The following is a 55928-nucleotide window of genomic DNA, read 5'->3' as shown; positions in this document are numbered from 1 at the left end:
CACTACGATCTGCACGGCTGGCTCAGAGACCAGTCGGCAGCCTGCCGGTGGTACATGGAAGAGGTCTTTATGCTGGATATGCTATACGATGATTTCAAAGCAGCGGCTGAAAGTAAAGGCTATCCCATTCCCCTGCTCGGCGATACCCGAAAGAAACCAAACAAAGACCTTCGGATCCAAAGCCTGGCCGGGGCATTTGAGCGGGGCAATGTGTACTTCAATAAAGCGGAAGAGAGCAGCCACCACATGAAAACACTTATTGAGCAGTTCCTGGCATTTCAGCCGGGCAAGAAGACATTAAAAGACGGGCCCGATGCATGCGAAGGAGCGATGCACCTTTTGATGGACAGAATTATGGCCAGCGAGCCCATACACCTGGGCCCCAGACGTACAAGCAAATTTCAATTTTAAAACACTAATAATATCATGAAAAATTTACATGCAGAAGCTCAGGAAATAGCAAACACCTATTTTCCCAACGCCGACCAGAAAGCAAACAACAAAGATTTGGTAAAACGCATCATCAACTTTGCGGATAATGCCGATAGCTCAGTGAGCATCGAAGAGATCCAAAGCATCAAAACAGGTCACCAGCAGGAGCTGGAAGAGATCAAAAGCCAACATGCCGAGGATCTGAAAACCCTTAAAGAGGAGCATGGGGAAAATGTGACCAAACTCCGGGAGGACAATAAAGCAGCGCTCCAAGTAAAGCAGGATGCTTTTGATGCGCTCAAAGAGAAGAATGAAGAAATGGTGAAAAAAGTGGAGGAGCAGGTAGGGCTGGCCAAAGAGATAGAGGAGGGTGTGCTCGCTCAGACGCAAACCAGGGTAGATGAGGCCGTGAAAGCAGCTGAGAAAATCCTCAATGATGCCCATAAAGCAGAATTGAAAAAACTGAAAGATGCCCACACGAAGGATGTAGACAAACTGAAAAAGGAGATCGCTGGACTCAAAGCAGCTCAGAAAAAGGAAAAGGACTAAAGATCTCCTATTCTGCCAGGCGGGTCGGGTTCGGTTAGGTGTTCCCCGGCCTGCTATTTTGGATACCAAAATACCAACTACTAAATACCATAACAATGGCCTCTAAAATATTCGTACTTGATACCGACTACCAGCAGATAATCCAGACAGAGATCAAAGATGAGATAGCCAACTCCGCCATCCTGCGCGAGTGCGAGGAGTCTGCCATCATAGAAATGATGAGCTACCTCAATGCCCGGTTTGACATCTCCAACCTCTTCCCGGCCATTACCAAGTGGAACAGCCGTATGCTTTACCAGCCCAGCGATTATGTAGACTACAATGGCACGTTTGTCCGGGCACTACTGCCACCCGATGCAAACGCGGTGGACAACCGAAACAAAACACCAAGCGGCGACAACCTCAGCGATGATGGTGAAGTGGGATCCGGATTCTACTGGACAGACTACACCTTTCCAAACATCAAAGACTATGATGCCGATGAGACACTGACCGCCGCGATGATTGCTGCCGGAGCGTACCGGGTCTCCAATAATATCTTTTGGAAGGCTCTGACCACCGTCAATGATACCCCGGCAGAGGGGGCCAACTGGACGGAGGACGATCCGCGCAATGCCAAGCTGGTGGAGATCTGCTGCAAGCTGGCGCTGTACAAAGCGCATGCAAGGATCTCACCAAATCAGATCCCGGACTTGCGGGTGCAGGAGCACGACATGGCCATCGATTGGCTGAAGGCCGCAGCGTCCGGCGAGGTATCGCCACAGCTGCCACAGGTAGCCGAGGAAGAGCAAAATATGAAAACCGTGCAGTACGGGAGTGAGACTAAGAAGGGATATACCTTTTAAGTGGTGTTTAACCACCCCTAGAATGCACGAAAAGATTTGAACAATACAATGACACCAAAATGGGAATAAAGAACGTCAGACTCAAAGAAAACACCTCCGGTGATAAAACCGCTCCGGAGGCCAGCGTAAAGCCCGGCAACCGAATGGTGCAGGTGCTCAATCAACCCATTGAAATAGGTGAGGCACACCTGGGCAACAAAACAATTTCTAAATGGCTCAGGTCCATCAAGTCCGCCACCAGCCTTTCTAACCCCCGAAGAAAGGAGCTCCACGAAATGCATGAGGACATACTCCTGATGGACGGCTTCCTTAACTCCGTAATCTCCAAGCGCGAGCGGGCAGTCACCACCACCCCTTTCATTTGGGAAGGTCTGGAGGATGAGCGATTTATTGACAACTTTGCCAGCCCCTGGTTTATGAAGCTATTAAAGCAAGTGTGGTCCAGGGTGGTGAGAGGTCACACCGTCATTGAGTTCTTTCAGGACCAGGACGGGCTCTTTAATGACACCAAGATCCTGCCGCGTAAAAATGTGATCCCTCAGCAGCAGATCATCACCGATCACGTGCTTGGATCCAGCGGGCGCAGCTATGCCGAGGAGCCCGCATGCAATTGGATCCTGGAGGTAGGCGAGCCTGATGATCTGGGACTGCTCACCCAGCTGATCCCATACGTGCTGATGAAGCGGGACAATATGGCATTCTGGGCTACATACAATGAAGTCTTTGGTATGCCTTTCCGCATCTACTACTACAGCCCACATGTTAAGAACGCACGGGCGGAGGCAGTACAGCAGGCGCAAAAGCAAGGAGCGGCAGCCTGGGCTGTCCTCCCGGAAAACCAGACACGGGTGGAGTTTGTGAAAGACGGCACCAGCTCCGCCTCCAGCAATGGCGCATTTGATTCACTACGCAAGGCGCTGAACGAAGAGATCACCATCACTGTGCTGGGGCAGACACTCACTACCGGCACAGACGGCAAAGGATCGTATGCGCTTGGCGGCATCCACAAAGAAGTGGAGGAAGGTGTGAACCTGGAGGATAGGCTATGGATGGAGTACGTCCTCAATTATCAGTTCCGTCCGCTGGCCATCAAACACGGCTATCCGCTGGAGGGCATCAAAGGATACTTCCAGGAGACCGAACGCGTGAGCATGGAGAAAAAGCAGGAAATGTGGAACAAAGCCATAGAGAAAGGCTTGAAGATCTCCGCCGAGGACTATTACAATGAGTTCGGCATTCCGCATCCGGAGGAACGTGGGGATGTAATTCAACTTCCAGCAAAGGATAACATTGACCCCAACCCAGAGCCCGAAAAAAAAAAGACTAGCCTGAATGCGCGGTTAAAGACCCTATACTCAACAGTAATTCCCCCTTTAAAAGGGGACAAGGGGGTTGTCAAGCTCAGCTCACAATCAGACTTTGAAAAAGCCTGGGAGCGCATCATCAAACAGATGCATGAGGGATCGATAAAAGCAGGTGACGTAGACCAGGAGCTTTTTGACCTGATCAGCGCACAGCTCACAACCGCACTCGATCAGGGATTTAGCGAGGCATTCAATAAACTCACCCCCGGCACCAAAGAGCACGAGCTCATGCTGCAGCTGCGCGAGAACGTCTTTGTATTCTCCGGCTTTAAAACCTACCAGGAGCTGCAGGAAGCCAGTAAGCTGCTAATCAATGAGGCCGGAGTGATCCGCCCGTTTGCAGAGTTCCGGGATGAAGTATTGAAACTGCACCAGCAGTACGATCTAAACTACCTGCGCACTGAATATAACATGGCTGTAGGTAATGCACAAGCCGCAGAATTCTGGCTTCAGGTTGAAGAAAATTCTGCGGCCAAGCCCTATCTAAGATTTAGCGCTATCCTAGACACTGTGAGTCGTCACAAAAAATATCATGGTATAACTAGAAGATGGGACGATCCAATCTGGGAATGGTTAACGCCATTATTAGACTATGGATGTAGATGTTTACTCCAAATGTTAGCTGAGGCGGAGGTTACCTCTCCTAATAAGCTTCCTGATCCAACAGGAATACCAGAAATGTTCAGGTTTAATCCAGGAAAGCAAAAAGCGGTATTCCCGAAAAATCACCCGTACTATGAGGTAGCATCGGAGGACCAGCAGGCAGCAGACAATTTGTGGAACCTTAAAAAGCCAGACGGTGACACCTAAACAAGCCGCCATAGCGCTCAATAAGTTCCGGCTGGAGCTGCCCTACCTGGTAGGTACGGAGATCGTGAATTTCATCCTGGACAACTGGGACAAGCAGGGATTCCAGGGCACGAGCTTTGAAAAGTGGGAGCCACGAAAGGATCCGAGCAGGCAAGGCCGGGCCATACTGGTAGGAAAGCAGAGCGGCAGGCTCAGGAGGTCGCAGAAGTTTAAGACCATACCGGGCGGAAAAGTAGAGGCCGGATCTGACCTGGACTATGCCGGGATCCACAACAAAGGCGGCCAGCTAAAAGTGAAGGTCACCGCCAAGAGCAGGCGTTTCTTCTGGGCTATGTGGTACCAGACAAAAAATGATATGTGGAAGGCGATGGCACTCACGAAAAAGAGATACATGACCATCACCATCCCGAAGCGGCAATTTATAGGCCCCAGCCCGGTGCTGGACAAGATGATCGAGACGATGATTGACAAACGACTTAAAAGAATATTATAATGAGGTACGTAGAACAGGAACTTTATGCAGGCATTCAAACCCGGTTGCTGGCCGGAGCAATAGAGAGCCACTACACGGATGCCAGCCACGTGAAGCCCGCCACCATTCGGGAATACAATAACGACTATGAGCCTACCAACGATCAGCAGCTGCCTTTCAACCGGCCTGCGGTATTCATAGAATTCGGCGAGTACGAGCTGCAAGACATGGGCGGCTATGTGAAGGGGCCCGTGCCCATCACCCTGCATGTGGTGCAGGATATGGTAAACCAATCCGGAAACGTGAACAGCACCCAGGACACCAAGTACCAGGCAAAACTCAAGTATCCGTCACTCATCCAGGAGCTGCTACACCAGTACCGCATCAGCAACTGCATACTGGATGTGAAGAAACCAAAGAAAGATCCGGACGCTAAGAACCTGATGGTCTATCTGATAGAGATCACCGCGCGTGTACGGGTGCCCAGGAGATCCAGCTCGCTACCGGCGGAGACTCCCCTGTCAGCCTTTAGCTACAGCAATGCAAGCCAGACCATTGATGAGGGCAACCCCATTACCACGATCACCGCTACTACTACCGGAGATGTAGCCAGATTTGTAGTAGACATTAATAGCACGATTATTTCAGGTTTGGTGCTGGATCCTACATCAGGACAGATTTCCGGCACGCCTACCGCCGAGGGATCATTTAAAGTGGCGGCTATTAGTCAGTACGGTCAGGTGATCGGCGTGGTGGTGGTCACTATCGCATTTACAGGGGCTACTACACCAGTCACTTCGTTGACTTACAGCAATGATGAGCAGACTATTTACGAAGAGACTGGTGACGGAGCGTTTGTTCCAATGTTTGCAACCACAGACCCGGCTGGTGCTACAGGAAGCTACTCAAGCGTTGACCTACCTGATGGACTATCCTTGAATAGTAGCACAAGTGAAATAACCGCAGAAACTTTTGGAGATATACCAGCCGGAGAGAACACTTTCACAGTCACCTTCACAGGATCAGGAGACTACTCAGGCACAGCAGACTATGAGGTGACGGTGACGAAGAGGGAGTTGTGGGAGCCTACAGATTTAGCAAGCGGTTTAGAGGCCTGGTGGGACTTTACTGAAGATGGAACTGTCACATTAGATACTTACGAGGGTGCCAGCGTTTTTAATCAAGTAAACGATTTAAGTGGCAATAATAACCACCTCACTCAATCAACAGGAGCTTTTAAGCCCATTGTTGGGTCATTTAATGGAAAGCGGGTTGCTACTCATTTCGGATCTAGCTTTATGACATTTACACCTGGCTCTGATATATCTCAGCCATTCACTATATTTTATGGGTTGGTATTTCCCCCCCAATCGGGGATAGCTTATTTATTAGGGTCTGAGCTTGATTTAAATAATCGAAGAATATACTTCGACTGTTCAAACTTTTTTTATGTGCATTCGTGGGGGGTTTCGGGCTCTGTTAATATTACGGCGGAGGAGATCAATAATGCGATGAACATTACTGGCAATGTTTACCAAATGGAGTTTGACGGAGCGTCATCGTCCTTTAAAGTAGATGCCGGGGAAACACTAAGCACCGGGACATTCAACGGGGGCACAAACAATATTCCTTCATCAAATCCTACCAGGCTGCTTCAATATGGATCAGGGTCGACCAATGGATCAGGCGCATTATTAATGATTGCGGGTATTGTTTCGGGAACAATATCATTAGATAATGAAGCTAGGATTCTGGGTTGTATAGCCCATAAAATGGGTATTCAGGATAAACTACCAGCAGCACACCCTTACAAAACGTTACCGCCTTTCAAACCTTTACCATAATGGAAAAGACAATCACATTCAACAGTATAAACGAGCGCAAAGGCGCAGAAGTCATCATTGATAATGCCATAGCTAGAACCTCTATACGGTGGCACAGTAAAAGCTGCCCGGATGATCTTAGTATAAAGTACGAGAACGTGCCGGATTCTCTTTTCCGACTAGTGGAGATGCACCCGGACTGGCCGCTTATAGATCTGGTGGGCAGGTCTGAGAAGCTGCTGGATATAGCGCAGGGAATGGAGAAACGATTTGATTCTGCTCCGAATAAGGTAGATGAAGCGAAGGTGATCATCGCCGAAATAAAGCAGGTGATCGATGTGGATATTTAAACGATACTCAATCGATAGATCCCAAAAACATCCTGATTCTCCCCGTATTTAAACTCAATACTTTCCACTTCTCTTATTCTGCTATATATCCATCTATTATTAGGGATCTCTATATTAATTACCATAGATCGCAAATGATCCAGATCTGCCCATAGTTCTGGGTAGGTTGTTTCATTAAACTCATTCATGGAATTAATAATGGTGCTGTGGTCTCTGCCTCCAAGGATCTCACCCACACGATTAAGACTCAACCTACATACAGACCGCAAAAGATAGGCTATTAAATGTCTGATCCTTGATACTTCTGTCGTTTGGTTCCTTCCAAAAATCAATTCCGGGGCAATGCTATAGTGTTCCGCTATTTTGGCTACTATAAACTTATACTTATCCATGAGCCAATAATTTTTCAGGTTTGTAACTACTCTCTCTTCCCAGCACCTCTATTCTGTATGCCTTGATCGCATTCACATCCGTATCAGCCGGAGCAAACACCTCATCGATGTGCCGCTGACCCTCCTCAGTCATCAGCCAACCGATAAAATCCGGACGGGTATACTCCCCAAATAATTCAGTCAGTTTCATCTTCTTCAGTTTCGTTGTTAAACAGCTGCCTCTCCACCTCTTCCAGCCACACCAATCTCATATATGCTTCACATCCTAACATACCTCTAATTTAAAGTGGTTTGAAAAATGGTCTTAGGATCATTCTCTATAATCATGGTTATGAAATACCTGCAATTCGTTCGCTCAGCTCGCTCCTCAATTCTCATTTTTGTTAAAATAGTGTGGCTCTTGAATTTCATCCCGTACACTTCATACCACTGCATTTTTGATTGCATGCTGGAATACAAGTTCGGGCAGTTCTTCTTAAATTCTTCTTCTTCCATATCCTCTAATTTAAACCCTTTTAAACCCTTTTAAAAATCGCCGACCCACCGCACATTCCGTGCATGGCTCACTTCCCGCCAACCGGCGGGCAAGTCGCCACAGCACGTTAACAGTCGCTAGGAGTCACTCCGCTACGCTCCGCAACGTCCTAGCTTGGTGTTACCAAACATTTAGTCAAGTAACTCAAAACATTTTTTAAAGAGTGGGTAGTTATCATCTTCGCATATCCACCAATCATCGCACCATTCATAAACAAGCACCTTTTTGCCTGCATACTTCTCTATAAAAGCAATATCTTCTTTGCTGTTGTAGTGGCAGCCATTTCCTTTAACTAAAATGTTTTTTAAGTCTGTGCTTATCAAAGCAAGTTTAGGCTTCCTTAAAACGTTCTGTAATTCAACGAAAGAAAAACGTTTGGTAACACTAAATAAACCCAATAAAAGGGTTTCTGCTTCTCTTTCAGTTATCGTGCCTTGCTCAAGGTCTTTTGCTATTTTACTAAGTTCTGTTTTCATAATCTTTTACTGTGTTTATTCTTGCCCGTTATCTCTCATTTGCCAACGCACGAAAGGAAACTTTTTTAAAATGCCAACCCTCATGCTCAAATGGATATTTCTTTGCCTTTAATGAATGATACGGAAAGTTGTGAGCTTTGCAACATTCAGTAAGAGAACCCCACGCTTCTGTGAAGTCCTCTTTTGTTAATACTATTATGTTTTGGCGGTTCATGCTTCAACTATCACTATTTCCCATCTCCACTCTTTAGCTTTGAATATTTTCTTCAAACCCTCCATTCTATCTACTGCTTTAGAATAGCTATCATAAGTGAACTGATCTCTTCTGTGTTTACTTACAGTTGATCTAATAACCTTAAATCTCAAGTTTGCTTTTACGCTTTCGTTTCCGTTTTCTTTTACTATTAAAGTTTCCATAATCGTGTTTTTTAGTTTCGTTAGGTAAATATACGACTTATATTTATAATAGTTACGAAATATTTTAAAAAAGTTTCTAGCCGACCCGCCTAAACGAGAGATAACAAACAGTAAAAATCATGGCTTCTGTTAATTGAGGTGTTCGGGATTTCCGAACTACTGAGGTACTTGCATAGTGAGCCACGCTTTTTACTTGGGGCGTTAGGCTTCATTAGCCTTGCGCACAAATCCGTAATTAACTAGCAAGGCTTCTAGGTCTTTGAGCCTATCATCTGGAATGCCCCGCTTTCCCTTCAACCAGTCATTCATGCTTTGCGGCGACCAATCTATAAGCCTTGCCAGTTTAGTCCTATTGAGAGCGTCACGCTCCAAAATAAATTCCTTTGCTCGTTCATCATTCATTATTCAATAACTTTTGTAAAGATTATGCATGATTTTTTCAACCATTGGGATGTATCTTTTTGTTGTCAAATGTTGTAAATGGTTTTCACTTTTTAAAGCAACGGCTTTTACCACTGTTGGTAGAGTACCTATTGAACAGTCGGTTATTACAGTATCAATATTGACAAGATTATCCCTTAAAAATAGATGGACATTCTCATCCATCATTTGCGCATTCTCATATATGATGTGTTTACTAGCACCATCATTCATAATTATACATACTGCAAATTTTGCTGATTTTGTGACGACACAATCAACTATCGCTGTGTCAATTCTCTGACCTTTAGTTTCTACAATTTTAATCATGATTTTAATTTATTATGTTATGTGTACAAATGTACGCAAAAGAATTTATTTTGTTTATACTTATACACAAATATTTTCCACCCAAAAACGAAAGCCTAACATACAGTATCAGACATCAACCCCAACACTCAAACCAACCTCACGCCTGATACTTGGGCTGTTAGCAACCAACCCAAACATGAAAGCAATCTCCACATTCACTATCTCCCATTTCCAGCGAGTGATACACCTCTGAACTATTGCACTTTGGGCCGTTGCTAACATCCGCTAAATCACCATCATGAGACTTGCGTATGTTGTATGCATTTAATGCTCTCTGATACATATAGTTGTTATACCATGTACCCTCACCTAGTTTCTTGTAGCTTCCGTCCGTATCTAGGTGTTTATCATATACTTGGAAGTCTGCTTTATTTGGTTTTTCCATATTAAATCGTCTCATGACGTTGTTTAGCTTTTTCATTACCCACAATTAGCCAACGCACATAAATTGCTCTATTGCATGATCAAAGCAAAGCCAACCGCCTTCTTTAAAATGAACTCTCATGGTTCCTAAAGCCCAATCAACTTTTGATACTTCAACTTTATGCTTTGCTTTTTTACGGTCTTGAAGCTTAAGTCCTATTATTGCATCTTCACCTTCCCAGTCTTTACCCCATCCGTCCTTTAGTGCTTGTACTACATTAAATGTTCGACCGCCTTCTTTGTCTATGTATTTTACTATTGCCATCGCTCTGTAAAAGTGGGTAACACACGCTATAATGAAAAGCTGCATCGCCCGTTTATTTTTCATAGCTGACATTGAATGGTGCAGCTTCTCACCATAGCTAAATCGTTAGCGATTATTCGGCATCTCACCACCGCAATTACCACATATCACCTTTGATGCTGAATAATCAATGCAGGAATCATCTATCGAGCAATGACAATCGCTAACATCCGCTGAAACCCCATCTGAGGCTAGTTTGCTGATGATAATATCCACATCCTCAAGACTTATAAGGTGATTGCCGTCTTGTTCTACTTTTGCAGAAAGAGCTTCGTTATTTTGAATGTACTCTTTTAGTACAGGGTTCTTTATTTCGTATTTTTTCATAATTCTACCCGCCTCAGACGGTGTTTAGCTTTTTCGTTAGCGTTAAGAACGCCTCACTCTGTTCCGCTATCAGGACTACATTTAGTCCCAGGTGTACTCATTGTAACATGAATCACATACTCTCCATTTAGGATTTTCAATCTGCTTACCACAATACTCGCATGGATCTGTGACTAAATTCTCGTCCTGAGTTCTTAACGCTAACGTGCCACCGACAACTTCCTCGGAAGGTTCATCTGAATCCGACCGTGAAGCGTTCCTATCGCTAACACCGTGTGAAACGCCAGACTCAGTGCGTGAGGAAGTTGAAACGCCTTCCGTATTCTCGGCCTTTAAAAACTCAATTATTGAGTCTATTTCTTCATCAGTCATTGCTGGGACTGTTGCCATTAATGCAATTTGCTTGTTTGTCATAGTATTTCGTTTTTAAGTCCTTCATCCGTCCAGCGTTTAAACGGTGGCACGTTATTCGATAAAGAGTAATCAATCCAATTCCTGATTTTTTCAGCATTTTAACATACTGCAATTCGAATAATAACAGATACATCAGTTCACTAAATGGTGATCTGAATATTTTATGACCATAAAGTTCAATTACGGAGGCATCTGATATGTGCCTCTGGCGATCCATCACATACATCCATAGTTTTTGGTCCGCAATCCGTTGTATTTCCCTCGCAAAAACGAAGGATAACAAACGGTTAGCAGTATTGCCTTGTGGCTCTTGGATGTCTTTTGATGTATTCATATTTCAGTTCGGCTCGTTCCGCACTTACGAGCAACGTCTATCAACCATTTGGCGAAATCGCTGGGGGTTGCCTCACGCTCACTCTTCGGGATTTCCTTTTTGATCCTTCGTCCTGATTTCTTCTTTATTTTACTGCTCACCGTATATTCTATCATATCAAATCTGATCGGGATAGAGGGCAGCTCCCTCTGGGGGCAACCTACTATATACAGTAATGTGTTCTTTTTTGCCTTATGTCCCCACCAACTTTGATCCACACAAATTGAGTACCCTCCATATTCGTCAAATTTGCCAGGCATAGGCAGGTAAGCCGGCCATAGTTTCGATGCTCGTGGATGTTCCAGAACTCCACCATATTTTCGGATCATGTCAATGGCAAAAAAGGCTAATTCCTTTTCGCCAGGTCTAGGTTTGTCCATGTGAGCGAGTTGCCCCCAGGCACGGCACGGAGGATGTGCCACACAAGGAACGCCACCGGCCCATTTCAACGCATCCCGATCAATATCCCAACAATCAACCCCCAGCGATTTGTACACAGAATCACGTTTGCAGAATAAGACCGCCACAGATCCTAACAAACGCTGATCCGCCAGCTGGTCAGTGCTGTTTGGAAGCTGATTCGATATGGTTGCTGTTTCTGTCATTTGATACTTTTGTGGTCAGCCAGCGGATAGCTGGGTCGTTAGGCTTCATGCATTTCATCATGCAACCATTCATCAAATTCTTTTGTTGTTTTGGAGTCGCACCACTTTTGCCATACATCCTGTAAGCACGAAATCCTAACATCCGCTAAATCGCCATCTGAGGCTAGTATCTGCAAAGCATATTCGATTACATCACATCGTTCGTCTTCACCATATTCCTCCGGCGGAAGTAGTTGAACTAAGTACCTAAGAGCATCCTGTGCCAATTCGTGTTTTTCTTCTTTTTTCATGATTTTCGTTAGTTGTGCCGCCTCAGACGGTGTTTAGCTTTTAGTTAGATCCGCCATCCTCCGGACGCGGACTAACTCCCTATCATCTGCCTGGCATGCTCATCATGCCAGTGTTTGTTTCTCGCTTCCGTGCTTTGAAACTCCCGGCCACAGTCCATGCAGGTGGTATCCTGTACGAGCAGGCGCATATCTCCGATCTCATCTTTCAGCTGTTCCAGATCCTGCTGGGCTTTGTGCTTTTTGGTGGCCAGCTCTGTCAGGATCTTGCGCGTATCCTGCAGCTCCTCCTCACCCTCTATCAGGGCGCGGCGCTCTGTCCATTTCTCTATAAACAGGTAGGCAAAGAATCCATCCAGCAGTGCGAACGTCACACTGATCACTAACTTAAAAGCGATGGCTTGGAGATCTCCCTGCCATGCCTGCCAAAAAAGGATATTGAGAAACAAACTGAAAAGGAACGCTGAGATTTCAGCAGCTCGTTTGGCTTTCAGCGTGTGCGCGTTTACCGCCACGATGAGCACGGCATTCACCAGGATAATGGCGATCACTCCGGCAAAGCCTTTGGTGAGGTCCTGCTGGATGTGGTCCACTGTGCTGAGCTGCCGATCGAAGAGGGTGAACACCTCAAACCACCGGTAGATCATGAATATTCCATTGCCCAGGATAATGGCCGCCAGGCTCGTGTAGAAACCCGCGATACTGTCAAATTTGGTTTTGTTCTTCATTGCTGTATTTGATTTAAACTGTATTTAATCAGGACTTACGTCCGGTTTCTTTCCATACTTTCTGCTGGTTTGCCAGCGTCACCTTTTCCCATCCATTGGCGCGCAGGTGCTTCCAGTAGGCCTGCAGGCTTGCGCCGCTCAGCGTCTTTTCAAAGGCCGCATCATAGTGTCCGGGAAACTTAAAGCTGTCTTTCACGGGCTTGCCGTTCTTTGCCTGGTCACGGGTGATATTGTACCGGCTGATGTAGTTGTCTATGGTGAAGTGCTGCAGCGGACTGGTAAAGAATACGTCCAGCAGCTCTTTGTTTACCATCACGTTCTTGATGTTAGCCTTTTCGTGCTCTTTGGGGTAGTAGGGCACCTGCCGATATTGCTTGAAGGCGTGGCAGAAAAGGATCAGCTTATCCTTGGCGGTGCTGGGATTTAGTGGCTGGTAGGTTACTTTAGGAGAATGCGGAGATGTCTCGAATGCAAAAGCCATCATATAATGCTCTCCTTTTGGGATGTCTGCCTCCAGCTGGGGCACCTCGCTCATCACCGCATCAAATACCTTTGGTGACATCTGTGGGCTCAGCTCCAGCTGCTGCAGCTCCCCGTCCACATATTTCAGGTAGATGAAGCCCTGGAAGGCTTTGCTGTTCATCCGGTATATGCTGTAGTCTTTCATAGGTTGAAATATTTTTTGTAGTGGTTCCCGGTTATCACTTTGTACACCATGCTGGCATCCTCTTCCCTGAATCTTTCGATCAGGTCTTTGTTTACCCTGCCCAGCACCTGGTACAGGTACTGTGATTCTGACTTTAGAAAGTAGGCATCCGTGAGTACCTCAAAGCAAAAGGAGCTATCGTGCCGCTGCACCGTGCGCAGGTGCTCCCAGCACAGATATACTTCCACATCTCTCCGCTCTGTCTTTTTCAGCGGATCGATATGCTTTATTGGCTCTGGAAATAGCTCTTCCATTTGTCTATTTAGCTAGTGATTCGATTTGGTTTTTATACATTCTCTCAAACTGACCGAGCGTGATACGCATCTCATCAAAGTCCATATCATTAAGCGGTTTGCCAAATTTGCTCTTGTTACTACGGCACCACGCATCCACATTTTGAAAGTTGATCTTAGAGGCTTTCATTCCATGCTGGTCCGCATGCCTGGGCTTGTCAAATCCCATTTCATAGCCATAGTAAAGCATCTTTTTTACCATACGCTCATAGCCTCCATCAGAAGATGGTTGTTCCCCCGTCTGATCCAGCAGTGCTTTGATCATTTGATCAGCTTCAGAAAATAAGAGGGACTTGGTGCTGGTGCAGCGTCCAGCACTAAACTGCCGCACCAGGTCCCTCTTTTCTTCCATCATGTCCAGCTTACTCAGCAGACTGTGAATCTTCGTGATCTGTCCCGGGCTTATCATCCGTGCCATTCTCTTCGTTTATTTGTTGCTCAATCTTTTCTTTCAGCTCTGTGCTCATCACATACAGCCGCTCGTGATCGCCCTTGAGCCGCTCATGGCCTTTCGGCTTGTGGCGGTGCTTCACGGGCGCGCTCAGGTTTACATGCAGTACCTGCTTGTCTTTACCTGTGCCAATCTCCACCACTTCCGGAGGATCCTTTCTATTAAAGGCATCCGCTTTGAGGTACAGCTCATAATTGCCGTCCTCATCCATCGGTACCAGCACGTGGTAGTCTTTCTTTTTTAGTTTCAATGTGTCCTTACTCATGATCTTAGGGTTTAGGTTAGCACTCTATTTTAAATTCTTCCGTCACTTTGAGGGTGACTCCCGCCTCTTTTAGTTCCTGAGCTACCTCCGGATCCTGTATCGCCTTGCGGATGCCTGCCACCGGGATGGTTATGTCACAGAAGTGTCTGTACTTCGAGAAGAAACTCACCGCGCTGAACGTCTTTTTGATCCGGTTAATGGTACTTTTGCTGGCGAATCGTAGCTTGCCTACCTCCGGAAACTCCAGGGTACCATTCTCGTCAAACAGGTTTTTGTTTTCCTCGCTAAACTCTTTCAGATCGAGCTCCAGCTCCTTCATTCTGTTTTGCTCTTCTGCTTTTCGTGCCTTGCACGCGGCATACTCCTGGAGCTTCACTTTCGCTTTTTCATAGTCGTTTTTCATAGTCGTTTTATTATGGTTTTTGATTTGTTTGCTAATTCTTTGATGGTCTGGTGCCAGCCTTCTTCCAGTATGGCACTATTCATCTGCCAGCCCAGCCGTGTGGCTTCATGATATTGCAGGTATGCGCTGATCATGTCGTGCACCACACAGTTTCCTATACTCGTGCGCTGCAGCCAGTGGCCTGTCCCTTCGTGCACCAGGAATACCGGGGCTACCTCTTCCGAGCCTTCAAAAAGCTCTACATCTATCTGGTACCAGACCTTGAGCCAGTGCCCCCAAAAGATGGCCGTCTTTGGCAGCTCCTGCAGTCCGTAGGTGTCTGTGCCTATCACGTGCTCCAGGTATTCATAGGCAAAGTCAAACTTTACCTTGGCCAGGTGCTCCTGCTCCAGTCCCGTCACCGCCATCACCAGCTGGTCCATTTGCTCGATATGGTGTTTGAGATTATTCATAATAATTGCTTATGAATATTATGGTTCAGCTGGCGGATGTTTGGGCATATCTCCATCAGCTCTTCTTCCGGATTGCTCCACCCGAAAAAGGTGAGCGCCTGCGCGACCGTCCAGGTGAGGCTATACTCATCCAGGATCATCCAGCCCCGTTTGATGATCATCACCTTTAGCTCCAGCATCAGACTGGCCTGGATCATGATGTCCAGCTTTGTGCGCTTGACCTCTCGCAGTGAGATCAGCCGGTCTATCACCAGCGTCAGCTCCTCAAACCCGGAACGGCTCAGCTTTACGTTCAGCTTGCCGTTTCGGCTCATCTTTATGGTATTGTGTGCGCGCTTAGCCATACTGCTGCATACTTTGTTTGCGTTTCTCAATGCGGGCCTTATACTCCTCAATCTGATCCTGCAGTCTGGCCTTTTCGCCAGGATCTGCATCCTCTGCCCACTTTTTCAAGGTCTCGACATTGTGCTCAGCTTTAAGCAACCACTGATCATCGATGATGCGCAGACGGCTCACCGCCTCCTGTAGATCGTGCCGTGCCTCGCGCAGCGACTGGTGGGTGGCCTGATAGTTCGAGCCCTCGGTGTACTTCCTGGCCATTACCTCCAGGTTGTCTATCTGCACCTGCAGCTCTGTTATCTGCATTATCAGTTTAGCTCTTGTCATTTTCGATCTCGTTTAGTCTATCTATGATCACCGAGCTTTCCTGTGGGAGCCTAAACACACCCTCCAGTTTCTTTAACCGGCATTTAAACAGGTAGGAAAGATTGACCTGCTGCTTGTACAGTGCCTCTCGGAGTTCGTCCTCCGTATATCGGTTGCTGTTGCCATCGTGACCTGCTTCAAAGGCTTCCCATAGTATCTTCTCCAGTTCTTCCCTGGTGCGCGGCATCTTTGCGTTTTTGAATGAGTTGCCGACCATTGATTTGGTATGTCTTGCTATTTTTTCCATCCTAAAATGCGTTTAAAAGCTCTCTTACATTCTGCTCATTGGCTTCTATCCCTTTGTCCGAAAAGGCCGTATGTATATCCAGGATATACTCCGAAAGCATCCCCCTGTCCTGCACCACCTCTTTCAATACTTTAATGGCCCCTTTGTCTTCAATACCGTTTTCCATAGCTAGCTGAGTAATCAGTGGCTTGGTCAATGGTGCCAGCTTTAGCCTGTTGGATCTATAGCGGCGGTCCAGCTGGGGCATCAGGCCTATTTGTTTTAAGGACCCGTTGGTAAACTTTTCTATGAGGCCTAGGCCTGCCAATATGATCCCGCATTGCTTGCGCACTGCGTCCGTGAGGTCTTTTATGATCCTCCATATATCCCGGTCGCAATCTTCCAGCTCGTCCAGGATGATTAAAAAGCCCGGACGTGCCACGCAGTACTCAGCTATGAGCTGGATCTTGCGGGCAGGGCTCACTCGCTGCTCTTTTATCTTGATCTTCATGGAAGAAATGAGGTGATCGAGCAGGTCATTGCCTTTCATTTTGTGTGTGATCTTCACATACAGCACGGATTTACTGTGCTGTGAGAAGTACTCCAGCCCGTAGGTTTTACCATCGCCGGAATCGGTACTGTCTATAAGGCCGTTTCTAAGGCCTAACTGGGCAAAATTGCAGAGGTTCTGTACGCGCTTAAAGTTGGGGTCGCTATCAAAATGGACCGTTCGGCTGAGCTGCATGCCTATAGCTTTGGCCAGCTGATAGTACCACTCAGATTTTATGTCTACATCCCTGTTGTCCAGCTTGTAGGTAGTGTTTCCCTGCTTTATCTCCGCGATAAACCGGGCATTCACGCCGCTCATCTCGGATAGCTTGTTTTGCGAGTGGTCGGGGTTGTCCTCGGCAAGCCAGCTGGCCACCGCGGTGCTAATCTTATCTTTTAGTTCTTTGTTCATTACTTTTGTGTTTGCTGTATTTGGTTAAATCTTTTGGTTTAATCAGATAGTACCCTGCAGCTCTGCTGTGGGGTACATTATTTCCCAGGTATAGACCAGTCGGCCAGTGATCTGGCACTGTCTCTTCTCTCCTTCACGCACCATGCCTATCCTTATCAGGTCACCTCGTCTACCGGTCACCTGGTTCGATTCCCAGTTTTTCAGTTTATCGAGGGTGCTGCATTCGCGGCGGATCTCTTTGTCTGTAGGCCATCGGCCAAACCGCTCCCGCAGGTTTATGATGGCATCAAACAAGATCCCGCAATCATGATTGAGCCGCTGGCTTTCGCGCAGCTCTCTGTACGCTTCGATGGAGGTGTCTCTAATCATTTTGCACCTCCTTTTTAGTTATTCCAAGTGTATCGTGGTGTACTTCGCACCTGTATTTTGCGCGAAATACTACCTCAATTGATAGGATTCCTTCCTCCCTCTCTGAGCTTGATTGGACTGTATTATTAATTACATGATCAAACAGAGCGCCGCATTCTTGGCATTTGGGGATGTCCATTTTAAATCCCTTTCTCATTTCTCACCTCCTTTTCTGGTGTTTCGCATGCTCACTACATTATTGTACTCGCTGGTGTGTACCAGGTCAGCTCTTAGCTTTTTCAGGCGCTTGATCGTGCGATCAATAGATCCGGCATCTACCGGCACCATGAATATCCACATGCCTTTGATGTTGTTGATCGTTTTGGTTTCGCCAGGCTGCAGCTTGCCGTCTTTTACTTCGGCTTTGGATACTACCACCGCTCCAAATAGGCGGTTCGTAAGTATCATCCAGATAGCCGCCATCCTTATCTTGAAGATGGCCCACCGGTTTAGCAATGGCACCAGATTGGTGGCCCATTTCGGTGGTGTTTTTCTTAGTTTTCTAGTCTTGGTCATATTGCTGTATTTAGTTTTTAAAATCTGCTTATCGTTTCCTTATTTTCCTGATCGGAATACACCACATCCTCCTCTTCCGGTTCTTCGGCGTTCGCTTCCTTTATGGCGTTGATCCTGTGCTCGTTTAGCTCCATTATTGCGTTATCAGCATGCAGTTTGCCATGCACCCAGCTGGTATCTATCGGGGCGGTGTGGCCGTTTTGGGCTGCCACCTCCATATACCGCTCAAATCGCTTCTCGTTGATCTCCACCTGCTCCTCTTTTCTGTCCAGTTCATTGGCCAGCTGCTTTCTTGAGTTCGGCGTGTGGTCCACTTTAGCGCTGCTGTGCTCCAGCGTGCGCACGGCCATTACAGGATTACCGTGCTTATCCAGGATAGGCCTGTCGTCCTGGTAGATCCTGGCATAGCTAAAGTCTTCCGGCTCTATTTTTAATGTGAATTTTTCCGTGATTTTCAGCGCATTAAATGCCGCATCCGGCACGTTGAAAGAAAAGCTCTCCCTTTTCTTGGTCAGTGGGTTGTTCCTGCTCACCACTATCCCTTTATTGCTGTAGGTATATTCCTGCGGCTGGAAGATTGAGAGGGTTTTGCGCTTGCCTGACGATGTGTCTTTGATCTTCTTCATTTCTCCCGGCTGGTACCAGAAGGCATGCACATCTTTCTCCGGGGTAAACTGCCGCTGGTCTGCTTTGGTAGCCTCCAGGCTGGCTCCATACTTTTCAAGCGGGCGCGCGCCCGCGAATATGATCTTGTTCCACTCATTAAAGGATTCATCCATGAGCTGGTAGGCTTCTTTGAATGTAGGCAGCAGGTTGCCCTTGATCTGGCGTGCCATCTCCTCCTCATTCACCGCATGGTCCAGTTTATTGTGGTGCTTGCCATAAAAGCCCGGCTTGAATTTCAAAATCTGTGCATTGAAATGGCCAAAGAAGTTTTCAATCCGCTTAGATCGCGCATTGCCCGCCTGCGCGAGGGTAAAGTGCTTTGAAATAGATCTGATGGCGTGCTTGGCGTGCCAGCTTACGATCGCGCTGGAATTATCCGCCTGTATCTCATGTGGCAGGCACTTGGTACGCATACATGCATCCCGCAAGGCCATGATCACCTGGTCTGTGTTCTCACTGAAGCTGAGGTGGTAGCCTACCACTGCCCAGCTATGCTCATCTATCACCACAAAGGCATGGATGCGGCTGTAGTTGTACCCTTTGTGGGAAAAGTTGATCTGCATAGGCTTGCCATCTATCACCCACTTGGCATTCGCGAAGCTGGCGGATTTCCTTTTCGTGACCACACTAAACACATTGGAAGCAGGCTTTTTGCCGTGTCGCTTGCTGTACCATATCTGCCGGATCTCAGGGGCATTCAAGAAGTTCTTTACCGTCTGCGCAGTGATGATACAGCGATCATCCCATCCTTTTTCGCCGTTCGTCTGCTGGTATAGGTCCATCATCTGGGTGGCGCGTCTCATATAGGCTGCCCAGGTTTGGTCTATACTTAGTTTTATCGTGTCCGCATGGAGCCGGATCAGTAGCGCCTGCTGCTCTTCGGCCTGTTTGTCTGTGTCATTGCGCTTTTTCAGCTTCGCAGCGTTTCGTTTGCCGTATTTGTTGCTGATCAGGCTCTCCAGCGCAGAGAGGTATTCGGGGTGTATCTCCGGTGCAGTGAGGTAATACTCGCTATCGGATGGGTCGAAATGGTGGGGTAGCTGCTTATAATACTGGTAAAAGGGGGCTAATTTCCGTTTAAATATGCGCAGGTTCTTAACAGATCCCTTTAGTTTCTTGCGGCGGGTCAGGTTCATCACGTCCGTGTAAAACCCATCTACAGAATCATAGCCCATTTCACGAGCTTGCTTGCGGTTCATAGGCGCGCAGGACATCATCCATGCTGCCATCTCCTGCAGATCCTCCGAATCTACGCTTGCATCCGAGGCGTAGTAAATTTCAAAGGCTTTGTCGTCAACTTTAGCCAGGCGGCCTAGTTCGTCCTCACGTATCTGGCGCAGCAGCAGATCGCGCGTAGGCATCTGTTTTTCAATGCGTGTTTTCTCCGGGATGGAGTCGTAGCGGATCAGGTTTTTACCGTCTACAGGGTCAGGGATGTTTGCGTAGCTTTTATGACCTTCATTTCTAAATCTATAAGTCGATTTTTTTAAAGTATCGAGGTTGAATCCGTATTTTAAGAGATCATCCCAACTCAGATATATGTGCCCCTGGATCAGCTTCATGATAGTGCCTCGATTAGCATTTTAACAATGGCAGAAAACAGGGCTACCACCATTATGAGCACCACTAAGGCGAACAATCGGCAGGCTAATAATCTAAATGAATTCATATAATTGCTGTATTTGGTTAAGTTCAATTAGTCGGTAGGGATTGGATATAATCCCGCAATGTTTCATGTATCAGGATTCGCTTTTTTTTGGTCGAATTGCTCTCACGCCGTATCAAAGCACACGCCGCATCAATCACATCCTCACTATTCCACTCTCCTGCAAAAACCTTATCTACACTATTTCGGTGTAAGCCTGTTATTCTGGCTATTTCCGCTTTTGCACCGTATGGAAGTGCTTCCTCCAGCCGTTTCAGCTCAGTGAGGTCAATAGTTAGATTATTCCGTTTTATGTACATTTGAATTTATATGTGATTCTATATGTGCAATTATTGTGATAAATAATCACATTAGCAAATAGTTCAACCACATTTTGTGATAAAAATGTTAGAAATCACCAAAAAAGACATTGGGAGGCGTATAGCCACGATTAGGAAAAGGTCTGGCGACACCCAACAGCAGACAGCTAATAAGCTAGGAATCAAGAGAGCTACCTATGCCAGGTATGAAACAGGGGCTAGTAGTATGCCTTTCGATATTGAATCACATTTTGTGAGAATTTATAACACAAGTCACAATTATCTAAAAGGAATGGAGGGCGATATTAGTACTGTTAGTGAGCCTCCTGGTGAATATCTGACAAGTAGTAAAGAAGAGTCCTTTTTGAGTGTGATCGAATCTATAGATAATCCAATTACTAAGAATAGGGTATTTCTTGTTTTTACCGCTCTGAATGAGGGTAAGATTTCAGATCAAAAAAAAATAATCCGGCTATATGAGCAAGTGGAATCATTACGGGATAGATTAGATGATTGCATGAATCAATTAAGTAGTAGTTAAACCCTTTTTAAACGAAAAACTATGATACAGTTAATTAATCGAAATTTGTTGCTAATCATTATGTCTGGCAATATATGCCTGGCTCAATTTGGAGGAAAAAAAATCACTGAGGGCACTTTCACCATTGATAATTATGAATTGACCGTGGGAGATACCCTTAAATTAGGATATGGATCATCCTCTACAGGTGATTTTGTTTTTATTCATATATATTATGGATCAGTTCTTAGTGGTAGTGCTGTGCCAAAGAAAATGCCATCATCACTTTCTGATGGAAAAATAGTATTGGATCACTTCCGATACTCCAAAAAGTATGATCTTTATGCCCCAGTATTTAGGTATCTCTATGAGATAGAGCCGAATAGTTCATTTCCAAAAGTGTGGGTGTTTCCTCAGCTTCGTCAAGCTATTTTTAAAGAAGAATTATACTACAGGTAATACGTGGGCTTATTATGTCTACCTAAACTGTCTACCTAGGGGTAACCTAGAGCCTATAAATAAAATCAAATGTACATTTTATACACGCTCCACGCGCTGTAATCCACCATTCGTAATCGCCGCATTTATTTTTATGTACATTTCATTTTATTTTTCACCGCCTCCCGTTTTGCCGTAAAATCGGCCTTCCCATACCCTACAGCCCCGTATTTCAGTAAAAAATCGGCGGCACTATATATGTATGTTTGATTTTTACCCCCCTATATACGCATTGCGACATGCATCTGAGCAAAATTTCTTGTCCACCCGACCATGAACGGTTCTTCCACATTCGGGGCATTCTCTATTTTCCATTTATCTAAAGTATTGTAAATCAGTAATAAATCCAATTACAAACGACTACAAACGGATATTAAATGACTACAAATACTTAAAAACCGAATCGAGTTTTCTCCCTATCCAACCTTTGCATTCGTCAAATCGACAATTCATCTACCAACAAGGTGAATCATTAACAACTTAAAATTTATAATCATGAAAAGTCTAAAAAACAGCGTACAACTAATTGGTAGATTAGGTAGCGAACCCGAGGTAAGGAACTTTGAAAGTGGCAAAAAAATGGCCACCTTTTCTCTTGCCACAAATGAGACGTATTACAACAATAAAGGTGAGAAAGTAACAGACACCCAATGGCACAATGTGGTGGTGTGGGGCAAGAAAGCTGAGGTGGTAGAAAACTACCTGAAGAAAGGAAGCGAAATCGCCATGGAAGGAAAACTGATCAATCGATCGTATGAAAAGGATGGAGTGAAAAAGTACGTTACAGAAATCAGCTTGAATGAGCTGCTGATGATGGGTAAAAAGGATTAGGTGAATAAGAAGGCCTCAAATAGTCTGTCATCCTAAATTTATGCAGGATCTCGCGTAGTGCAAATGACGATCATTAATATTGAACGAGATTCTTCCTTCGTCAGAATGACATCCTAGTATAGTTAAGACTTTTTGAGGCCTTCTTTCCTTACCTTCTTTTCTTTTTCACAGTTATCTGGTCTAGTGCTTTCTCCCGTGAAATTGCACCACTATCAAAATCTTTAAGTGTTTTCCCTTTCACAGAGACCTCAATCTCTTCCGGCATCTCGCATCCCCTGCATTCGGTGAGTTCCACATTGAACATCAGCATCTCTTCCGGTTTTAGGCTCTTTACCGTTCGTCCATAGTCCAGTAGATTTTCTTTGAAAGATTTTTCAAATTCAGCATACATGGCATTCACCTTTTCATCCCGCTGATCCTGAGTAAGGCCACTCTCTCCGGTGGTTCGGATGGTATGCAATCCATCATCACTGCTCGATGAATAGAACTTCATATTAAACGTGATCCCAAAATTATCCAGGCTGGTATAACCTAATCGTCTTGAGGTTAAATAATAGGTGTTTGAAAGGTCTGGTTCATAAAGTCGGGAAAATATGGTGGAGAACAATTCGATATCCTTGGCCACCTCAGAATCACCTTCAGTCGTCCAATCAATTTTTCCCATGGCCTGCTCTCGGCTAAGCTTTCCGGACTTGTATGCAGAAAGGTCAGACTTTAAAATTTGCGCTGAAAGTCCTTCATTCTTTCTGGTGACATTTCCCCCCACAACAAATATCTGCTCATTTCTTCCTCGTGTTTGAATAACCACCCGATCGGTCGGCTTTAGTTGTCCAATCAGGTCTGCATAGTCAATTAGAAATGCAGACATCTGCTCTTTCATTTTCTCAAGTGTCTTTCTCTCCAATTCCTCAGCATCTACTTTTTTATCACTTCGAGGAATTTCGTCATCATCACCATCGCTCGTGTCGATAATCACTGCTTCATTTCCATAACTATAAACCGACCTTGCTGACCCACTGGTAGAATATGCCCATATAACAGAATTTTTTGGGATACTAAAAATCACTCCATAGTCTTCCAGGTAGTTGCTCTCCACATTATTGTGGTAGTATCTTCCGTTCTCATTCAGCAATGTCCCAATTATATTTTCCGCAATTTTCAGATCGCGCTCCATCCGCTCCTCGTCTAATGACTGTGCGGAGGAAATTGAGACAGAAATTGCAAGCGCAGCAAGCGCAACTAATGTTTTTGATATCACTTTCATTTTGTAATCGTTTTTAGTCCTTTTAATTAATACTGATTTGCAGGTCGGTTTTCATCTGAGTAAAGGTTGCTTATAAGCTGGTTTGTCTGCATTCGGTTCAGTTGTGTATCGTCCGCAAGGTTTTCAAACCTCGCCTGGATTACTTCCATATCGTCCTGTCGTTGCAATTCAAGAAAGATGGCGAAATCCTGGAGCACATCGTCAGTATACTTCTGCTGGGCTAGCTCCGATTGTTCCGTGAGTCCTCTTAGAACTTCTATGCTTTGATTCCTCTGTGCTATCAGATAACTGTCGATCTCGCGTTTGCTCTTTTTCGCCTCACTGTCAACCAACTTTTTCACTTCTTCTTCCGAAGATTTTAGTTGTTCCAAAAAAGTTTCATTGTTGGTTGCAATAGCCTTTTGAATCAAGCTCTCTACTTCCGATTCAGAATACCCCTGAGATGACTGCTGAACCCCGAAAGCCATTGAAAAGCCTTCTTCCCCATAGGAAATCTTTAACTGTACAAAATATCCGGTCAGGATAATCAGCGAGATGCTTGCAGCGACTGCCAGTGGCTTCCTCCACCACTTCTCAGTGTTACTCATAGAAATCACTTTCGCAGTATCAAATGAAAAGGTCGGGGCTGTCACTTCCCTATCTCTGATTTTTCCCAAAACAGCCTGTGCCTCTTTCAATTCTTCTACCTCTTTTCTCGCATCTTCATTTTCGATGAGATATTGCTCCACCTCTTTCCGTTCTTTCGCCGATAGCTCATCATATATATATGATAGCCATGTAGACTCGTCTGGTTTATAGCTCATAATGAATGGTTTCTTTATTAATATTTTTTTCATCCAGCTTTAGCTTTAGGGTCTTTAATCCCCTGTAAAGCCGTGTTTTTATCGTGTTTTCCGATGCATTCAAGGCATCTGCTATTTCGTGAAATTTCATGCCCTCATACTCTTTCATGATGATCACACTTCGCTGATCTTCAGAAAGCTGACCAAGGCAATCAAATAAAATGCGCTCCAGTTCCTGTTGCTGAAACGAGTGCTCTGGATTGAAAAATGATCCCTTAGCCTCACCATCCCCAACCATGGTAACTTCTCCCTCTTCATTGCTGCTGAAGGCAAAAGGCACGGTTTTACTTTTCGATTTTCTCCTGCCTTCCTCGTAGCAAAAGTTGGTAGCAATTCGATACAGCCAGGGCTTAAACCTTGACTTCTCTTTCAGCTTGGAGAGATTTCGATATACAGCGATGAAGGTACGCTGAGTAATGTCAGCCGTCAGATCCTCATCTCCGCAATGCTTCAGCGAATAGTTGTATATCCTTTTGTACCAAAGGCTTACCAATTGATTAAAAGCTGCTTCATCACCGGCCAGGGCACTTTCAATCAGGCTACTTGTGTTTATCATGGATTGATTTACTTGGGCAGCCTGCATGCTGTTGATTTTTTAGCTTCTTTCAAATTACCCATAATGATCAGGTTTTCCTTTATGATGATACAGGTTTTGAAAAAGTTTTGCTTTATATGCCTTTTCTCCTAAAGAATTATCGGACAAGGATTCTTCCGGTATAGATTTCTCCATCGGCAATCAGCCGATAAAAGTAAATCCCGGACTTCAAACCTTCGGTGGGCACTTCGTCCAGGTTTCCTTCCACACGCTGCGAATGAATCAGGGCTCCCCGGTCGTCAATCAATTCGAGCAGTGGAGTTCGTTCTTCAAATTCCCTGGTAATAATCGTGAGAAAATCTCCTGAGAGAACGGGATTAGGGAAGATTCGCAGGGGTATTTCTGTGAGGTAGTAGGTGGTTCCTGCAGTCAGCATCAATTCTTCTCCATTGATAAACCGAACGGTCGCCCTATGTTCATTGAAGCCCTGATTCGGTGAATCATCCAGAAAAGCAAATTGCTCAGAACTAAGTGAATTTACCGTCCCAATTTCAATAAAATTGGAGCGTTCGTTTCGCTCAAAAATGATCTCTTCAATGCCATAGGTGGTGCCCAGCGTGAGATTGAGATAGATTCCAGTATCTAGAGCTACCGTCTGAAAAAATGAAAAAACAAAGCAACCAACACCCTGTTGCGTGTAATCGAATGTGGGTGTGCCGAGTAGCTCCTTCCCACTGGGAAGGTTGGGCTGAATGGAAAACCTGGAAGAATTAAAGGTGAGCGTATTCGGAATGATCAAAAACGTGTCACTAACGGTGGCATATTCCTCAAGGGTTTCATTTCCGAGGGTGTAAACTGTGTAGTCCACAGCATTCAATGAAGGTTTCCACTTCAGCATCAGTGAATCGCCGCAATTAAACCCTACTCTTGCAGAAAGGGGCTCAGAGACCGTGAAAAAATCTGTTTCAAACGTCTCTTCTCCAATAACCATCCTGGCCTTTACTTCATCATTAATGTTTGGAGGGTTATTCCATCTCCAATATCCATCAGCCAGGTTTACATCATCCAACACGATCCAGTTGATTTCATCTGTAGAATAGGACAGTTCACCTGTTCCACTCCTAGTTGTAGTCCATCGGAAGTATGACCCTGTTTCTCCATTGTAGGGCATGTTATCACTTCCTGTCGGAAAGTCCCACTCAAAAGTATCCTCAATATCATATTGCCAGGCAATGAAAAATTCCTGGCTTCCTGAAACTGCAGAGCCCTCTATTTCAATGGTGTAATTAGTTTCCGGATTGGCAATGGTCACTTGCTCCACATTATTCAGGTTATCTATTCCTCTTGTCGCTGGCTTTGAAAGGTCGGAGATATTTGGGCTGGCATCCAGCACCCAAGGCAAGGTGGTATTCATCGATCCATCAATCAGGCGAAGATCCAGATCATTTACAAGTGCCGGAAAGTCATTCACATTAGCCGCCCGATCTGTCCAGCATAGCGTTACCTTGAGATTGATGGCATTGGCAGGCAGGTTGAGCGCAAAGGTTTCCGTTTCTCCATTAGCTACTGTACCTGAATCAAACTGGCCGTTTTGCAAAGTTTGAAGTGACCTCCACGCATTGATGTTTCCATACCCTGTGATAAAATCAAGGCCTGGGGCACCTACATCCACCGCACTATTTATCAGAATTGCCTTTGTCAGCGCCGATGGCATATCCTCCCCTATATTGTCCTCTCCATATTGCTGATGAAGTAAGAGAGAAACCCCTGAAACCAAAGCGGCAGAGTTAGAACTTCCCACCACACTGTAGGCGACCACTTCCGGTTTGACCCGCCCATCATAAGCCGGCCCACGCGACACGAACGCTGGAACTGCACCAACGGTATCCACAGACCCGACCACCAGGGAATTTTTTGTCATTTTGATGTTTCCGGTGAGATTGGCGAATCCCTCTATCCCGGCGTATATGCCATCAGATGGTATCTCTTGTCCCGCATTTCCACTAGAAAATATGTGGAGTAGATATTTATTATTGAAAGCACTAAGATCAAAGGCTCTGGTCTGAACACCATACTCGCTGGCACGCTCAATTCCATACGAGTGATTCTGAATGTTGATGTTTAGATTCAGATAGTCATTATCAGCGTCAGGCATGGCATCCGCAAAGTCTGATGAGGTCAAACTGGCCCGGATGGCTACACCCTGTCCTGTAATGAAGGAATTTCCCGCCCCCGCAATGATAGTAGCCATCTCTGAGGCATGGTTGTCAATGATCTCACTTTCCAGACCTGAGGGAATACTTCGATTCAGGAGATCAATGTCCTCCACATCAAATTGATTTTCCTGAACAGAAACCGTCTCTGTAATGCCATTCAGAGTCGGAAAGTTGTGGTGAATTTTATTGACCCGGTTTGGATTCAGGTTCATGTCTATCACTCTGGCCTCAGTCACCGGCTCGAACACTTTATTGGTAATATGAAGAATGTCGGGCCTATCCGATAAGCGCTCTACATCTTGGAGTTTTCCTTCTACCAGATAGGTATTACGGTCGGGAAATTCACGGATAATCTTTAATCCATCCATCACTTGAAGGCTAGATTCAGAAACAATGTAGTATTGCTGATTTTTTGAATCGATCAGATTGAGTTTCCACTGATTATTGACCTCCCAAATCCTCTCAAATTCTACTGCCTCCTTTAGCCGAACGATGTGATGCGACTGATCGACCGATCTTAGAATCTCAATGGAAGGATCATCAGCGAAAAGTTCCTCCTTACTCGCCTCGATCAGATAAAATTTTTCCAAACTGATTTGGGACTCGTCTGAAACTGATGACTTGGTAAAACCTCTCCAACCATCTTCGTTCTGCGAGAAAGAGATATGATACCAAACAATCATTACCAAACTCAGGACTATTCCTCTCATAGGTTTGCCAAATTAGACAAAACGCCACATATCTTCGATTAAAAAATATTCTACTTCGATTAATGGATATTTCCAATATTAAAATCTAAAAAAATATCGGAACGATAAATAAAAATTGGACATTTTAAATTTTATAACAAATATTATTCGGTTTATCATATGATAATGTTGATAAAAAAATAGAATATTATTATTATTTGTTAAATCAGAATTTTTATATTGGTGTTTATTATTTAACCTAAATATTATTATGAGAAGATTAAATTTTACGCTATGGAGTGTGCTTGTCATGTTCCTGGCAGTCGGATTCACCTCATGTTCTACAGAGGATGAACCACAAGCTGACGAGATTTCTAATGAGGTCTTGGCACAATTTACTGATTTGGGATTCGATGTGAGCGACATTGAATTTGTTAATCACAACAACCCGTTAACAGGGGAATCGAGCAAGCAATATAAGCTTGAGGGCGACATCTTGATTCCTGAATCTCAAATGAGAGAGATGCTCGAAAGTGACGTCTTTCACGTTGGTGCTGTGGGTGAGCAGTACCGAACCAACAATCTAGTGAGTAACAATCGGACCATCCGTGTAATTGGGTACACCGGAGGGTCTAATGCACTAGATAACACTATGCGTACTGCATTGTCTTGGGCAATAGACAATTACAATGCGCTCAATACTGGACTGAATTTCACGCTTACTTATGGCACCAACTATGGGTCATATGATATCGTAGTGTATCGAGTGAGTGGTGGAGGTGGCGGATCTGCCGGATTCCCATCCGGAGGAAACCCTTACAAGTTCGTCCAAATACAATCAGGTACTAGTAGCTATGGCACAAACACAACTGAGCATGTGATCACTCACGAAATCGGTCACTGCCTTGGCTTGCGTCACACTGATTATTTCAACAGATCACTTTCATGTGGTACTGGCGGAAACGAAGGTTCGGGAGGTGTAGGAGCAATCCACATTCCTGGCACTCCTACTGGCTTTGATGCCAACTCTATCATGCTTTCTTGCTTTAGCGCAAACGAAGATGGAGAGTTTGGAAGCTTTGACAGAGTCGCTCTAGAATACCTATACTAATCGCAAATTGCCCTCACCAAAGTAAAAGCCGGCTTAAGTCGGCTTTTTTATTCAATTTTTTTGATGATCTGGGTGATCCCGTTAAAGGAAAACGGTTCACCTTCTTTCTTCCCTTTCATTGACTTAGCAATGGGAGCCTCTCCAGATATTGCAAAAACCTGCTTCCCGTCTATTGATACCTGACCTATTGCGGAACTAATAAAAAAGATGGATTTATCAGTGAATACCAGGCATCCGTGATTTACTTCACAAAACCGCTTGTCTAGATCAATGGACTCCAGTGTTGCTAGTTGAGAAATGAACAAATCCAAGTGCTGGCCCAGTCTATTTCCTTCCTGCATCATCATCTCACGCCCTGTCTCATATTTATCTCCCATGCTACTTTTTGTCTCAGCAATAGCCGATTCCTTGACCGCCTCCAACTCCTTTTTCAAATCATCAATCTTTTGTAGGAGGTGATCTTTGCAGCCCTTATGAACTTCTGCTTTTGAAATAGATGATGCCATAGAGGCAAACATAAAGGCTAATTGGTATTATGATCCTTAGTACATTACCATTTACGATTAGTTTATTATAAGAAATGATATTCGACACCTCATATTCAGATAAAGAAATTACTCGCCAAATTGATAAAATGGTGGGTAAATCCTTTTCATGGAAACAGCGGTGGAAAATGGGCGGAATAGGGTCACGTAGGATGACAATACACGGCATCAGCGATGAATACAAAAAATACATGAATGCCGATCATTATGTCTCCACAGCCAATATTGAGCTACGACCCAAAGGTATCATTCTTCACTTTCGGCACAAGCTACAAGCATATTCATGGATCATGCCCTACACTTCATTATCAATTCAATATAAAGGGTCACTTAGGCTGGAGAGCGCTGGGAAGTTTATCCAATTTGATGAGCCGAGAAATCAGAAATTTATCCGGCAAATGCTTGAACTGGCTCGCTCTGGCCAAACAACTTTGCCTTCATAATAATCTCCCGCTTCACTTTGTAAAACTCCTGATGAATGTCGAACGGTGGATGACCATTTGGCTCCAGGTGAACATACGAGCCATCTTCCTTCATCTCATAGGTGTTTACATTGTCCCTCAGATTATATGCCAGAATATTGATGGCCTGCTGCTTTAGGAGAGGATCGCTGATGATGAAAAGTGACTCCAACCTCCGATCGAATGAGCGCACCATCATGTCTGCACTTCCGCAGTATACCTTGGGGTTTCCTTCATTGTGGAAGTAGAAGATTCGCGAATGCTCCAGGTACTCCCCCACGATTGATCTGACTGTGATATTCTCGCTTAAGTTTTGCCTACCGGGGCGCAGACAGCAGATCCCCCGAACAATCAGCTTGATAGGAACACCAGCCTTTGAAGCTTCATAAAGCGCATAGATTGCATCTTTATCCTGCAGCGAATTTAGCTTGATCACAATACCGCACGGCTTGCCCTGGATGGCACTTTCCCTTTCCCTATCAATCAATTCAATCAGTTCTCTTCTCATCTGCGTTGGGGCGGTGATGAGATTGTCGTAATCTTCCGGCATGGAATGACCTGTGATTACATTGAAGAACTCCTGCACGTCATTGGCGTAAGACTCATCCGAAGTGAGCAGGCTCATATCTGTATATAGCTTTGCCGTAGCTTCATTATAGTTTCCGCTGCTCATGTGAACGAAGCGGTTCACCCTCTCCTTTTCCTTCCGAACGATGAGAAGTAACTTGGTATGGGTCTTAAGCGAACCTACCCCATAGATCACAAAACAGCCTGCTTTTTGAAGCTTTTGAGCCTGCTTCATATTGTTCTCCTCATCGAACCGGGCTTTCACTTCAAACAATACGGAAACGTGCTTTCCATTTTCGGCTGCCTTGAGGAGTGCCTCCACAATCCGACTGTTCTTTGCCAACCGATAGATGGTGAGTTTGATAGATAGCACAAACGGATCTTCTGCTGCTTGATCCAATAAATCCAAGACAGGCTCGATGGTATTGTAGGGGTGATGAAGGAGTATATCCCGATCCTTCAAAATTTTGAACATATCCTGATGCTCCACATCGGACATACTTACCGGCGGTACCGGCTTTTGTCTGACGGGTTTAAATGAATCGAATTCTTCATGATTTACAATCTGCCAAAGACAGGTGAAGTCAATGAGCGACCCCTCAGGAGTAACTTTCACATTTTCACTCCCAATCTCATAGCGCTTTTTTAGTTGTTTAATAAGCCACGGATCGGCTCCCTCTTCCACCTCCATCCGCACCACACGACCAGTCTTGCGGGTTTTGAGTTTCTTTTTCATCTCCTCAAGGAAGTTTGCCTCAATGTCTTCCGACTCTTCCAGGGTAAAATCCCCGTTTCTGGTCACCCGGAAAAGGGAGCTGGAAATGATCTCTACATTCTTAAAAACGCGATCAAAATGCTGCTGAACGATCCTTTCCGTGGGAACAAAAATCACCTTCTCCTTTTCGACAACCTCAAAAAAGCGAGGCAGGTTTTGAGGCAGCTGAATAAAGGACATCTTTTTCCTTTCCCTGGATTTCATCGCCTTGGTGACCACCCCGAAAATGAGGATGTTGTTCATTAAAATCGGGAAGGAATGGTACGGATCAAAAACCATCGGGGTGAGCATCGGGAAGATGGTTTTCTCAAAGTATCGACTGGCAGATTTTTGTTGCTTTTCAGTCAGCTCATCATATCCCTTAATTTCAAAATTGTGCCTTCTGAATTGGGGCTTTAGATCTAGAAAAAGCTGGTTTTGCTGCTTTCCGAATTCCTTTAGTCCGGCAAGTAGTTCATTCTTGAAAGGAATGGCCTTAAGCCCTGAATAATCGACCCGGTCGTTTCCATAGTCCAGATAGTTATACAAACTACCCACCCTGATCATGTTAAATTCGTCCGCATTACTCGCTGTAATTGCCAAAAACTTGAGCTTCTCAAATAGGTTGCGCTTCTCCTTCCTTGCCTGATCCAGCACACGATGATTGAACTGTAGCCAGCTGAGGTCGCGGCTGATCAAATCACTTTTACTGATGAGCTCTTGGGTGCTTAGCATTGAAATTGGGTCTTTAACGAAATAAGCCTGTCCGGCGGTTGCAGAACAGGCTTACTAATCTGCTAAATATTTTTTAAATAATGTTCATCTCTGAAAGAACACCGTTGGTCTTTCTCACACCATCGGCACTTTCTTCCAATTTAGCCTTCTCTGAGTCATCCAACTCAATCTCCACGATCTGCTCCACTCCTTTTCTTCCTATAATAGCTGGAACGCCTATGGAAATATCGCTCAATCCATACTCACCATCCAGCATGCATGAGCATGGAAACATTTTCTTCGTGTCGCAAGCGATTGCCTGCACCATGGCTGATACAGCTGCTCCTGGTGCATACCATGCGGAAGTACCCAGAAGTTTGGTGAGTGTTGCACCACCAACTTTGGTTTCTTCCAGCACATAGTTCAATTTATCCTCGCTCAAAAACTTAGAAACAGGAACACTATTTCTTGTCGCCAATCGAGTCAATGGGATCATACCCGTATCACTGTGCCCACCGATTACCATACCATCTACATCTGATGCGGGGCAATCCAAAGCCTCTGAAAGCCTGTATTTGAATCGAGCTGAATCCAGCGCTCCTCCCATCCCAATGATCCTGTGCTTGGGTAAGCCCAGTGCCTTGTGAGCAAGATAGGTCATCGTATCCATCGGGTTAGACACCACGATGATGATTACTTCCGGAGAATATTTGATCAGATTTTCAGCAACAGACTTCACGATACCGGCATTAGTAGAAATCAACTCTTCACGAGTCATACCAGGTTTTCGTGGGATACCTGAAGTAATCACCGCTACATGACTACCAGCAGTTTTAGCATAGTCGTTGGTAGTACCAGTGATCTTGGTATCAAACCCATTGAGCGACGCAGTTTGCATCAGATCCATAGCCTTACCTTCGGCAAAGCCCTCTTTGATATCAATGAGTACAACTTCTGCTGCGAAATCTTTGATTGCGATGTATTCGGCACAACTTGCACCTACGGCTCCAGCGCCCACTACAGTTACCTTCATGATCTATTTTGTTTAAGGATTGGGATTAAATTTTTCACGGCAAAAGTAGTGATTAGCGTGGAGAAAAAGTGGGTTCAAACGATTGAATTGGGATTTAGATTTTATTCCATCACTGCCACCCGAACTATTTAGGAGCATCTTGAATTAGCAATCAAACAGATTGTAAAAATGTCAGAAGGATTTTATACAAATAGCACTTCATCTCTTTGCGATATAGTTTTGCGGAAGAAAATAAACGGCCTGCCAAATTGGAGATTATGAAAGAAAATAAGGTGCTTGATTACATTGGGAATGTCCTGCAAAATATACCGTCTGATTGGTTGAATCTGACCACCCACCGTTTGGATATCTACCAGGAAAGTCTGGCTAAAACAGAATTTCTGGAGGAGTTTGAAAAGCTGTTCAATGCCAATAACTCCGAAACATCAGCACTCAGTGAATTACCAACTGCCTTCGACTACATCCGGCTGGGCCATCCCCTATCATCCGTGCTGGAGTGGGCCATCGCCCATTTGAATGACCTGAGTCCCGATAGCGTTATCAGTTTTTCGTCCAGAACAATGCCAGTCCTGGCTATTTTAAGAAAGAATCTATTTGAAAGAAAAAGTACCCTTGTTGCCTACTCTGGTAAACTCCCAGGGGGATTCGACGCGGATGAAATAAAGCGAGTGTACGGATACTCGTTTGAAATGCTTGAGGTAGAAAATGTGGATCGAATTCATGAATTCAATGGCAGTACTGTTTATATCACCGAGCAGAAAGAGTTGAGTTCCATCGAGCTACCAACAACTGTTGATTTTCTGATTCAAACCCATGTGGATCTTGGGAGTATCTTGTTGGTAAATGGTGAGCAGAATAAAAGATATATCTCTGAAATCCAGCATGTGAGGAGAAGGGAAACCATTGCCATGACACCTGCCAACTGCTTTTCTGCATTGAAACTTCTTCTTGGAAAATCTATAGATGAAGGTGCTAAAAACGGTGCTGAAGCCAATAGAGCACTTGTTCAAAAGTCTATTAATAGAATTACCGGTGCTGATTTGAATGCGCTAGTCGGCTCCAGCGGACTATCCATTCAGTACGCCATCACGATGGGGCTTATTGATGATGCGATGGAGAATCACAAAGGAAAGAAGATCAAAATTGTAGTTCCTCCAAACTGCTACGGGGGAACCAACGATCAGGCCCGGCGAGTAGCCACATGCATAGACGAAGTTGAAATAGTGGATTTGCTAGTTGACAGGGATAACAATATGGTTCAAAGCATTGACGCGGTACTCGAAGAAGCAGCACTAGAAGATGCTATTCCCTTGCTTATTGTTGAGATTCCAACCAACCCCAGGGTGGAGGTTCCAGACTTGCAACAGTTGAAAGCAGCACTCAGCAAAATTCGCAAAACCAGAAGTGGAGCTACCGCCATTGACCCTGTATTCATACTGGACCAAACCTTTTGCCCCAATGTGCAATTCCTCGCCGAGGGTGGAATGTTGTCAGAAATCCGGTCTATTTCATATGTCAGTGGTTCGAAATTTCCGAGCGGAGGAAAATGCACCGCAGGCTACTGTGTGGCCAATCAGAAAGCTGTGGCTGTGATGGGAAAGATCAAGAAACATTTGAAGCTTTGCGATAATGAAGCTACTGATCTTCAGCTTGAAATTTTGGCAGAGCAATTGCCATCTATGAATCAGCGCATCCGCGATGCATATAAAAACACGCGAGAGTTTGTCAACTTCATCAAAGAAACCTTACCCACAGCAAAAATCAATTTTGTCTCAGAGGAATTAGCCGAAGAAGGATTTACCCCATCTGTTTTCTCCCTAGATCTTCCAACTAAGGGGAATTCCGAAGAGGAAAAAGAGTCTTATAAGCGAGAGCTAAACAATAGGCTGATCACCATGATGATCAGCGAAATCCCCAACGACAGTAAATACTGCGTGAGCTATGGACAGCTGAAAGGATGCTACTGGACGATCCCCGCTACATCAACACAAGGCACAACCAAGGAGAGCGATAAGGATTACATCGCTCGGGTGGCTCTATCTCCCACCATGGATATGGAGAAGCATAAAGAGGTGTTTCGTGAATTCGTTGAGAGTATTTAACTACTCCCTTATCACTTCCCCTTCAAACACACTTCCATCAATCATTTCCATTCTAAGTAGGTAATGTCCACTTTGGAGGTCACTTAGGTTGACGTTTGAGTTAGTAATGGAATCGAGATGTTTATGGAGCTTTCCATTCAGATCATAAAAATAAATGCCCCTAATTGTTGCAGCCGAAATGCCATGGATTTGAATGAAACCCGAAGATGGGTTTGGATATACCAGTACCTTTACATTGGAAAGGTCAGGTATAATCTGAATAGTAGGTGAGTATTCAAAGTACCCATCAAAGTCGATCATTTTCAGTCGATAGTAGTAGGCCCTCTCCCCTGCATTCATATCCAAATAAGTATAATCATGTCTCACATTAGTATTACCATGGGAAGACACACTGCCAATAGCTTTAAATGTTTTCCCGTCTTCGCTTCTTTCCACCAGAAAATAATCCGAGTTGATCTCCGACAAAGTAGCCCAGGACAACCGCACATCCCTGCCCTCTATTCGTCCCGTAAAGTCTATAAGTTCTACCGGAAGAGGATTGGCATCAACATCAGTTGAATAAATAGAAAAGTCACTAAAATCGGTAGTTTGGGCAGTGATAAGAAATGGATCTGATCCAGTAGCCGGAGACAACATTGACATCAGCACCCAATCACTCCCATCAAAGCGAGTCATTCCCAGAAAAGCCGGATCGGATGCATTGTCACCTCCAGGGATTTGCAAAGTAACATCTGTAGTCCCGGGAGTGCCAGATGCATTTATGGTCCAGTAGCGAAAATTCAATACACTTTCAACAAATCCAGCAGGTGCAGTGCTTGCGTCGGTTATTAGATCTGTAATATTAGGATTGCTAACACCACCACCACTAGGTGCTGCTGCCTCTATATGTGAGACATTAAATGTGGCTGCATTGGTGGGTGTGAGTGCCACCGGACGATAGGAGTCTGCATCACCTACCGGAAAATCAAACGTGCTAGCTGCTCCAATGGCAGCTTGTGCAATTCCTTCTATATGATTGGCATCATCAAATGAGCCAGCAACTGCACTGTTCAAAATCAAAACCGGGTCGTCACTCTTCTCTCCGTCATCCAGGTCGATATCCAGGATACCATTTGTGAGTGTCAGGAGATTATTGATTTCCAGATCAGCCAATACATTCAAACGGCCTCCATCAAGGGTCACATCATCAATGGTAGTACCCGCCTCAGGATCAATTGAGATATCCTTTCCTACCGTCAATGTCTCAGCATAATCATCTTGAAGAATGGTGATTATTCCGCCCGCATTTAGCAGGTCATGTGCTTCCTGAATACGATCTCCTGCCGTTTGAGCACTAAGGGTCCCAACAGTCAATGCATCAAAATCAGCCTGAAAGCCTGGTGTAATAAGGTCTGTATCAGTTCCAGAGTTAATCCAAGGAGTAAAGTCATTCCCTGTCCCCACCAAAGATTGAATAATAGCTTCATCGGTTGTATTAAAATGGTTTCCGGAAAGATCAATGCCGGAGGTTTGGGCAATGAAGCCATTGCCATTTTGATCCAGATTGCTCCCCGAAACTGTGAGACTTCCTCCTGCAGAAATGTGCAAGCCTGATGTATAATAGTTTCCTGGAATATCCTCCGCTCCAGCCAGTGTTGCTGCATTGATTATTGTACTATTTGAAACTGTGATTTCTGCATTGTTTCTGGCTATAATGCTAAATCCAGGATTGCCGCCTGTTGCTGTAGGATCAAAACCATTTCTCGTAAAAGAGGATTGCTGAATAATCGCTCGTGTATTCTGTCCCCTCGCAAAAAAGCCCCTGTTTTCATTATCAGTAAACTGACAATTTAAGATTGTAATATCTTGAAGATACTCTGTATAATTTGTCCCTGAAAAGTCTCCGCAAATAATCCCTGAATAATCAGAGGTAGTATTCTCAACTCCTTCAAAATTTGAATTAGTTATTGTGGCGGTAATCAAATGGCTATTGGTGCTTGCCCCATCTGTAAAAAAATAAATACCAGCTTCAGGGAAGTTGAATATGCCCCCCGGTGGCTCAGCGAAGTTTGAAGCAGAAAAACCATCTACTGTGATGGAACTTGAAGCTCTAGTAATTCCATTGGAGCTAAATACAGTAATACCGCGAATAGAATTTACTGTAGTATCATTGGTGATGCTCAGAACGTTGGTACTCAGGCAATCAAATATGAATATCCCAAGTGCACTTCCAGAATAATCATTGTCATTGAGATTTACGTCTGCATCCACATTAAGTCCTGCAAGCGTAACTGCCGAAGTAAGGTTTGATGAGGCCGTCGTAAAGTCTGATGTAGTGATCAGATTGCTTGTAATATTGTAAGTTCCGCTTGATCCGGCCACAAATGCAATCCCCACAGAATCCGCATTGATCACATTATTTTGTACGGTCAGATAACTATCGGACGTAGAATAAATGCCAGCATCAACATTCGCTATACCAATCTGAAAGCCATCGATTGTTACACTATCAGCATCAATTTCCAGTGCATCTGACTGAGCCAGTGGTTCAATTATAGACTCTGCTCCACGCGTACCATTTCCATCAATTCCCGCATTGGCCCCCTCCAGGGATACTGGGTTGGTTATCAAAATATTCTCACTATAAGTACCTGCTGCCACCATCACTCTTCCATCTTCAACCGCAATATCCAATCCGGATTGAATGAGCTGTTTTGGATCGGACTGCCTGCCAAAGCCAGTGTCATCAGGTGCTGATGCATCTACATAGACAATTCCGTTTTCGGCTCCTAAGGAAGCCAGCCCTTTTCTGAAATCGGCCACATCATCGTCTGTATCTTCAGCCAATGGCACACGGAATATGGCTTCATCGGCTATGCTACTTGCCAGCCCTCCTGTTACCGAACCATCTGCAGCACCATCACCCGCGCCATCCCCTTCTTCATCATCACCAATCTCCACATCATCCACCAACACGCCGTATGGATCTGTAAGGGTGATATAGACGTCATCATTGATTTGCTCCGTACTTATCGGGTTTCCGAGTATCAGGTAATCTCCCGCTACCGTATTGTTAAAACTCCCTGCTCCTACATAATTTATCTCTGTAAAAGCACCGGAACTGGTGAGATCGCCACTAAAATCGGTACCATCGATTACCGCAATATTCCATTTGATGAGATTGAGTCCTGATGTCCCGATATAAAGCTCGATCCACTCGTCATTACTTCCGGCTGTGCCCCCTGATGCAGGATCTGTGAATCCACTGGCACTCCAGTCTTGCTGAGGATCGGTTACCACTTCATTGATTAAGACAATTCCCTGAGGAGAATTATTCGCACCAAGTGTGGCCCTGGTTTGCACAAAATCATTTGCTTCTACATCCGTATCTTGTCCATTGGGGATTCGGCACACGGATTCGTCATTGATGTCATTCGCATCTCCGGTAAACATCGTGCCACTACCGGAAGCTATCTCCACCTGATCTACCACGTTGGAATAAGCATCTCTCAGAACAACGGTAACCGATTGATTCATGGCTCCACTTGTCATTTCACCTAAAACCAGATAGTCACCAGCATCAGTATCTGTAAAAGTCCCCCCTGTTTGAGAAAAATAGTTTACTATCTGGAATGCACCACCCGCTGTAAGCAAACCAGACTCGTCAGTTCCATCATTAAGTTCAATTATCCACTTGGTGAGATTAAGTCCAGAGCTACCAATGTATAGTTCTACCCAGTCATCGTCACCATTTATTGTTCCTCCTCCATCACTTCCATCAAATCCATTGGTGCTCCAGTCCTGCTGCGGATCGGTCACCACTTCATTAACCAGTACCACCCCGGTTGGAGAATTATTTGCCCCCATTGTTGATTGGGTTAAGACAAAGTCATCTATTTCAATATCTGTATCCTGTCCGTTTGGAATCCTGCATACGGACTCATCTGTAATGCCTGTGGAAGCCCCGGTAAAAAAGGTACCTGAACCAGCCGCAATTATGACCTGATCTACAATAGCAGAAGTATTGTCCCGCAAGATGACTGTAATGGTTGCATCCATCGAGCCTGAGGTAGGCTGACCAATCACGAGGTAGTCTCCGGCATCCGTATCGGTGAATAATCCCCCAGTCCCAGATATGTAATTGGAGATTGTAAAGGCACCACCAGCTGCAAGTGTTCCTGATGTGTTAGTTCCATCATTCAATTCAATGGTCCAGCCGGTCAGATCTACTCCATTGGCTGTCACGTAGAGTTCGATCCATTCGTCATTGGAATCAATAATTCCTAACCCGTCCGATCCATCAAAAGCATTGGTACTCCAATCCACTTGTGGATCGGTAACTACTTCATTGATCAAAACCTGCGCATGACTGGTAAATGAAAAAATGAGGGTAAACAAAAATGCGTTGAATGATTTTTTTGGTGAAATGGCCAACAATCCAATTTTGAAAGAGGCCACTACACCCTGGTGAGGGGATGTGAATGAAAACATAGCTGAGGTGATTTATATTGTGTAAAATACTCAAAATCAACTATATCTCTAAATTTCAATATTAAGTTTTCTTAAAAAGAGATAAACTCATCTATTAATAGTGCTATCTAAATGCTTATCTAATTTCGCTTGCGCCTCATCTAGATCCTCACCATTGGCCAGTTCTCTGGAGGCTTTTGCATGGATGGAAGGATTTAGTGAAACCTCAATCGCTATCGGAAAATGATCTGAACCGAAGCTGTTCTTTCGTTTCAAACTGGCAATCCTAAAATGATGTGATAGGAAAATATGATCAAGAGGCCATCTGAGAAGTGGTTTTTCAGCATGGAAAGTATTGTAAAAGCCACGCCCCATCCTGGGATCCAGCAGTCCACTGATTCGCATAAACAGGCGAGTGGTATGTGACCATGCTACATCATTCATATCGCCAGCCACGATCACGGGAAGCTCAGACTCCCTCGCCATCCTGCCAACAACTACCAATTCGGCATCTCGCGGGGTAGACTCTAAATTTTCCCCTGGTGCGGGTGGCTTTGGATGCAACCCATAAAATTGAACCCAATCCCCGGATGGATACTGAATTTTTGTATGAACAGATGGGACATTTTCTTCTATCAAAAAACGGATTTCCGATTCCTTAATGGGAAGCCTTGAATAAAAGGTCATTCCATAGGTATTGTCCAATGGGTGAAGAATCTGAAAAGGGAAATGCTCCGTGAAAGCATCCTTGAGAGCAATTGTCCATTTCTCATCGGCCTCTACGAGCAGCAAAATATCTGGCTGCTCTTGCTTTACCAATTTTACCAGTCCATCATAATCTGCATTTGACATTAGCACATTCGCCGAAAGGATTTTGATAGTTTCAACAGATGGCTCGCTACTCGGAATGGCCAGGCGTTTGAGGGGCGTATATGGAAGTATCACCCCAATTCTGTAAATCACAAAGCCCACTACCAAAATGAAGATAGAGGTCTCAAAAACACCGGAGGGAAGAAACTTCAGCCAGGCCAGCAGGCAGATAAGGCCTAGGATGGTGAAATGAACATATGGAAAATCAAATGCCCTAATCCACCACTCCTCCCTTTTTGAGAGGGTGGCAACTGAAGATAAGATGAAAGCAGTACTTAGAACGATTAAAACTATATGCACAAATGTGAAGATAGTTTAAGAAGCCTGACTATCACTTCACCAAATCCTGATATATTTCACCATTCCAAACCTGACACCTGATAGAGTTTCTGAGTACTCGTGGCTTTAATAGTGGTTTGCCCATCAAAATCCTTCCACACTCCTGAATGCCTTCAATAATGGATGGGTGAGGATGGATAAGCTCAGCAAGCTCCTTAATACTTCTATCCTGGGAAATCAATAGCGCCACTGCCTGGATAGCACTGGAAGCATGCTCTCCTATTACGCGCATTCCCAAAATATTCATGTCTTCATCATCGGTCACCAGCACTTTGATGAACCCCTGGGTATTCCTCATGGCAGTAGCCCTGGTGATGGTCTCATAATTTAAGCTTACTATCCGATAATCAAGCCCGGCTGCTTTTGCCTGGATTTCATTCATACCTACGCCAGCGATCTCCGGGTCAAGAAACATGATTGTGGAAATATTTTTATAAATCAACGGTTGCTGTGGTTTACCGAATATTCGCTCAACCGCATACCTACCTTCCAGCTCTCCCACATTCACCAGTGAGATGTCTGCAGTAATATCCCCAACCGCATAAATATTGGACACTGAAGTTTGCGTGAGATCATCCTTAATTCCCCTCTCATCCAATTCCACACCTATACTGTCATCAAATAAATTATCATACTGAGGAATCCTACCGATAGAAATCAATGCTTTTTCTACACGGAAACTTTCCTTTGCCCCATCATCATATTCCAATTCATACCTCACCTCATCATCCTCCACCTTCATATTGATAAGCTTTGAATTTCGGTGTATCAACACACCTTTTTCCTCCAGATTCTTTTCAATGATTTTTACCACATCCTCATCTTCGAATGGAAGAATACGGTCGCCTTTATCAATCAGGTGTACTTTGGTATTCCCAAAATTTGAATAGATGGTGGCAAACTCACATCCAATAACCCCGGCACCCACAATCACAATGGACTTGGGGAAATGATCCAGATTTCCAAGCCCGTCGCTGGTAAATACAATCTCTTCATCGATAGGTAAATGGGGCAATTTTCGAGGCACACTTCCCGTGGCAAGCACTATATAATCGGCCTGAATTGTTTGCGTAGATCCATTACTCTGAATCTCAATATCATTTTTCCCGACAACCTTCGCAGTACCTTTAATAAATTGGAACAGCTCTTCTCCAAGACCCAGATTGATATTTTCAAGATGGTGATAGAGTAGGTCTACCCGCTGCTCAACAGCTTTTTCTACTTCAGCTTTTACTTTTTGAAATACGAATCCGGAGGAATCAAGGTTAAGTCTCCTCCCAAGCGTATTTACTAGCCTGGCCTCCCTGGAAATCTCCCACCAGGTTTTGCTCCAAAGCGCTCCCTGGTGGATGCCAGCCCCTCCAAGTTTATTTTTCTCAATTAAGGCTACTTTTTTTCCGAAATCTAAGGCACGCATTGCAGCGGCATATCCAGCAGGGCCTGCGCCGATCACGCAAACGTCAAATTTATCCATGTAGTTAGGCGATTTTGTTCACCCTAAAGATAGGGATTTGAATGATTTAATAAATCAGAAGAAATACGGAAGTGTATAAAAGCAAAAAGGGCGAAGAATCAAATTGATCTTCACCCTTTTAATACTGCAACTGCCGTAGCAACTGCAATACTTCAAACTACTGTTCGGACTCCCTTCGGATGCGCCTTCGAGGGTTGCCCCTGCGACCGCTTTTCCTCGGCAACCTTTCAAACTTCGTTGACCCAAGCCAAACTTAAAATCAACTTCCCTTTGTCAGGTTGAAAACCTTCGGTTTCAGTTTCCTATCCCTTGTTTGATGATACTAAAGTAGACTATAATTTTACATCTCCAAAGAATGTAACTATCTAATTTTCAACAAGTTTTACCGCAGTTTTCCACCTATTTATCCACATCCATTAAGCAACCACCTTCAGCTTTTCAGCCATCAGCTCCCTAATCTCTGGTATGGAATTGTACAGCTGCTCGTAAGATTCCGTGATGAAATACTCGGTTTGAAATACATCTTTTCGGTAGGCCGTATCCAGCATGTGATCGATACTAAAAGCATGCTTAGGCGGCTCCTCACTTAGTGAGAACTTGGTTTCACCGGCAGAAGAGAGTATCCCGGCTCCATATATCCTTAAACCAGCTGGATCCTGAATCAAACCAAACTCCACTGTAAACCAGTAAACACGTGACAAGAGCTGAATGGCATAGTCATTTCCAACATATTCCAAACCGATCTTACTCAACTCTTCCAAAAAATTCACAAAATGCTGATTGGTCAAGAGCGGAACATGAGCAAACACATCGTGAAACATGTCCGGTTCTTCCAGATAATCCAATTCTTTCATTTTCCTCAGCCAGGTAGTGGCAGGAAAGCGACGATTGGCCATCAGTTCAAAAAAAGTATAATCGGGCACAATACCCGGAACTACAGCCAACTGCCAACCAGTCGTTTCCCTCAGGATCTGATTCGTTTCCTTAAAGTCAGGGATAATACCGGATTCAAATTTGGCAATCTTCAATCCTTCACGATAGGCTTCACAAGCATGAGTGGGAAATTGTTTCATTTGGCGATCAAATAAGATCTTCCAAACCTCAAAGTCTTCCGTCGTGTAGTTTTCGTAAATCTGTCTCATACTTAATTGGCTATCATACTACTTAATATTCTTAATTTTTCTATCAAACTGGATGCTTCATTGTAATCCAGCGTTTGCTGTCCATCCGAGAAGGCCTCCTCCGGTCTGCAGTGTGTCTCAAAGATCACACCATCGGCCCCAGCCACTGTGGCAGCCATCGCCAAAGGCCCTACATGATCCCGGATACCAATTCCGTGTGATGGATCCGCTATTACAGGAAGATGTGATTTCTCTTTCAGAATCGGAATGGCATTGATATCGAAGGTGTTTCGAGAAGCTTTTTCGTAGGTTCTGATGCCTCGCTCGCAAAGGAGTAAGCGCTCATTTCCTCCGGAAAAAATATACTCCGCACTATGAAGAAGTTCATCAATTGTGCCGGAGATGCCTCGTTTCAGCAGCACGGGCTTATCCACTTTTCCCAGCTCATCAAGCAGGTTGTAATTCTGTGTATTTCGGGCGCCAACCTGAAAAATATCTACATAGTCGTGCATCTCTTCGATTTGAGATACCTGCATGACTTCAGAAATGATTTTAATTCCATTTTCCCGAGCCAGCTTATGCCACATCTTAAGCCCTTCTATCCCTAAACCTCGGAAGGAATAGGGTGAACTTCTTGGCTTATACACTCCCCCCCGCATAATCCTGATATCATTCGTTTTGAGAAAGTTGATAGTATCCTTTATGTTCTCTTCTCCCTCAATACTGCAAGGTCCGGCCATCAATGAAAAATGCCCTCCGCCAATTTTCACATTATCACCCAGATCAATGATGGTGGGATTCACCTTCCATTTAGTGGAAACCAGTTTGTAGTCATCAGAAACTACATGGATATCTTTAATACCCTTGAGGTGGCCGATTTTTCGAATATCAAACTGCTTTTTACCTGTTCCAATTAAGTAACTCCCGTACTGTGTTTGCACATGCGTGGTTTTGTATTTCAATACATGAAGTTCTCTTTCCACAGAATTCAGCACTTCTCCATTTACTCCTTTTTCTAATTGTATGATCATATATTTTATCAGTCAGCCCATTAAACATCTCCCTCCTATCGCCCTCTGCCATCTCACCCCCGAAACGTCGGATCGCCTTCAAAGGGGGAATTGTTTTACATTTTTATATTTTTAACAAAACCAGTTATTGCTTTTTTTGATGAATCCTCATTTAGCTGCTTGATGAAGGCACTGCCAATAATTGCCCCGTTGGCATACTCACAAGCTGTCTCAAATGTCTCCTTGTCAGAAATGCCAAACCCGATCAATTGTGGGTTTTTTAACTTCATTGATTTGATTCGCTGATAGTATGCCAGTTGTCCTGCCTGTAAACCTTGCTTGGCTCCCGTTATACTGGATGATGACACCACATATATAAAGCCTCCGGAGTATTCATCAATCTGTTTGATTCGTTCCTCTGAGGTATTTGGGCTAATGAGAAATATGTTATGAATTCCTTTTGCCTGAAATTGATCCCTGTAGAGCTCCAGATATTCTTGCATTGGTAAATCAGGAATAATAACTCCATCAACACCCGTCTCGGCACAGGCATCACAAAATCGCTCCATCCCATACTGTAAGATTGGATTGACATACCCCATAAGTAATACCGGAATCGAAACGTGTTCTCGTAAAGAACTCAACTGCTCTAAAAGTAACTTGATCGTCATTCCATTTTCGAGGGCCTTCTGAGAGCTGTTTTGAATAGTGGTTCCATCAGCAACCGGGTCGGAAAAAGGCATACCGATTTCCAGCATGTCAGCACCGGCCTCTTCCAGCGATTTGGCAATATGTAGCGTGTCATCAAGGTTTGGAAACCCTGCTGTGAAATAGACATTCAGAATATTTGGTTTCTCCTGAAATGCCTGATCAATTCGATTCATGACTAATTGATTACTCATTCTAGTACTTCCCCCATTTGATGTAAGTCTCTAAATCCTTATCTCCCCTGCCAGACAAATTCACAACCACCACTTCGTCCTTACCAAATTGCCTGTTTCCAAAAACAGCCAGCGCATGTGCAGATTCAATGGCCGGAATGATTCCTTCGAGCTTGCTCAATTCCACTCCCGCAATCATCGCTTCTTCGTCAGTAATGCTGTAAAATTCAGCTCGACCAGCGTCGAAAAGATGCGCGTGAATGGGTCCAATGCCAGGATAATCCAACCCTGCAGAAATACTGTATGGCTCTACTACCTGCCCATCCTCTGTTTGCATGAGCATTGTCTTGCTCCCATGAAGCACACCCGATTTACCGAGTGTTGTTGTAGCAGCCGACTTTCCGGAGGTAACTCCCAGTCCTGCTGCTTCAGCAGCAATCAAATTGACTGATTCATCATCCAGAAAGTGATAGAAAGCCCCGGCAGCATTACTACCTCCACCTACACAAGCAATCACATGATTAGGAGCGTTTTTACCTTCAACCTCCTGCAACTGCTGCTGTATCTCCATGCTGATCACAGATTGGAACCTTGCAACCATGTCAGGGTATGGATGAGGTCCAACTACGGAACCAATAATATAGTGCGTGTCATTGGGATTATTGATCCAGTGACGCATCGCTTCATTGGTCGCGTCTTTCAGTGTTTTGCTACCGGATGTGGCAGGCCGAACTTCACCACCCAGAATCTTCATCCGTTCCACATTGGGCTTTTGTCTGGCCATATCGATCTCTCCCATGTATACAACACATTCCATTCCCATCAGCGCACAAACGGTAGCTGTTGCCACTCCATGCTGGCCAGCTCCAGTCTCAGCAATAATCTTTGATTTACCCAATCGTTTTGCCAGCAATATTTGACCAATTGTATTATTCACTTTGTGCGCTCCGGTATGGCAAAGGTCCTCTCGCTTTAGATAGATTTTTGTCTTGTATTTCTCAGACAATCGCGAGGCAAAAAAGAGTGGCGTTGGTCGCCCAACATATGTCTTTAGTAAATAGTCAAACTCATTTTTAAAGTCTTTTGAATCAATGATGTCCAAATATTTCTGCCTTAACTCCTCCACGTTTGGATAGAGCATTTCAGGTATATATGCCCCACCAAATTTTCCATAGTACCCTCTTTCGTCTACGTCAAACTTTCTCATAAAACAGATTTCAGTTCTCTTAACATATCCAGATTCTTCTTCGCAGGCTCTAGTTCAAATCGGCTGTTCACATCAATTCCCACTAGTTGCTTCACCTCCATAGCTTTGATCTTATCAATATCTTCCAGTTGCACGCCCCCACTTAGTAGAAAGGGTGTTTCCAGATTATAGTTCTTTAGAATGTTCCAATCAAAATGACGACCCGATCCTCCGTAGTTCATGGAAGCCGTATCAAATAGGAAATAATCAGCTATACCCTGGTATTGCTTTGCAACGAAAGGAATCGTATCCATTACCCGGAACACCTTGATGATTTTCAGCCCTTTCTCCTTCAGCTTTTTTGCAAATGCTAAATCCTCATCTCCATGCAACTGTATGTACTCCAGACCATATCGATTGGATAGCTCTACGATTCGATTTAAGGATTCATTGACAAATACGCCCACTTTATGAATGCTTATTGGAATTCGCATAATAAAATCATCATCCATATCATCTACATACCTGGGGGATTTAGGATAAAATATAAATCCTATAAAATCCGGCTTGATATCTATTAACCCCCTGATATTATCAGGGTCCCGCATGCCACATACTTTTAGTTTTAGGTTTTTTAACTCTCCCCTGAATTCTTCGAATTCTTTCCCCTCTCTTTCAAGAGAGGGGTTAGGGGTGAGTTGAGCCACAAGTCTTTCATCCACGCTCATCCAATCATTTAGGATTTCTTCATTTTTAAAACGAAGCACTTGATAACCTAAATCAAAAAGAATGTCCTCTCTGATTTTATCATACTCTACTTGCTGTGTATGAATTCCTCCATCGATCTCAACGATTAGTTTATGTTCATGACAGTAGAAATCAGCAATGAAATAGGACCTATCCTCATGCTCGATTATGAATTGGCGGTTGAACTTTAATCCCATGAACTTCCGATTTCTAACATTCGCCCAAAAAATCTTCTCAGCGGGTGTTTGATTCTTTCGTAGGGATCTTGCATACTCTAATGTCTGCGAATATTTCATAAGCATCAGATTTGTTATAATTCTTAATTATTCCCCTCTCTTGGAAGAGAGGGGTTAGGGGTGAGTTGATTTAAACTTCTAATAAACTCCTTAGCTGCTTTTTCCGGCCGGCTGATTTGCATAAATGTCTCTCCAATTAAAAACCCCTGGTAACCATACATTTTTAGATCCTTTATTGTAGCAGGATTAGCGATTCCACTTTCCGAGACCTTAACAAAATCCGAAGGAATCATTGAGGCTAAATCCCTTGATACCCGCACATCAGTTTCAAATGTTTTCAGGTTTCTATTATTGACTCCTATTAGATCCACTTTATCAGTAATACTCCCTTCAAGCTCGCCCTGATTATGCACCTCCAGCAGCACTTCCATACCTAAACTCTGAGCGAGTGAACCTAACTTTTCAATTTCACTTTTATTCAATACTGCTGCTATCAAAAGGATTACATCCGCACCTAATGATTTCGCTTCGATGACTTGATATTCATCGATCATAAAATCTTTACGAAGAATGGGACAGAAATTAAAGGAACGAGCCACTTTCAGATCTTCCGGATCGCCTCCGAAATACTTCTTGTCTGTCAAAACAGATAGTCCGGATGCTCCCGCCTGCATATATCCTATTGATGTTCTCTCCACTGATACATGCTTATTCATCTCACCTTTAGAGGGCGATTTTCGCTTAATCTCAGCGATAACCCCAGACTTGTCTTCGCGTTTCAGATATTTCTTCAATGAAACCGGTTGCCCCTCAAAGAAGATGCTTTTCTCGAGTAGTTTGGTTGGATAAAGCTCTTTACAGGATGCAACTTCCTTTCGCTTGTTGGCTACTATTTCTGATAAGATGTCCATTAATTATTGATGCTTAAAAAGTTCTTAAATGATTGAAGTGCTTTACCACTATTTAGCGATTCCCTGGCCTCCTCGATACCCTCCAGTATGGGAGTTTGGTTCGTTGTGGCTATGGCCAAACCCGCATTAGCAAGAACCGCATGATTTTGAGCTTCAGTCCCCTCACCTCCCAGGATTTTATTGAAAATGTCTGCCGCTTCTTTAATGATCTCTCCTCCGTGAAGTTCTTCTTGAACCAACAGGTCAAACCCTATATTATTCGGAGAGACAAGCTCCTCAGATCGATTTGAAATCAACTTGAAGTCACTGGTTAGTGACACTTCATCATATCCATCCAAAGAATGGACGATTGAAAAATGTTTGTCCGTATTTTGATACAGGTAGCCATATAGACGAGCCAACTCCAGGCTAAAAACACCAACCAATTGATTGGGTGGAAACGCCGGGTTTACCATTGGTCCCAGCATATTGAAGAACGTTTTCACTCCCAGTTCTTTACGAATTGGCGCCACGTTTTTCATGGCAGGATGAAACAATGGCGCATGCATAAAACAGATCCCGGAAGCATCAATTGAACGCTTCATCTTGTCGGCATCTCCTGAAAATTTTACACCCAGGTATTCCAGCACATTGGACGAACCGCTAACTGATGAAACCCCATAATTTCCATGTTTAGCGACATACACTCCGGCTCCAGCTACAACAAATGAGGATATCGTTGAGATATTAAAGGTGTTTTTTCCATCGCCACCTGTTCCACAAACATCGATCGTATTATAACCCTCCAGGTTTACTGGATTACATAGCTCCAGCATGGCGTCCCTAAAGCCTTCTAGCTCCTGAACCCGAATGGCTCGCATCAGGTAGACGGTCAGAAAAGACGCAATTTGACTGTTGTTGTATTGGCCCGTTGCAAGCCCGGTTAATACCTCTTTAGCCTCCTCTCGCGAGAGCGTCTGGTTATTTATCAGTCTATCTAAAATTTCCTTCATAGCTCTAACCAGTTTTTCATCAGCTGTTTTCCGTGCTCAGTCATGATCGATTCCGGATGAAACTGAACTCCTCTAACATTGAATTCTCGGTGCTTTATTGACATAATGTTTCCATTCTCTGCTACGCTTGTTACCTCAAAGGATTCAGGCAAACTTCCTTTTTCAATTACCCATGAATGATACCGGCACACATTAAACTTTGAGGGCAAACCGTTAAATAGCTCATCTTCACCAATAATCTCAATCGGTGTGACCATGCCATGAAAAACATGTGGAAGGTTTAGCAACTTTGCCCCAAACACCTCAGCTATCCCCTGATGGCCTAAGCATACGCCAAGAATATTTTTTGTAGGCGTGTATCGCTCTATTACCTGAGGCATTAAGCCTGCATCCTTTGGAAGTCCAGGACCCGGAGAAAGTAGGATAAAATCAAACGCTTCAACTTCATCTAATTCAAACCCATCGTTCCTAACTACTCGCATCGCGTCTTCTACTCCGAACTCCCGAAGGATATGCACCAGGTTATAGGTGAAAGAATCATAATTATCAATTACAAGTATCCTTTTCATAATCCTTCTGCCTCCCTTATTGCGTGCTCTAATGCACTCACTTTATTAAATACTTCCTGAAGTTCGTTTTCTGGTTTAGACTGTGCTACCACCCCTGCGCCGGCTTGAAACTTCAGAACATTGTTTTTACTTTGAAAGCTACGGATCATAATAGCGTGGTTGAAGTTGCCTTCAAAGTCCATAAAACCTACCGCTCCACCGTAGAATCCACGAGGTGTTCTCTCATTTTCCTCGATAATTTCCATCGCTCTGATTTTAGGCGCCCCGGAGAGCGTGCCTGCGGGAAAAGTTTCAGCCACAATATCCATGAAAGAAGAGCCCTTCTTTACCTGCCCTGTGACTTTAGAAACAAGGTGAATCACATGTGAGTAGTATTGCACCTCTTTATATGTTTCCACCTTCACATTATCACAACTTCTGCTTAGATCATTCCTTGCTAAATCCACCAACATCACATGCTCTGAATCCTCTTTGGGATCTTCCATCAGTTTGGCCGCCAGCTCTGAGTCTGCTTTATCATTACCTGTGCGACGAAATGTTCCGGCTATCGGATGAATCTCTGCTTTCCCGTTTTTCAATACGATCTGGGCTTCTGGAGAAGATCCAAAAATGCGAAAGCTGCCATAATCAAAATAAAATAGATACGGTGATGGATTCACAGATCTTAATGCCCTGTACACTTGAAAATCATCGCCTTGAAACGTGATTTGGAAATTTCGGGATAGCACCACCTGGAATACATCTCCGACATGGCAGTGATGTATACCTTTCTTCACCATCTCAAGGTATTCTTCGTCTGTTTTGTTGCACGTTTTTTCACCAGTGGTTTTAAAAGGGTATCCCGGAATATTGCGTTGCTGAATGAGCGAGGTAACCTCTTCAAATAATGGATCATCCGGTTCATCCACGTATGCCTCTATGATGTGACACTCATTCTTGAAATGATCCAATGCTATAATGAACTGAAACAAGTGATATTGGGCAAGTGGAATCGTCTTGTCTTTATTCTTGAGGATCAAATCTCCAAACTCAGCTTTGGCATCATAGCTGAAGTAGCCAAAAAGCCCTGACCTGATAAATCCTTCTGATTTTTCCGACTCAAATGAAGAGGTGAAACGTTCAATTTCCCTGTCTAAATTTTTCAATGGGTACTTCCTAGCCGTTTCTCCCGGAAATTTCTGCTCCATTGATTCCCCGTTCGCTTTGATATAAGCCAGCGGAGAACAGCAGATGTAGGAGAAGCTATTCTCTCCTCCGTGATAGTCTGAACTCTCCAACAAAAATGAATTGGCAAACCTGTCCCGTAGCTTCAAATAGATGCTAACCGGCGTGATTGTATCCGCCAAAATCGTCCGTTCCCGTGTCTTAATACATATTTTACTCATGGCCATAAACAAAAAAAACCCTGACGATAACTGTCAGGGTTTATATATTTTTAAACACAGCAGTGGCTCGTCAACAATCAGGATTGTCGATATGCCACCACCAATATGTTTTTACTGTCATCATTAGAATTGCTAAGCTAATTGCATTTCATTTTAAAAAACAAGCGATCTTTAAAATTGTTGTTTTTTTTATAACCGGCACTCAAAGGCATATACCTATTAAGGTTTTTAACTTAAATTTCCGTCATGTTATCGCACGAAGAACAAATAAGTATTTTGGCTCACCTGTCCAAAGCCGATAATGTAGTGGCTGAAGAAGAATACAGGTTAATCATGTTCATTGCTGATGGGCTTGGGATCTCTGAGGAGAAAACCGCTGAGTTGGTCAATAAACCACGGCCTATTCCTAACCTTAAAGACCTTCCGCCAGACGAGAAGTTCAATTACTTGTTTAACATCATCCGAATGATGAAAGCGGATGGAAAGGTGCACTCTAATGAGATCAGGTTTTGTGAAAAACTGGCGATGAATCTAGGCTACAAGCCAGGTGTTATCGCTGATTTGTCAGCTTATATCTACAAAGATCCCAGTATTAATTCTAACAAGAATTTTCTTAGATCAATTGCTGATCAGCACCTGATTCCAATGGATGAAAGGGATTAGGCTTATGCCGCCTTCCCTATTTCTACTTCCTTCATCTTCCTGATCCTTGGATTCATTATGGAAAACCAAATGGGTGGGATGGTTGCCAGAATCATCATGCCGGGATATCCCGTTGGCATTTGCGGACTATCATCAATGTGACGGAGGATTTGATATTTTCTACTGGCTATATAATGATGGTCTGAATGCCTGGAAAGCTCAAATAAAATAATTCTCCCCAGTTTATGATCCGAATTCCACGAATGATAAGGCATTACCCGCTCATACACATCCCCCTTCTTGTCTCTCTCCAAGCCATAGTGCTCAATGTAATTAACCGTTTCTAACAGCAGGAAGCCTATCACGGCAGCAATGATGAAATAGCCCATCACTATCCAGCCAAATGTGAGTCCGATCGCAAGCGTGAATACTATCTGAATGATCTGAAATCGGAGCATCTCATTATGAACGGAAAATGGTGATTTACCCAATTTTCTTAATCTCTTGCTTTCCAGCTTCCACGCAGATAAATAGGCAAAAACTACCGAACGAACCCAGAATGAATATAACATCTCACCATACCTGGCAGAGGATGGATCTTCTTTCGTACTTACATTCTTATGATGTCCCCGGTTGTGCTCGATGAAAAAGTGCATGTAAAGAGATGTAAGCAACAATGCTTTAGCCATGAGCTGCTCATGCCATTTTTTCCTGTGTCCCAACTCATGCGCTACATTGATCCCAATGACCCCACACATCAATCCCATTCCGGATATTCGACCAATTTTATCTACCAGGGTCAGGTTGGTCTCTGTCATGGAAAACAGAAATACGCCTAGGAGAAAAAACTGGATTGGCACCATGATATATAGCTGCCAGTCATAGATTGGATCATCCTTTCGCAATTCCTCTTTTTCGGGAGTAAGATTTCTGGCATCAGGTGTATAGGCCAGTTCCAGAAGGGGAATAATGGCAAAAGACTCAATCAAAGGCAGATACGTAAGCCAGCCACGTGAATTAAAGCTGATCCACGCCAGCAGCGGCAAGACCAGCACATTCATATATTTGAGTGCGTTAAGCTTCTTTCTATTCATCATTTTTAGTTCCTCCAATTGAAATCATATACCCCACGGTGAAGCCTGCCATCCAATGATTGGAGAGATCGGGGGTCTCAGTTGTCAAATCTCCAGGGTCAATAAAATTACTGAAACTGTAGCTAAAAAAACCTTCCAATTCAAAAGTGCCAATTGACAAATCACGAAAAATTCCTCCCCCTAATCTCGCCCCATAACCTACCTTCCTATCCCTGTCAGAATCATAGGTATAGAAGTCTGCTCCTCCCAGGTTATTTGTTCCGGGATCCTGATCCAAATCTGTGCTTACCAAAAACTCCGTGTAAAATCCTCCGGAAATGAAGTATTTATTCTTACCTCCAAAGTATCCAAAACCCTCCAATGGTATTTCGATGTAATTCATCCTTGCGGTGTAAGTAGGCTGACTGGTAAGGAACGTTTGCCTCCATCCCTTTTGAACGTAATTAACACCAAACTGAAACCCGGAATTCAAAAAGGACTTGCCGGGCTCTGGAAGAAACTTCACAAAAACACCCCCATTTAACCCGGGTAAAAAGGAGGTGGTCATGTTGATGTTGAAAATTGTATGCTCAATGAATGCCGTAGAAGCCTGGCCTCCTGCCTTAATCCCCACATACGTCCTTTGAGCAGCAGCAGTATTGAATACTAATACAGCACAGACTAGCCATACATACCTCATTGACTATTTCTTTTTAGGTAACCTTTTGGCTGGTCGATCCGCCAATTTCTTATTTGTGCCTCTGGGTCTGGTGACTCCATAAGTACCTTTAGAAATCTTGCCTTTTCTGGTTTTTTTATCTCCTTTTCCCATTTTCAATGAATTTCTTCAAAAATAAATGAATCATGGTTAAGCTCAAGGATAATGCTTATCCTTGAAGCCAAATTAAAGCAACATGGATCAACCTTTAATCACAAATGATGCCGTGATTTTCGGCATGTTAATGCTAATGTTGGGAGCGGTTTTCTACACCTCATCGCTGGATCATCCTTTTTGGAAAAAACTCTACACATACGTTCCTGCATTACTTGTATGCTATTTTCTTCCATCCTTAATGAAAGCCATAGGCCTGATCGACCCATCAAAATCCAACCTTTACTTTGTCTCTTCCAGGTATTTATTACCTGCTAGTTTGGTCCTACTTACTATAAGTGTTGACCTCAAAGAAATTGCCAAACTGGGATCAAAAGCGGTGATCATGTTTCTGACGGGAACCGTTGGCATCATGATAGGTGGACCCCTCACAATCCTTATTTTTTCGCAAATAGCTCCTGATTTGGTGGGTGGTGTGGCGCCCAATGAAGTATGGCGTGGCATGACCACCATTGCCGGATCATGGATTGGTGGAGGTGCCAATCAGGCTACCATGAAGGAGGTCTTTGAAGTGAGTGATGAGCTATTTTCCACTATGGTGACAGTGGATATCATTGTAGGAAATGCCTGGTTAGGTATATTAATTGCCGGGGTGGCAGTCACCAAACTTATTGACCGAAAGCTAAAGGCGGATTCCTCTGCCATTGAGTCTTTGAAGACAAAAATGGAGGATTATCAAGCCAGTGTCGCCCGAATCCCAAACCTAACAGACCTGATGAAGGTGTTAATGATTGGTTTCGCCTGCACAGGATTTGCCCACTTCTGCTCAGATATGATCGTCCCTTACCTGGAGCAATTTCCTGCATTGGAACAGTACAGTCTAACATCCGGATTCTTCTGGCTTGTAGTCATTGCAACTACACTTGGGGTGATTCTTTCTTTCACAAAAGCTCGGGAACTGGAAGGTGTGGGTGCATCGAGAATAGGGCGGGCGTTCATTTACATCCTTATTGCAACTATTGGGATGAACATGGACATACTTGCCATATTTTCAAATCCAGGATATTTTTTCCTTGGAATCACGTGGATTCTATTTCATGTGCTACTGTTAGCAATTGTAGCCAAGCTAATTAAAGCTCCATATTTTTTCATAGCCGTTGGTAGCACAGCCAATGTGGGTGGAGCTGCTTCAGCACCAATCATTGCCTCGGAGTTTCATCCGTCACTAGCGCCCGTGGGTGTTTTGATGGCAGTGCTGGGATATGTGCTGGGTACCTATGGAGCCTACTTATGTGGATTGATGATGCAGGCAGTGGCGGGATGAGCAAGCAGCATCACATCGATATATCCGTAAAGGCGTCTTATCATACACTGAACGATTTGACTGAAAAGACCGAAAAGGTTTGGCTCGTTTTTCATGGGTACGGACAATTGGCTGAATATTTTATTAAAAAATTTGATGGGCTTGACCCTGAAAAAAACTTCATCATCGCTCCACAAGGTCTGTCAAAGTACTACCTGGATGGGGTGACCGGACGTGTAGGAGCGAGCTGGATGACCAAAGAAGATCGATTAACTGAAATAGAAAATCAGTATTCATACATAGATGGAATGCTAAAAGAAGTCGGGGATATTTCGGATAAACAACTGATTTACTTTGGGTTTTCCCAGGGCACAGCTACCATGGGCAGGTATGCAGCTCATGCCAAAATCCCATTCCAAAAGATGATCATCTGGGCAGGAACCTTCCCTCCTGATACCAATCCTGATGACTGGAAATACCTGACAGGAAAA

The 55928-nt window shown here is 44.2% G+C and carries 66 protein-coding genes (1 of these 66 running past the window's edge); 16 read left to right on the top strand and 50 right to left on the bottom strand.

Annotation, left to right across the window (positions count from 1 at the left end):
* The 7 genes from RLN88_RS04295 to RLN88_RS04265 all read left to right on the top strand — a co-directional run.
* Positions 1 to 411 carry the end of a phage terminase large subunit family protein gene (locus RLN88_RS04295; protein WP_350220151.1) on the top strand. Its footprint begins 1182 nt before the window's first position, so only the last 411 of its 1593 coding nucleotides appear in the window; its start codon lies off the left edge, out of view; the stop codon is at positions 409 to 411.
* A 15-nt stretch (positions 412 to 426) separates the two neighbouring features.
* Positions 427 to 981, top strand: a complete 555-nt coding sequence (locus tag RLN88_RS04290; protein ID WP_350220150.1) for a hypothetical protein — start codon at positions 427 to 429, stop codon at positions 979 to 981.
* Positions 982 to 1076: 95 nt separating this feature from the next.
* On the top strand, positions 1077 to 1826 hold the full coding sequence (locus RLN88_RS04285) for a phage protein Gp36 family protein (RefSeq protein ID WP_350220149.1): 750 nt from the start codon (positions 1077 to 1079) through the stop codon (positions 1824 to 1826).
* Between the two features lie 59 nt (positions 1827 to 1885).
* Positions 1886 to 4000, top strand: coding sequence for a phage portal protein family protein (locus tag RLN88_RS04280; RefSeq protein ID WP_350220148.1), 2115 nt, complete (start codon positions 1886 to 1888; stop codon positions 3998 to 4000).
* A complete protein-coding gene (locus RLN88_RS04275) occupies positions 3990 to 4493 on the top strand; it encodes a phage virion morphogenesis family protein (protein ID WP_350220147.1) in 504 nt (167 codons plus the stop codon). Before RLN88_RS04280 ends, RLN88_RS04275 begins: the two co-directional genes overlap by 11 nt.
* Positions 4493 to 6316 (top strand): Ig domain-containing protein, encoded by a 1824-nt coding sequence (locus RLN88_RS04270; protein WP_350220146.1) that lies wholly within the window; start codon positions 4493 to 4495, stop codon positions 6314 to 6316. Before RLN88_RS04275 ends, RLN88_RS04270 begins: the two co-directional genes overlap by 1 nt.
* Positions 6316 to 6645: a hypothetical protein gene (locus RLN88_RS04265; RefSeq protein ID WP_350220145.1), complete on the top strand. Its 330-nt coding sequence runs from the start codon at positions 6316 to 6318 to the stop codon at positions 6643 to 6645. Before RLN88_RS04270 ends, RLN88_RS04265 begins: the two co-directional genes overlap by 1 nt.
* Here RLN88_RS04265 and RLN88_RS04260 read toward each other — a convergent pair.
* From RLN88_RS04260 to RLN88_RS04125, 28 genes are all read right to left on the bottom strand, one after another.
* Positions 6642 to 7037: a helix-turn-helix domain-containing protein gene (locus RLN88_RS04260; RefSeq protein WP_350220144.1), complete on the bottom strand. Its 396-nt coding sequence runs from the start codon at positions 7035 to 7037 to the stop codon at positions 6642 to 6644. The genes RLN88_RS04265 and RLN88_RS04260 overlap by 4 nt on opposite strands.
* Entirely contained in the window at positions 7030 to 7227 is a 198-nt protein-coding gene (locus tag RLN88_RS04255) for a hypothetical protein (RefSeq protein ID WP_350220143.1), read from the bottom strand. The genes RLN88_RS04260 and RLN88_RS04255 overlap by 8 nt, the downstream gene beginning before the upstream one ends.
* 86 nt (positions 7228 to 7313) lie before the next feature.
* The gene (locus RLN88_RS04250) at positions 7314 to 7532 is read right to left on the bottom strand and encodes a hypothetical protein (RefSeq protein WP_350220142.1); all 219 of its coding nucleotides are present in this window, start codon (positions 7530 to 7532) and stop codon (positions 7314 to 7316) included.
* Between the two features lie 171 nt (positions 7533 to 7703).
* Complete coding sequence (locus tag RLN88_RS04245) at positions 7704 to 8048, bottom strand: hypothetical protein (protein ID WP_350220141.1); 345 nt, start codon at positions 8046 to 8048, stop codon at positions 7704 to 7706.
* Positions 8049 to 8258: 210 nt separating this feature from the next.
* Positions 8259 to 8465, bottom strand: coding sequence for a hypothetical protein (locus tag RLN88_RS04240; RefSeq protein ID WP_350220140.1), 207 nt, complete (start codon positions 8463 to 8465; stop codon positions 8259 to 8261).
* Between the two features lie 201 nt (positions 8466 to 8666).
* Complete coding sequence (locus RLN88_RS04235) at positions 8667 to 8867, bottom strand: helix-turn-helix domain-containing protein (RefSeq protein ID WP_350220139.1); 201 nt, start codon at positions 8865 to 8867, stop codon at positions 8667 to 8669.
* A gap of 3 nt (positions 8868 to 8870) precedes the next feature.
* Positions 8871 to 9215: a hypothetical protein gene (locus RLN88_RS04230; RefSeq protein WP_350220138.1), complete on the bottom strand. Its 345-nt coding sequence runs from the start codon at positions 9213 to 9215 to the stop codon at positions 8871 to 8873.
* 160 nt (positions 9216 to 9375) lie between these two features.
* Positions 9376 to 9678: a hypothetical protein gene (locus RLN88_RS04225; protein ID WP_350220137.1), complete on the bottom strand. Its 303-nt coding sequence runs from the start codon at positions 9676 to 9678 to the stop codon at positions 9376 to 9378.
* A 9-nt stretch (positions 9679 to 9687) separates the two neighbouring features.
* Positions 9688 to 10008 (bottom strand): hypothetical protein, encoded by a 321-nt coding sequence (locus RLN88_RS04220; RefSeq protein WP_350220136.1) that lies wholly within the window; start codon positions 10006 to 10008, stop codon positions 9688 to 9690.
* A 42-nt stretch (positions 10009 to 10050) separates the two neighbouring features.
* Positions 10051 to 10311: a hypothetical protein gene (locus RLN88_RS04215; RefSeq protein WP_350220135.1), complete on the bottom strand. Its 261-nt coding sequence runs from the start codon at positions 10309 to 10311 to the stop codon at positions 10051 to 10053.
* A gap of 81 nt (positions 10312 to 10392) precedes the next feature.
* Positions 10393 to 10725 carry a hypothetical protein gene (locus tag RLN88_RS04210; RefSeq protein ID WP_350220134.1) on the bottom strand — a complete coding sequence of 111 codons (333 nt, stop codon included), beginning with the start codon at positions 10723 to 10725 and terminating at the stop codon, positions 10393 to 10395.
* A gap of 330 nt (positions 10726 to 11055) precedes the next feature.
* Positions 11056 to 11703, bottom strand: coding sequence for a hypothetical protein (locus RLN88_RS04205; protein ID WP_350220133.1), 648 nt, complete (start codon positions 11701 to 11703; stop codon positions 11056 to 11058).
* 38 nt (positions 11704 to 11741) lie between these two features.
* Positions 11742 to 11993 (bottom strand): hypothetical protein, encoded by a 252-nt coding sequence (locus tag RLN88_RS04200; protein WP_350220132.1) that lies wholly within the window; start codon positions 11991 to 11993, stop codon positions 11742 to 11744.
* A gap of 71 nt (positions 11994 to 12064) precedes the next feature.
* Complete coding sequence (locus tag RLN88_RS04195; RefSeq protein WP_350220131.1) at positions 12065 to 12718, bottom strand: hypothetical protein; 654 nt, start codon at positions 12716 to 12718, stop codon at positions 12065 to 12067.
* 28 nt (positions 12719 to 12746) lie between these two features.
* A complete protein-coding gene (locus RLN88_RS04190; RefSeq protein WP_350220130.1) occupies positions 12747 to 13385 on the bottom strand; it encodes a hypothetical protein in 639 nt (212 codons plus the stop codon).
* On the bottom strand, positions 13382 to 13678 hold the full coding sequence (locus RLN88_RS04185; protein ID WP_350220129.1) for a hypothetical protein: 297 nt from the start codon (positions 13676 to 13678) through the stop codon (positions 13382 to 13384). Before RLN88_RS04185 ends, RLN88_RS04190 begins: the two co-directional genes overlap by 4 nt.
* Before the next feature lie 4 nt (positions 13679 to 13682).
* Positions 13683 to 14135 carry a hypothetical protein gene (locus RLN88_RS04180; RefSeq protein WP_350220128.1) on the bottom strand — a complete coding sequence of 151 codons (453 nt, stop codon included), beginning with the start codon at positions 14133 to 14135 and terminating at the stop codon, positions 13683 to 13685.
* Positions 14080 to 14433, bottom strand: a complete 354-nt coding sequence (locus RLN88_RS04175; protein ID WP_350220127.1) for a hypothetical protein — start codon at positions 14431 to 14433, stop codon at positions 14080 to 14082. The genes RLN88_RS04180 and RLN88_RS04175 overlap by 56 nt, the downstream gene beginning before the upstream one ends.
* A 16-nt stretch (positions 14434 to 14449) precedes the next feature.
* On the bottom strand, positions 14450 to 14836 hold the full coding sequence (locus RLN88_RS04170; RefSeq protein WP_350220126.1) for a hypothetical protein: 387 nt from the start codon (positions 14834 to 14836) through the stop codon (positions 14450 to 14452).
* Entirely contained in the window at positions 14833 to 15288 is a 456-nt protein-coding gene (locus RLN88_RS04165) for a hypothetical protein (RefSeq protein WP_350220125.1), read from the bottom strand. Before RLN88_RS04165 ends, RLN88_RS04170 begins: the two co-directional genes overlap by 4 nt.
* Positions 15285 to 15632 carry a hypothetical protein gene (locus RLN88_RS04160; RefSeq protein ID WP_350220124.1) on the bottom strand — a complete coding sequence of 116 codons (348 nt, stop codon included), beginning with the start codon at positions 15630 to 15632 and terminating at the stop codon, positions 15285 to 15287. Before RLN88_RS04160 ends, RLN88_RS04165 begins: the two co-directional genes overlap by 4 nt.
* Positions 15625 to 15954: a hypothetical protein gene (locus RLN88_RS04155; RefSeq protein WP_350220123.1), complete on the bottom strand. Its 330-nt coding sequence runs from the start codon at positions 15952 to 15954 to the stop codon at positions 15625 to 15627. The genes RLN88_RS04160 and RLN88_RS04155 overlap by 8 nt, the downstream gene beginning before the upstream one ends.
* Complete coding sequence (locus tag RLN88_RS04150) at positions 15941 to 16240, bottom strand: hypothetical protein (protein WP_350220122.1); 300 nt, start codon at positions 16238 to 16240, stop codon at positions 15941 to 15943. Before RLN88_RS04150 ends, RLN88_RS04155 begins: the two co-directional genes overlap by 14 nt.
* Position 16241: 1 nt before the next feature.
* A complete protein-coding gene (locus RLN88_RS04145) occupies positions 16242 to 17180 on the bottom strand; it encodes an ATP-binding protein (protein WP_350220121.1) in 939 nt (312 codons plus the stop codon).
* Positions 17181 to 17222: 42 nt separating this feature from the next.
* Positions 17223 to 17549: a hypothetical protein gene (locus RLN88_RS04140; RefSeq protein ID WP_350220120.1), complete on the bottom strand. Its 327-nt coding sequence runs from the start codon at positions 17547 to 17549 to the stop codon at positions 17223 to 17225.
* A gap of 192 nt (positions 17550 to 17741) precedes the next feature.
* Positions 17742 to 18104, bottom strand: a complete 363-nt coding sequence (locus RLN88_RS04135) for a hypothetical protein (RefSeq protein WP_350220119.1) — start codon at positions 18102 to 18104, stop codon at positions 17742 to 17744.
* A 17-nt stretch (positions 18105 to 18121) separates the two neighbouring features.
* The gene (locus RLN88_RS04130) at positions 18122 to 20332 is read right to left on the bottom strand and encodes a transposase family protein (protein WP_350220118.1); all 2211 of its coding nucleotides are present in this window, start codon (positions 20330 to 20332) and stop codon (positions 18122 to 18124) included.
* A gap of 130 nt (positions 20333 to 20462) precedes the next feature.
* Positions 20463 to 20735 (bottom strand): hypothetical protein, encoded by a 273-nt coding sequence (locus RLN88_RS04125; protein ID WP_350220117.1) that lies wholly within the window; start codon positions 20733 to 20735, stop codon positions 20463 to 20465.
* Between the two features lie 85 nt (positions 20736 to 20820).
* Between RLN88_RS04125 and RLN88_RS04120 the strand changes: the two genes are divergently transcribed.
* The 3 genes from RLN88_RS04120 (at position 20821) to RLN88_RS04110 (ending at position 22584) form a co-directional block, all read left to right on the top strand.
* Positions 20821 to 21276 carry a helix-turn-helix domain-containing protein gene (locus RLN88_RS04120; protein WP_350220116.1) on the top strand — a complete coding sequence of 152 codons (456 nt, stop codon included), beginning with the start codon at positions 20821 to 20823 and terminating at the stop codon, positions 21274 to 21276.
* 21 nt (positions 21277 to 21297) lie between these two features.
* Positions 21298 to 21714, top strand: coding sequence for a hypothetical protein (locus RLN88_RS04115; protein WP_350220115.1), 417 nt, complete (start codon positions 21298 to 21300; stop codon positions 21712 to 21714).
* A 534-nt stretch (positions 21715 to 22248) separates the two neighbouring features.
* The gene (locus RLN88_RS04110) at positions 22249 to 22584 is read left to right on the top strand and encodes a single-stranded DNA-binding protein (RefSeq protein ID WP_350220114.1); all 336 of its coding nucleotides are present in this window, start codon (positions 22249 to 22251) and stop codon (positions 22582 to 22584) included.
* Positions 22585 to 22732: 148 nt separating this feature from the next.
* On the opposite strand, the gene RLN88_RS04105 is transcribed toward RLN88_RS04110, so the two are convergent.
* From RLN88_RS04105 to RLN88_RS04090, 4 genes are all read right to left on the bottom strand, one after another.
* On the bottom strand, positions 22733 to 23848 hold the full coding sequence (locus RLN88_RS04105; protein WP_350220113.1) for a hypothetical protein: 1116 nt from the start codon (positions 23846 to 23848) through the stop codon (positions 22733 to 22735).
* A gap of 26 nt (positions 23849 to 23874) precedes the next feature.
* Positions 23875 to 24651: an anti-sigma factor family protein gene (locus RLN88_RS04100; protein ID WP_350220112.1), complete on the bottom strand. Its 777-nt coding sequence runs from the start codon at positions 24649 to 24651 to the stop codon at positions 23875 to 23877.
* Complete coding sequence (locus RLN88_RS04095) at positions 24641 to 25246, bottom strand: RNA polymerase sigma factor (protein WP_350220111.1); 606 nt, start codon at positions 25244 to 25246, stop codon at positions 24641 to 24643. The genes RLN88_RS04100 and RLN88_RS04095 overlap by 11 nt, the downstream gene beginning before the upstream one ends.
* A gap of 136 nt (positions 25247 to 25382) precedes the next feature.
* Positions 25383 to 28151 (bottom strand): S8 family peptidase, encoded by a 2769-nt coding sequence (locus tag RLN88_RS04090; RefSeq protein ID WP_350220110.1) that lies wholly within the window; start codon positions 28149 to 28151, stop codon positions 25383 to 25385.
* 250 nt (positions 28152 to 28401) lie between these two features.
* Here RLN88_RS04090 and RLN88_RS04085 point away from each other — a divergent pair, with 250 nt between their 5' ends.
* A complete protein-coding gene (locus RLN88_RS04085; RefSeq protein WP_350220109.1) occupies positions 28402 to 29241 on the top strand; it encodes a M57 family metalloprotease in 840 nt (279 codons plus the stop codon).
* 47 nt (positions 29242 to 29288) lie between these two features.
* Here RLN88_RS04085 and RLN88_RS04080 read toward each other — a convergent pair whose 3' ends face one another.
* A complete protein-coding gene (locus RLN88_RS04080) occupies positions 29289 to 29747 on the bottom strand; it encodes a hypothetical protein (protein WP_350220108.1) in 459 nt (152 codons plus the stop codon).
* A 74-nt stretch (positions 29748 to 29821) separates the two neighbouring features.
* On the opposite strand from RLN88_RS04080, the gene RLN88_RS04075 reads away from it, so the two are divergent.
* Positions 29822 to 30229, top strand: a complete 408-nt coding sequence (locus RLN88_RS04075) for a hypothetical protein (RefSeq protein ID WP_350220107.1) — start codon at positions 29822 to 29824, stop codon at positions 30227 to 30229.
* Here the strand turns inward: RLN88_RS04075 and ppk1 are convergent.
* The gene (gene ppk1 / locus RLN88_RS04070; protein WP_350220106.1) at positions 30174 to 32303 is read right to left on the bottom strand and encodes a polyphosphate kinase 1; all 2130 of its coding nucleotides are present in this window, start codon (positions 32301 to 32303) and stop codon (positions 30174 to 30176) included. The genes RLN88_RS04075 and ppk1 overlap by 56 nt on opposite strands.
* 73 nt (positions 32304 to 32376) lie before the next feature.
* A complete protein-coding gene (gene mdh / locus RLN88_RS04065) occupies positions 32377 to 33315 on the bottom strand; it encodes a malate dehydrogenase (RefSeq protein WP_350220105.1) in 939 nt (312 codons plus the stop codon).
* A 257-nt stretch (positions 33316 to 33572) separates the two neighbouring features.
* Between mdh and RLN88_RS04060 the strand changes: the two genes are divergently transcribed.
* Positions 33573 to 35417 carry a PLP-dependent transferase gene (locus RLN88_RS04060; RefSeq protein WP_350220104.1) on the top strand — a complete coding sequence of 615 codons (1845 nt, stop codon included), beginning with the start codon at positions 33573 to 33575 and terminating at the stop codon, positions 35415 to 35417.
* Here RLN88_RS04060 and RLN88_RS04055 read toward each other — a convergent pair whose 3' ends face one another.
* From RLN88_RS04055 to RLN88_RS04000, 12 genes are all read right to left on the bottom strand, one after another.
* A complete protein-coding gene (locus RLN88_RS04055) occupies positions 35418 to 39887 on the bottom strand; it encodes a T9SS type A sorting domain-containing protein (protein ID WP_350220103.1) in 4470 nt (1489 codons plus the stop codon).
* Between the two features lie 87 nt (positions 39888 to 39974).
* Positions 39975 to 41036, bottom strand: a complete 1062-nt coding sequence (locus tag RLN88_RS04050; RefSeq protein WP_350220102.1) for an endonuclease/exonuclease/phosphatase family protein — start codon at positions 41034 to 41036, stop codon at positions 39975 to 39977.
* Between the two features lie 31 nt (positions 41037 to 41067).
* Positions 41068 to 42549: a dihydrolipoyl dehydrogenase family protein gene (locus tag RLN88_RS04045; RefSeq protein ID WP_350220101.1), complete on the bottom strand. Its 1482-nt coding sequence runs from the start codon at positions 42547 to 42549 to the stop codon at positions 41068 to 41070.
* Positions 42550 to 42965: 416 nt separating this feature from the next.
* Entirely contained in the window at positions 42966 to 43691 is a 726-nt protein-coding gene (locus tag RLN88_RS04040) for a phenylalanine 4-monooxygenase (protein WP_350220100.1), read from the bottom strand.
* 2 nt (positions 43692 to 43693) lie between these two features.
* Positions 43694 to 44701 (bottom strand): bifunctional 3-deoxy-7-phosphoheptulonate synthase/chorismate mutase, encoded by a 1008-nt coding sequence (locus RLN88_RS04035; protein ID WP_350220099.1) that lies wholly within the window; start codon positions 44699 to 44701, stop codon positions 43694 to 43696.
* 95 nt (positions 44702 to 44796) lie between these two features.
* Positions 44797 to 45564, bottom strand: coding sequence for a tryptophan synthase subunit alpha (gene trpA, locus RLN88_RS04030; RefSeq protein WP_350220098.1), 768 nt, complete (start codon positions 45562 to 45564; stop codon positions 44797 to 44799).
* Between the two features lie 19 nt (positions 45565 to 45583).
* Positions 45584 to 46768: a tryptophan synthase subunit beta gene (trpB, locus tag RLN88_RS04025; RefSeq protein ID WP_350220097.1), complete on the bottom strand. Its 1185-nt coding sequence runs from the start codon at positions 46766 to 46768 to the stop codon at positions 45584 to 45586.
* Positions 46765 to 47790, bottom strand: a complete 1026-nt coding sequence (trpF, locus tag RLN88_RS04020; RefSeq protein WP_350220096.1) for a phosphoribosylanthranilate isomerase — start codon at positions 47788 to 47790, stop codon at positions 46765 to 46767. Before trpF ends, trpB begins: the two co-directional genes overlap by 4 nt.
* 23 nt (positions 47791 to 47813) lie before the next feature.
* Positions 47814 to 48641, bottom strand: a complete 828-nt coding sequence (gene trpC, locus RLN88_RS04015; protein WP_350220095.1) for an indole-3-glycerol phosphate synthase TrpC — start codon at positions 48639 to 48641, stop codon at positions 47814 to 47816.
* Positions 48641 to 49633, bottom strand: a complete 993-nt coding sequence (trpD, locus tag RLN88_RS04010) for an anthranilate phosphoribosyltransferase (protein WP_350220094.1) — start codon at positions 49631 to 49633, stop codon at positions 48641 to 48643. Before trpD ends, trpC begins: the two co-directional genes overlap by 1 nt.
* Positions 49630 to 50202, bottom strand: a complete 573-nt coding sequence (locus tag RLN88_RS04005; RefSeq protein WP_350220093.1) for an anthranilate synthase component II — start codon at positions 50200 to 50202, stop codon at positions 49630 to 49632. The genes trpD and RLN88_RS04005 overlap by 4 nt, the downstream gene beginning before the upstream one ends.
* The gene (locus tag RLN88_RS04000; protein ID WP_350220092.1) at positions 50199 to 51587 is read right to left on the bottom strand and encodes an anthranilate synthase component I family protein; all 1389 of its coding nucleotides are present in this window, start codon (positions 51585 to 51587) and stop codon (positions 50199 to 50201) included. The genes RLN88_RS04005 and RLN88_RS04000 overlap by 4 nt, the downstream gene beginning before the upstream one ends.
* A gap of 246 nt (positions 51588 to 51833) precedes the next feature.
* On the opposite strand from RLN88_RS04000, the gene RLN88_RS03995 reads away from it, so the two are divergent.
* The gene (locus tag RLN88_RS03995) at positions 51834 to 52250 is read left to right on the top strand and encodes a tellurite resistance TerB family protein (RefSeq protein WP_350220091.1); all 417 of its coding nucleotides are present in this window, start codon (positions 51834 to 51836) and stop codon (positions 52248 to 52250) included.
* A 2-nt stretch (positions 52251 to 52252) separates the two neighbouring features.
* Here RLN88_RS03995 and RLN88_RS03990 read toward each other — a convergent pair whose 3' ends face one another.
* Genes RLN88_RS03990 through RLN88_RS03980 form a run of 3 tightly spaced genes read right to left on the bottom strand, consistent with a single transcriptional unit; the run spans position 52253 to position 54134 of the window.
* Positions 52253 to 53326, bottom strand: a complete 1074-nt coding sequence (locus tag RLN88_RS03990) for an alkane 1-monooxygenase (RefSeq protein WP_350220090.1) — start codon at positions 53324 to 53326, stop codon at positions 52253 to 52255.
* A complete protein-coding gene (locus RLN88_RS03985) occupies positions 53316 to 54002 on the bottom strand; it encodes a porin family protein (RefSeq protein WP_350220089.1) in 687 nt (228 codons plus the stop codon). Before RLN88_RS03985 ends, RLN88_RS03990 begins: the two co-directional genes overlap by 11 nt.
* A 3-nt stretch (positions 54003 to 54005) precedes the next feature.
* Positions 54006 to 54134: a 30S ribosomal protein THX gene (locus tag RLN88_RS03980; protein WP_350220088.1), complete on the bottom strand. Its 129-nt coding sequence runs from the start codon at positions 54132 to 54134 to the stop codon at positions 54006 to 54008.
* An 82-nt stretch (positions 54135 to 54216) separates the two neighbouring features.
* On the opposite strand from RLN88_RS03980, the gene RLN88_RS03975 reads away from it, so the two are divergent.
* Both RLN88_RS03975 and RLN88_RS03970 read left to right on the top strand, forming a co-directional pair.
* On the top strand, positions 54217 to 55458 hold the full coding sequence (locus tag RLN88_RS03975; RefSeq protein ID WP_350220087.1) for a DUF819 family protein: 1242 nt from the start codon (positions 54217 to 54219) through the stop codon (positions 55456 to 55458).
* On the top strand, positions 55425 to 55928 hold a 504-nt coding region (locus RLN88_RS03970), incomplete at its 3' end, for an alpha/beta hydrolase (protein WP_350220086.1). The genes RLN88_RS03975 and RLN88_RS03970, both read left to right, overlap by 34 nt.

Source organism: Ekhidna sp. (assembly GCF_040223195.1).
Classification (GTDB): Bacteria; Bacteroidota; Bacteroidia; order Cytophagales; family Cyclobacteriaceae; genus Ekhidna.
Note: the sequence above shows the minus strand (reverse complement) of the source record. Positions and strands in the feature narration are given on the sequence as shown.

What these genes read in the sequence shown, in the direction of transcription:
- RLN88_RS04290 (WP_350220150.1), top strand. Translation starts at nt 427, where the DNA reads ATGAAAAATTTACATGCAGAAGCTCAGGAAATAGCAAACACCTATTTT.
- RLN88_RS04285 (WP_350220149.1), top strand. Translation starts at nt 1,077, where the DNA reads ATGGCCTCTAAAATATTCGTACTTGATACCGACTACCAGCAGATAATC.
- RLN88_RS04280 (WP_350220148.1), top strand. Translation starts at nt 1,886, where the DNA reads ATGGGAATAAAGAACGTCAGACTCAAAGAAAACACCTCCGGTGATAAA.
- RLN88_RS04270 (WP_350220146.1), top strand. Translation starts at nt 4,493, where the DNA reads ATGAGGTACGTAGAACAGGAACTTTATGCAGGCATTCAAACCCGGTTG.
- RLN88_RS04265 (WP_350220145.1), top strand. Translation starts at nt 6,316, where the DNA reads ATGGAAAAGACAATCACATTCAACAGTATAAACGAGCGCAAAGGCGCA.
- RLN88_RS04260 (WP_350220144.1), bottom strand. Translation starts at nt 7,037, where the DNA reads ATGGATAAGTATAAGTTTATAGTAGCCAAAATAGCGGAACACTATAGC.
- RLN88_RS04255 (WP_350220143.1), bottom strand. Translation starts at nt 7,227, where the DNA reads ATGAAACTGACTGAATTATTTGGGGAGTATACCCGTCCGGATTTTATC.
- RLN88_RS04250 (WP_350220142.1), bottom strand. Translation starts at nt 7,532, where the DNA reads ATGGAAGAAGAAGAATTTAAGAAGAACTGCCCGAACTTGTATTCCAGC.
- RLN88_RS04245 (WP_350220141.1), bottom strand. Translation starts at nt 8,048, where the DNA reads ATGAAAACAGAACTTAGTAAAATAGCAAAAGACCTTGAGCAAGGCACG.
- RLN88_RS04240 (WP_350220140.1), bottom strand. Translation starts at nt 8,465, where the DNA reads ATGGAAACTTTAATAGTAAAAGAAAACGGAAACGAAAGCGTAAAAGCA.
- RLN88_RS04235 (WP_350220139.1), bottom strand. Translation starts at nt 8,867, where the DNA reads ATGAATGATGAACGAGCAAAGGAATTTATTTTGGAGCGTGACGCTCTC.
- RLN88_RS04230 (WP_350220138.1), bottom strand. Translation starts at nt 9,215, where the DNA reads ATGATTAAAATTGTAGAAACTAAAGGTCAGAGAATTGACACAGCGATA.
- RLN88_RS04225 (WP_350220137.1), bottom strand. Translation starts at nt 9,678, where the DNA reads ATGAAAAAGCTAAACAACGTCATGAGACGATTTAATATGGAAAAACCA.
- RLN88_RS04220 (WP_350220136.1), bottom strand. Translation starts at nt 10,008, where the DNA reads ATGAAAAATAAACGGGCGATGCAGCTTTTCATTATAGCGTGTGTTACC.
- RLN88_RS04215 (WP_350220135.1), bottom strand. Translation starts at nt 10,311, where the DNA reads ATGAAAAAATACGAAATAAAGAACCCTGTACTAAAAGAGTACATTCAA.
- RLN88_RS04210 (WP_350220134.1), bottom strand. Translation starts at nt 10,725, where the DNA reads ATGACAAACAAGCAAATTGCATTAATGGCAACAGTCCCAGCAATGACT.
- RLN88_RS04205 (WP_350220133.1), bottom strand. Translation starts at nt 11,703, where the DNA reads ATGACAGAAACAGCAACCATATCGAATCAGCTTCCAAACAGCACTGAC.
- RLN88_RS04200 (WP_350220132.1), bottom strand. Translation starts at nt 11,993, where the DNA reads ATGAAAAAAGAAGAAAAACACGAATTGGCACAGGATGCTCTTAGGTAC.
- RLN88_RS04195 (WP_350220131.1), bottom strand. Translation starts at nt 12,718, where the DNA reads ATGAAGAACAAAACCAAATTTGACAGTATCGCGGGTTTCTACACGAGC.
- RLN88_RS04190 (WP_350220130.1), bottom strand. Translation starts at nt 13,385, where the DNA reads ATGAAAGACTACAGCATATACCGGATGAACAGCAAAGCCTTCCAGGGC.
- RLN88_RS04185 (WP_350220129.1), bottom strand. Translation starts at nt 13,678, where the DNA reads ATGGAAGAGCTATTTCCAGAGCCAATAAAGCATATCGATCCGCTGAAA.
- RLN88_RS04180 (WP_350220128.1), bottom strand. Translation starts at nt 14,135, where the DNA reads ATGGCACGGATGATAAGCCCGGGACAGATCACGAAGATTCACAGTCTG.
- RLN88_RS04175 (WP_350220127.1), bottom strand. Translation starts at nt 14,433, where the DNA reads ATGAGTAAGGACACATTGAAACTAAAAAAGAAAGACTACCACGTGCTG.
- RLN88_RS04170 (WP_350220126.1), bottom strand. Translation starts at nt 14,836, where the DNA reads ATGAAAAACGACTATGAAAAAGCGAAAGTGAAGCTCCAGGAGTATGCC.
- RLN88_RS04165 (WP_350220125.1), bottom strand. Translation starts at nt 15,288, where the DNA reads ATGAATAATCTCAAACACCATATCGAGCAAATGGACCAGCTGGTGATG.
- RLN88_RS04160 (WP_350220124.1), bottom strand. Translation starts at nt 15,632, where the DNA reads ATGGCTAAGCGCGCACACAATACCATAAAGATGAGCCGAAACGGCAAG.
- RLN88_RS04155 (WP_350220123.1), bottom strand. Translation starts at nt 15,954, where the DNA reads ATGACAAGAGCTAAACTGATAATGCAGATAACAGAGCTGCAGGTGCAG.
- RLN88_RS04150 (WP_350220122.1), bottom strand. Translation starts at nt 16,240, where the DNA reads ATGGAAAAAATAGCAAGACATACCAAATCAATGGTCGGCAACTCATTC.
- RLN88_RS04145 (WP_350220121.1), bottom strand. Translation starts at nt 17,180, where the DNA reads ATGAACAAAGAACTAAAAGATAAGATTAGCACCGCGGTGGCCAGCTGG.
- RLN88_RS04140 (WP_350220120.1), bottom strand. Translation starts at nt 17,549, where the DNA reads ATGATTAGAGACACCTCCATCGAAGCGTACAGAGAGCTGCGCGAAAGC.
- RLN88_RS04135 (WP_350220119.1), bottom strand. Translation starts at nt 18,104, where the DNA reads ATGACCAAGACTAGAAAACTAAGAAAAACACCACCGAAATGGGCCACC.
- RLN88_RS04130 (WP_350220118.1), bottom strand. Translation starts at nt 20,332, where the DNA reads ATGAAGCTGATCCAGGGGCACATATATCTGAGTTGGGATGATCTCTTA.
- RLN88_RS04125 (WP_350220117.1), bottom strand. Translation starts at nt 20,735, where the DNA reads ATGTACATAAAACGGAATAATCTAACTATTGACCTCACTGAGCTGAAA.
- RLN88_RS04120 (WP_350220116.1), top strand. Translation starts at nt 20,821, where the DNA reads ATGTTAGAAATCACCAAAAAAGACATTGGGAGGCGTATAGCCACGATT.
- RLN88_RS04115 (WP_350220115.1), top strand. Translation starts at nt 21,298, where the DNA reads ATGATACAGTTAATTAATCGAAATTTGTTGCTAATCATTATGTCTGGC.
- RLN88_RS04110 (WP_350220114.1), top strand. Translation starts at nt 22,249, where the DNA reads ATGAAAAGTCTAAAAAACAGCGTACAACTAATTGGTAGATTAGGTAGC.
- RLN88_RS04105 (WP_350220113.1), bottom strand. Translation starts at nt 23,848, where the DNA reads ATGAAAGTGATATCAAAAACATTAGTTGCGCTTGCTGCGCTTGCAATT.
- RLN88_RS04100 (WP_350220112.1), bottom strand. Translation starts at nt 24,651, where the DNA reads ATGAGCTATAAACCAGACGAGTCTACATGGCTATCATATATATATGAT.
- RLN88_RS04095 (WP_350220111.1), bottom strand. Translation starts at nt 25,246, where the DNA reads ATGATAAACACAAGTAGCCTGATTGAAAGTGCCCTGGCCGGTGATGAA.
- RLN88_RS04090 (WP_350220110.1), bottom strand. Translation starts at nt 28,151, where the DNA reads ATGAGAGGAATAGTCCTGAGTTTGGTAATGATTGTTTGGTATCATATC.
- RLN88_RS04085 (WP_350220109.1), top strand. Translation starts at nt 28,402, where the DNA reads ATGAGAAGATTAAATTTTACGCTATGGAGTGTGCTTGTCATGTTCCTG.
- RLN88_RS04080 (WP_350220108.1), bottom strand. Translation starts at nt 29,747, where the DNA reads ATGGCATCATCTATTTCAAAAGCAGAAGTTCATAAGGGCTGCAAAGAT.
- RLN88_RS04075 (WP_350220107.1), top strand. Translation starts at nt 29,822, where the DNA reads ATGATATTCGACACCTCATATTCAGATAAAGAAATTACTCGCCAAATT.
- ppk1 (WP_350220106.1), bottom strand. Translation starts at nt 32,303, where the DNA reads ATGCTAAGCACCCAAGAGCTCATCAGTAAAAGTGATTTGATCAGCCGC.
- mdh (WP_350220105.1), bottom strand. Translation starts at nt 33,315, where the DNA reads ATGAAGGTAACTGTAGTGGGCGCTGGAGCCGTAGGTGCAAGTTGTGCC.
- RLN88_RS04060 (WP_350220104.1), top strand. Translation starts at nt 33,573, where the DNA reads ATGAAAGAAAATAAGGTGCTTGATTACATTGGGAATGTCCTGCAAAAT.
- RLN88_RS04055 (WP_350220103.1), bottom strand. Translation starts at nt 39,887, where the DNA reads ATGTTTTCATTCACATCCCCTCACCAGGGTGTAGTGGCCTCTTTCAAA.
- RLN88_RS04045 (WP_350220101.1), bottom strand. Translation starts at nt 42,549, where the DNA reads ATGGATAAATTTGACGTTTGCGTGATCGGCGCAGGCCCTGCTGGATAT.
- RLN88_RS04040 (WP_350220100.1), bottom strand. Translation starts at nt 43,691, where the DNA reads ATGAGACAGATTTACGAAAACTACACGACGGAAGACTTTGAGGTTTGG.
- RLN88_RS04035 (WP_350220099.1), bottom strand. Translation starts at nt 44,701, where the DNA reads ATGATCATACAATTAGAAAAAGGAGTAAATGGAGAAGTGCTGAATTCT.
- trpA (WP_350220098.1), bottom strand. Translation starts at nt 45,564, where the DNA reads ATGAATCGAATTGATCAGGCATTTCAGGAGAAACCAAATATTCTGAAT.
- trpB (WP_350220097.1), bottom strand. Translation starts at nt 46,768, where the DNA reads ATGAGAAAGTTTGACGTAGACGAAAGAGGGTACTATGGAAAATTTGGT.
- trpF (WP_350220096.1), bottom strand. Translation starts at nt 47,790, where the DNA reads ATGAAATATTCGCAGACATTAGAGTATGCAAGATCCCTACGAAAGAAT.
- trpC (WP_350220095.1), bottom strand. Translation starts at nt 48,641, where the DNA reads ATGGACATCTTATCAGAAATAGTAGCCAACAAGCGAAAGGAAGTTGCA.
- trpD (WP_350220094.1), bottom strand. Translation starts at nt 49,633, where the DNA reads ATGAAGGAAATTTTAGATAGACTGATAAATAACCAGACGCTCTCGCGA.
- RLN88_RS04005 (WP_350220093.1), bottom strand. Translation starts at nt 50,202, where the DNA reads ATGAAAAGGATACTTGTAATTGATAATTATGATTCTTTCACCTATAAC.
- RLN88_RS04000 (WP_350220092.1), bottom strand. Translation starts at nt 51,587, where the DNA reads ATGAGTAAAATATGTATTAAGACACGGGAACGGACGATTTTGGCGGAT.
- RLN88_RS03995 (WP_350220091.1), top strand. Translation starts at nt 51,834, where the DNA reads ATGTTATCGCACGAAGAACAAATAAGTATTTTGGCTCACCTGTCCAAA.
- RLN88_RS03990 (WP_350220090.1), bottom strand. Translation starts at nt 53,326, where the DNA reads ATGATGAATAGAAAGAAGCTTAACGCACTCAAATATATGAATGTGCTG.
- RLN88_RS03985 (WP_350220089.1), bottom strand. Translation starts at nt 54,002, where the DNA reads ATGAGGTATGTATGGCTAGTCTGTGCTGTATTAGTATTCAATACTGCT.
- RLN88_RS03980 (WP_350220088.1), bottom strand. Translation starts at nt 54,134, where the DNA reads ATGGGAAAAGGAGATAAAAAAACCAGAAAAGGCAAGATTTCTAAAGGT.
- RLN88_RS03975 (WP_350220087.1), top strand. Translation starts at nt 54,217, where the DNA reads ATGGATCAACCTTTAATCACAAATGATGCCGTGATTTTCGGCATGTTA.